This is a genomic window from Larkinella ripae, from assembly GCF_054780775.1.
In genome coordinates this window covers 1-57,671 of sequence record NZ_BAAGVR010000014.1, presented here as the reverse complement: position 1 = coordinate 57,671, position 57,671 = coordinate 1, and the positions used below count along the sequence as shown (strand labels likewise).

Genomic DNA, 57,671 nt, shown 5'->3' with positions numbered 1-57,671 from the left:
AGTATGAGGAATACTGAAAAGAAAACAGAATCGCGGATCGTTTTGACCGCCGACGGTTCCAGTTCGGTCTACAATTCTGCGTTTAACCAGCATTACCACTCTATTTTTGGGGCGCTGCAGGAATCGCAGCGGGTTTTTATCGAACTGGGATTGCTGGCCGCTTTCGAGCGGTTTGCCGACATCAACGTTTTTGAAATGGGGTTTGGCACCGGTTTGAACGCGCTTCTGACGGCCCTGGAAGCCGAGAAAGTAGGCCGGAATGTCACCTACACCGCCGTAGAAGCGTTTCCCTTGCCGCTGGAGGAAGCCCGCGAGCTCAATTTTGACGAATTGCTGGATAGCCGCTCCCTGAACGCCCTGCACGAAGCGCCGTGGAACCGCCGGACCACCATCAACCCGTTTTTCCAGGTGTTGAAATACGAAAGTCGCTTGCAGGATTTTCAAACCGAAGAACGGTTCAATCTGGTGTATTTTGACGCTTTTGCGCCGGAAGCTCAGCCCGAATTGTGGACGCAGGCGGTTTTTGAACAACTAGCAGCTCAACTGCAACCGGGCGGTTTGTTGACGACTTACTGTTCGAAGGGATACGTGAAGCGAAACTTAAAAGCCGCCGGTTTTCAGGTGGAAAAGCATCCCGGTCCGGCCCGAAAACGGGAAGTGCTGCGGGCCATCCGGCTTTAAACCCGGTTTTGGCCCCTTATTTTTTTAAAAGCGCCGTAATGAGCGCGGCAATTTTCTCCAGTTCCTGCTGGTCCGTTGCGCTGAAATCGTTTAGTTGATCGCTGTCAACATCCAGCACCATCGCGACGTTTCCGGCCTGGTCAAAAACCGGCACCACAATTTCGGATTTCGACAGCGAGCTGCACGCAATATGCCCCGGAAATTGCTCGACATCCGGCACCAGCATCGTTTCCCGGCGTGAATAACTGGTGCCGCACACGCCTTTGCCGAAGTTGATGCGGGTGCAGGCAATCGGTCCCTGAAACGGCCCCAACACCAGCTGACCGTCTTTTTTGAGGTAAAAACCGACCCAGAAGAAGCCGAACGCTTCCTTCAAAGCCGCCGTGATATTTGCCAGATTCGCGATCAGATCCGGTTCGCTTTCCGTGAGCGCCCGCAGTTGCGGCAACAGACTTTCGTACAGTTCCTGCCGTTGTGTGGTTTGGGGAAGGATCAGCGTTTCAGACATATATGGAGGATAGGAGAAAGGGATGCGGGGAGGAAGGGAGGAGAGGAGGTTCAATTCTTCCTCCTTTCATCCTTTTATCCCTTCCTCCTTCATTTTAAAATAGCGTTTTAGCCACGAATCACCGGCTTTGATCTGCCAGTTGCCGGCTAATTCGCGGGTGGTGGCTACCAGATTGTTGAAAACTGTTGTTTCGGGCGTGATGCGTCCGTCGGCAACGGCGGCTTTGAGGTGCGGCAGGGCGACGGTTTCGATGGTGCCATCCGTTGTCAGGAAAGCGGGCGAACGGTCGAAAAAATCCGTGTTCAGGGTCTGACTGATGCCCCGCACCCAGCGCACCGACGCGTCAATGGAACAACCGCTTGGCAGGTGGTGGCCTTCATCGACGGCCACGATCAAAAATCGGTTATGCAGCAACTGGGCCGAGCCCAGCAGGGGCGTCCCGTGAGCGGCCCAGCCATCGACGGCCGGTTTCAAATCCGTTTCAATGGCCGACACTTCGGCATCGGTCAGCGGGCGGGCCGACTGATAAACCCAGACGCGCGCCGTATCAGGCAGTTTATTAAAGGGAATCCACATGATTTTGTCTCTTCAGTACCTTACAAACTCTGCGCTTTGGCAACGAGTTCCGCGAGGTCGTAGACTTTGACGGAATCTTCGCGGTCTTTGTTTTTGATTCCGTCGGTCATCATGGTCATGCAAAACGGGCAGGCCACGGCAATGGTGTCGGCGCCGGTTGCCAGGGCTTCTTCCGTGCGTTCGACGTTGACGTCTTTCCGGCCCGGTTCCGGTTCTTTGAAATATTGCGCTCCGCCGGCTCCGCAGCACAGGCCTTTGGTCCGCGAACGTTTCATTTCGACCAGGTCGGCATCCAGCGCCTGCAACACCTCGCGGGGCGCTTCGTATATTTTGTTGGCGCGGCCCAGATAACACGAATCGTGGTACGTAATCCGGCGACCCTTGAAATCACCTCCGCCTTGCAGCGTCACTTTGCCGTCGTTGATCAGTTGTTGCAGAAACTGCGAATGGTGAATGACTTCGTAGTGACCGCCCAGTTCCGGGTATTCGTTTTTGAGGGTATTGAAGCAGTGCGGGCACGCCGTCACGATTTTTTTGATGCGGTAGCCGTCCAGCACCTGAATGTTGGCCACGGCCTGCATCTGAAACAGAAATTCGTTGCCTGCCCGCCGGGCCGGATCGCCCGTGCAGGTCTCTTCCGTTCCCAAAACCGCAAATTTGACCCCGATGTGGTTCAGGATTTTGACAAAGGCAATGGTTACTTTTTTATACCGGTCGTCGAACGATCCGGCACAACCGACCCAGAAGAGCACTTCCGGGGTTTCGCCCCGGGCGGCCAGGTCGGCCATCGTGGGCACTTGATACGTCGTTTCTGCGGCCATCGTTACATTCAGATATCAGAGAAAACCAACCGGCGCGTCGGACTGCCGATGCTGCCCGTGCCCCATAATTCGGTAAAACAGCGTCAGGAAATACACCAGACAGCCCATGTAGGCCAGCTCCATGCCAAACTCAATCAGATTCGGTGTCGAAGCCAGTTTGCGCCAGTTCGTATAAATCGGCATGCCGAGCCGCCACCAGTACGTCGGATGCACCACAATCAGGGCATTGAACAGGATCAAAACCGCAACCTGCCGGCTATTTTTCAGATCGATGACGTTCACCAGCATCGGCATCAGAAAAATAAAGGCATAATTTCCAAACGAACTTTTGTGGATAAACATCATAAAGCAAAAACACAGACTCCACAAAATAGGCAGCGCTTTCGAATAACTCATGCGTTGTTTCAGGATGAGCGCCCCCAGCGACGTAACCGCCACGGTGAGTCCCACGCCGATCCAGCTCAGGGTTTTGGCGTACGGCTGAAAATCGCCGATCAGCGGGCTCAGAACCGTCCAGAGGTTGGGCGCAAACGGCAGATCGGCAAATTCGAGGGGTGTCAGAAATTTATCCCCCACCAGCGCAATCAGCAGTCCCAGCGCGGGTAAACCCGTCACCGCTAGTCCCAGCACGTACCGCAGCGGTTTTTCCACCAGAAAAAACATCGGCACTACGATCAACAAGGCCAGCGCTTTGGTGCTCATCAGGGCCAGCGCCATCACCACGCCAATCCACAAACTGTCGCGGGTGCGGTGCCACACCCATACCGAGATAACGCCGAACAGCCACATCCAGATATCTTCCTGGCCGCCCAGAACGCACAGCACCAGCGGACCGGGCAGCGTCAGGTAGGTTAACATCCGCAGGAAAATATCCCGAATTTCCGAACGGTAAATTTTCCAGGTGAGCCAGAGCGCCAGCCCTTCCATCAGAATCATCTGCAAAATCAGGGCCGACGTGCTTTTCCAGAACCAGATCAGGCCGGTGGTCAGGTACGGAAACAGCGGACTGTAGGGCGTCCAGAAATCGCGATAGACGATCTTGCCCTGCATGGCGTTCAGGGCGGCATCGTAAAAAACCGGCACGTCGGATTTGGATTCCAGTCCCAGCACCACGTACACGACGATGAACGGCACGATTCGGGAGAGGACAAAAAACAGGCCCAGAAACGACAACTGCCGCCGAACCGGTATGCGGTCGATCAGGTTTCGAAAACGCAGCAGCCCGGCGGTCACGACCGAACCCAAAAACGCAATGGCTATCTTGAACAGAAGTACAGACATAAAACAAAAGACGCCCGCAGGTCGCATCCATTTCCCCAAAAGTTAGTTTTGAGCGGACGTGCACCGTAAAAGTAGGCAGTTTTTTGAGGATGCCACGGCAAGCCCCGAAATTTCCAGCCGCCGGTCGCGGGTCGGCGGTTTTCAGGAATTTACCTGGTCGGCCCAGTTAAACCGGTCGCCGGGCGAAAATTTCCACGGCGCCATATTGTTTTCCACGTTGCTGAACATGGCGTTCCACGAAGCCGGGGCCTGGGCCTCTTCCATGATTTTGTACCGGCGCAGTTGCAGGATGATTTCCAGCGGGTTGATGTTGACGGGGCACTCCTGCACGCAGGCCTGACAGGTTGTGCAGGCATTGATTTCCTCGGCCGTAATGTAATCGCCCAGCAGGGTTTTGCCGTCGTCAAACTCCGGGCCGTTCTGCTGCCAGCCGTGCTGAATGGCTTCCAGCCGGTCGCGGGTGTCCATCATGATTTTGCGCGGAGACAGTTTTTTGCCGGTGATGTTGGCCGGGCAAGCCGCCGTACACCGCCCGCATTCGGTGCAGCTGTAGGCGTCCATCAGGTTTTTCCAGCTCAGGTCCCGCACGTCGCTGGCCCCGAAGCGACCCGGTTCGGTCGGAGCCTCGTCCGGGTCGGCCTGCAGGATCCCGAGCGCCAGCTGCACTTCTTTCGTAATATCCGGCATATTCGTCATCTCGCCTTTGGGTTTCAGGTCCGAAAAGTACGTGTTCGGGAAAGCCAGCACGATGTGCAGGTGTTTCGAGTAGGTCAGGTAGACCGCAAAGAACAGAATACCGAGAATGTGGAACCACCACGCCACCCGTTCGGTCAGCACCAGGGTTGTCTCGCTCCAGCCGGCAAACAGCGGCATCAGAAACTGGCTGATGAGAAACGGGTGAACTTGTCCGGTTAGTGCATTGTAATGCGCCACCCCGCGCTCGCGCAGGACGCTATCCGAGGCATTCCAGAGCAGGAAAGCCGTCATCAACAGAATTTCGAAGATCAGAATCAAAGCCGCGTCGGTGCGGGGCCAGCGGCCCATTTCGCGGTGACGTTCGGGCTGAAAACGGGGCACTCGGGTCACAAACCGGCGCAGCAGAAAAACCGCACAGACGAGCCAGACGCCCAGCGCCAGAATTTCGAAGACGTTGATCAGAAACGGATAAACCGGGCCGAGGTACGGCGCAAAAAGCCGGTGCGTCCCCAGAATCCCATCGAGCACAATTTCCAGCACCTCGACGTTGACGATGATAAAACCGACGTAAATCACGAAGTGCATCAGGCCGACGGTCAGGTTGGTCATCATTTTTTTCTGCCCGAAAGCAACCCGGAGCATGATGCTCAGCCGTTCGCCGGGCTGGTCCGTGCGGTTTTCCGGGCGACCGAGCTGGATGGCGCGCCGAATGAGGTTGATGCGTCGGGTCAGAAACCAGGCCGTCGCGGCCAGAGCGACTACAAATAAAATTTGTTGAAGAATTGTCATCGTATTTGGTGTAATAGAAAAAACTACTACCTTTGCACCCACAAAAAATGCTACCGGCATCGAATGGTGATGTAGCTCAGTCGGTAGAGCAAAGGACTGAAAATCCTTGTGTCGGCGGTTCGATTCCGTCCATCACCACGAGCAACGAAGCAGTTACGACGAAAGTTGTAACTGCTTTTTTGTTTTGGTACAACACGGTGGCTCGAAGGTTTGTTGACAAAAGATAGCGGCAAGTAAAATCACGTATTCTTCCGGTGCAAACACGGCCCCCACTTTTTCTGTAATCCGCTATCTTCGAAGCAAAAACCGCTCGGACGGCTGACCCTGAAACCGCACCGGTTTAAACGGCCCCATGCTTTTGTGAGACCCTCAGCATTTCCCTAAAGAACACCAACCGCGTACCTGGCAACTGCCCGCGCCGAAACTACGGTTTTTCGAAAAGGTTTCGTATTTTTGTGCTACAAAACCTTAAAAAAATGAAACGCCGTAACGCTTTAAAGAATCTGATTGCGGTAACGGGGAGCCTGGTGTCCCTGCCTGCCTGGGCTACCGGCTGGACACCCGAAACCGTCGGACAGACCCGCTTTGCCTCCCGGACCGAAGAAACGCTGCTGGCTGAACTGGTTGAGACCTTTATTCCCGAGACCACCACGCCCGGCGCCAAAACCCTGAAAGTGCACCAGTTCGCCCTGCGAATGATCAACGATTGCTACGATCCCTCGGCGCAGGAGGTGCTGAAACAGGGCCTTGCCAAAACCGACGAACTGGCCCAGCAGGCCTACAGCAAAGCGTTTACGACCTGCGACCCAAGCCAGCGGACCGACCTGCTGCGGCAAATGGGAGCCGCCACGGAACCGGAAATCCGGCAGTTTGCCGATCTGATCAAGGGCCTGACCATCCGGGGCTATACCAACTCGGAATATTACCTGACCAATGTCCAGAAGTACGTGATGGCGCCCGGTTTTTACCACGGCTGCGTAAACGTTATTCCCAACTAACAGTCCTTTTTTCATGCCAAATTTCACGATTGATTCGGTGAAAGACCGGACCTTCGACGCCATTGTGATCGGGTCCGGCATCAGCGGTGGCTGGGCCGCCAAAGAACTCTGTGACAAAGGCCTGCGTACGCTCGTGCTGGAACGCGGCCGCGATGTCAAACACGTAACGGATTACCCCACCACGATGATGAATCCCTGGGAGTTTGACCACCTGGGGCAGATTCCGAAAGCGCTCAAAGACGCCAACCCGATTGCCAGCCGGTGCTATGCCTTCAACGAAGACGCGGCTCATTTTTTTGTCAAAGACGCCGACCATCCGTACGTGCAGGAAAAACCGTTCGACTGGATTCGGGGCTATCAGGTCGGGGGCAAGTCGCTGATGTGGGCGCGGGGCACCCAACGCTGGTCGCAGTACGACTTCGACGGCCCGGCCCGCGACGGTTTTGCGGTCGAATGGCCGATTGGGTATGCCGACATCGCGCCCTGGTACAGTCATGTGGAGCGGTTTATCGGCGTGGCGGGTAACAAAGACGGTCTGGCGCAATTGCCGGACGGTGAGTTTCTGCCTCCGCACGAACAGTCCTGCGTCGAGAAACACTTTTCTGACCAGATGGCCACGCACTACAAAGGTGGCCGGCCCATCATCATCGGTCGCTGCGCCCACCTGACCCAACCCCAGGAAATCCATTTGAAACAGGGGCGGGGGCAGTGCCAGAACCGGAACCTGTGCCAGCGCGGCTGCCCGTTTGGCGGTTATTTCAGCAGCAACTCCTCCACGCTGCCGTGGGCGGCCAAAACCGGTAAACTGACGCTCCGGCCCGATTCGGTGGTGCATTCGATCCTGTTCGATGAAAAGAAGAACAAGGCGTCGGGCGTGCGGGTGATCGATGCGAACACGAAGGAAGCCACGGAATATTACGCCAAGATTATTTTCGTTAATGCGGCCTGTCTGAACTCGAACCTGATTCTGCTGAATTCGAAATCGAACCGGTTTCCGAACGGCCTGGGCAACGACAACGGACTGCTGGGCAAGTACATGGCGTTTCATAATTTCCGGACAACGATTTCGGCGGAATACGAAGGCTTACTCGACAAAACCACCGAAGGAATCCGGCCGAACGGCAGCTACATTCCGCGGTTCCGCAACGTGTTCAAACAGGAAACCGACTTCCTGCGCGGTTATGCCGCCGGGTTCAGCGGCAGCCGCATGAACACCGCCGACACGACCGGCATTGGCGAAGATCTGAAAGCAAGTCTGTTCAACCGCAAATGGGGCAACTGGCGCGTGGGCTCACACATGATGGGCGAAACCCTGCCAAAGGAAGAAAGCTTCGTGGCGCTGGATTCGGAACTGAAAGACGCCTGGGGCATTCCGCAGTTGCGCGTGTCGGTGGGCTACGACGACAACGACGAGAAGATGATCCGGGATTTCCACGAGCAAATGTCCGAAATGCTGACCCTGGCCGGTTTTACCAACATCCAGACGCATGACAATCCCGCCAAAGCCCCCGGACTGGACATCCACGAAATGGGCGGGGTACGGATGGGCAAGGATCCCAAAACCTCGCTGCTCAACAAGTGGAACCAGTTTCACAATTGCAAGAACGTCTTTGTCACCGACGGCGCCTGCATGACCTCCACCTCCACTCAGAACCCGTCGCTGACCTTTATGGCCATCACGGCGCGGGCCACCAACTACGCGGTGAGTGAGTTGAAGAAAAAGAATCTATAAAAAGCAAACAGGGCCGGTTTTCACCGGCCCTGTTTGCTTTTTAATGTCTCAAAACGAAGGCAGTTTTCAGGCGGCTACTTCGCATAATACGGATCCAGGAACAGATACCGCGCCCGGTTTTTCTCGGTTTCCAGCCGCGTGTTCACGTCAATCTGCATGAACGGCACGGGGTTGGCGTTGTTGATGGCGGGCCAGTTGGGCAGGCCTTTTCCGTTCGGATTTCCGGTTTTAACGAAATTGGCAAAGTAAGTTTGCATCACCTCCGACACTTTGTGGTCCTCGGGCGTCCAGGCGTAAACTTTGTTTTTCGAAAGATTGCCCATCGCGTACTCGATCTCGGCGGAGTGAACCGCGCCCCGCGCGGGCGGAATCTTCACCGCGTTGGCGTCCGTCGCTTTCACCACCCCGCCGGCCAGACCGGGCGCGGCATTGCCCATTTCGGGCACCATTGCCGGACGCGGGCGGGAATAATAATAGCGATACACCGGTTTGTTACCACCGGTTTTGCTCTGCAAATCGGCCCATTTCCAGGTGCTGTAGGCCAAAAACCGGTCGCTGGCCAGCGCCGTTGCCGATTCCATAATTTCTTCCTCCGTCGCACCCGGATACAGTTTCAGTACTTCGTCGGCCCGTTCGTTATAGAGTCGTTTCACGGCATTCGCGTAATTTTCAGCCGTCGGTTTTTCCTGACCCAACACCGCCCGGGCGTTCATCTCCTCCGAGTTCCAGCCTGCCAGCAGCGGCACCTGGGCCTGTTCGCCCGCCGTGAAGATTTCCAAAGGAGTTTTCGGGAAGAAATAACCGTCCACCGTGGCGCTAAACCGGGGCACACCGGGTTTGCCCGTGGCTTCGAGCAGCTGGTCGGCGGGTATGGCGCGTAAATCCGCCAGCGAATTGGCTCCCACAAATTTGGCAAACGCGACGCCGGCTTCTTCGCCGGTCGCCAGCGGCACCGGCGGCAAACCACCGAGCAGCGAACCGCTTTCGCCAATGGCCCCGGCCATCAGGTTTTTCGACAGGGGTGAGGCCATCAGACCGCTCACCGCAATCGAACCCGCCGACTCCCCGGCGATGGTCACCCGTTTGGGGTCACCGCCAAAAGCCGCAATGTTCTGCTGCACCCAGCGGAGCGCAGCCGCCATGTCCAGATACGCATAATTGCCCGACGAGCGGTTGGGTGATTCCTTCGTCAGGTCGGGATGCGCCATAAAGCCAAACACGCCCAGCCGGTAGTTGACCGTCAGTGCCACCATGCCTTTCGTCGCCATGCTTTCGCCGTCGTAGCGCCCTTCCGAACCGTCACCGGCCATAAAACCGCCCCCGTAGAAGTACACCAGAACGGGCAGTTTTTCATTGGCCGACCGGGCGGGCGTCCACACGTTCAGGTAGAGGCAGTCCTCGCTCATGCCATCCGAACGGAAGCCCATATCGCCGAAAATGGCGCGCTGCATGGCCCGCGGACCAAATTGAACGGTTTTCCGAACACCCTGCCAGTTTTTGACGGGCTGGGGTTCTTTCCAGCGCAACTCGCCCACCGGCGGCTGGGCAAACGGAATGCCTTTGAAAGCGCGAATGCCGCTGGTTTCGGTGACGCCTTCCACGACGCCATGGGCGGTTTTGGCCTGCGGTGCTTTTTGGGCCTCCGTACGGTGCGCGGCCAGGAGGGTCGATACGGTCAGAATTAAAAGAGTTTTCATCATTTTCTATTCCATCGGTCTGGTAAAATCGAAACGGCGCTCCAAAGCGGGCCGTTTTCTGAATTAATCGAACAAATCACGTTCGGAAGCAATAATAAAGATAAAACCGGGAAGTAGTGCTGCGAAACGGGCGCAAATCAATTAAAACAATCCAATTAAATCCCCGATATTCCTTATGCGTCTAGAACTCACCACCCCTGCCGATGACAATCGCCCCGTGTTTGTTACCGGGCCTTTTTGCGAATGGTATCCGGATGTCGAGCGGTTTGAGTTGCAGAAAACCGGCGCAGGCCGCTATGCCATTGAGCTGCCGGTGGAGGTGACGGCCCCGGGTTCGCTCGAATACAAATACACGCGCGGGAGTTGGGATTCGGTTGAGCTGAGCGCGGCCGGCGAGGGCGTACCCAACCGGTTTTCCGGCGGGCAGGACGCCACGCACCGGGATGTGGTTCCGCACTGGCGGTGGCACGGTTTGCCCTTCAACCCGGTTTTTTTGCCCCGGATTGAGCGGATCAGTAAAGCCTTTGAGGTGCCGCAGCTCAACACCACGCGCCGGATTCAGGTGCTGTTGCCGTACGACTACGACGCGAGTGACACCCGCTACCCGGTTTTGTACCTGAACGACGGCCAGAATCTGTTTGGCGACGGATCGCCTTTTGGCAACTGGGCCATCGATCAGAAACTGGCGGTTCTGGCGCACCGGCAGCACCACCACGTGATCATCGTTGCCATCGACCACGGCGAAAGCGAGCGGGTGGCCGAATTTCTGCCCTACAACACCCGACTGGCCAACGGCCGGGGAAATGCGTACCTCGACTTTGTGGCCCATACGCTGAAGCCCTTCATCGACGCCACCTACCGCACCCGGCCCGAACGGGATGCGACCGGCATGGGCGGCAGTTCGATGGGCGGTTTGATCAGCGTTTACGCCGGAATACGGCACCCGGCGGTGTTCGGCCAGCTGATGGTTTTTTCTCCCGCCCTGTGGACCACGCCGATCGTGTACGCCGATGCTTTACGGTTTTACGCTCCGGAACCGATGCGCGTGTATCTGTACGGGGGAGAACAGGAATCGAAATACATGGTGCCGGCGATGGAACGCCTGCAGAAAGCATTGCTGCAAAGAAAGGGGCACGAAACGCTGGACATTCACTTTGCCGTTGATCCGGTAGGGGAACACAACGAAAGCCGCTGGAGCCGGGAATTTCCACTGGCCGTAGAATGGTTGTTTTTCTGATTGTTACCTTTGTGGCATTCCAATCTGATGATGACAATCCAATTGATAACCCGCCCACCGCTGACGACCGACACCGTCGTCATTCCCGTTCCGCAAACCGACGAACTGCCAGCCACGCTTGAGGCACTGGCCCAGCGGTTTAACCTGACGCCAGCGGTTTTGCAGCACGATTTCAAAGCCGGTTTTCGGGAACTGTTGCCGCTCTACCAGCCCGATGGCCGGAAAGTTTACCTGCTCGGTCTGGGTAAGGAGTCGACGCCGATCATCTGGCTGCGGGCGTTTCGGGAGTTGTTTTTCCGGCAAAAAGACCGGCTGACGCTGACCGTCGGCGTCGATCTGAGCGGTTTTGACGCGGCCGTTGTCGAGTTCGTGGTGCTGGGGATTTGCTGGGGCGGCTACGACCTGAAATTGCATGTTTCCGACAAACCGCAGACCACCGGTTTTTATTCGGAGGAAGGCCGGTTGGAAATCTATTGTCCGGAGGAGCAAACCGTTGCGCAGGAAGCTCTCGACCGCGCCGAAGCCCTCGCCGACACGCACCGGCAGATGCTGGACCTGATGAATTCGCCGTCCAACTACAAAATTCCGCAAACGCTGGCCGACTGGGCCGTGGCTTCCGGGCAACGCTACGGTTATTCGGTGACGGTTTTCGATCAGGCCGAAATCGAGCGGCAGGGGTTGCAGGCGCTTTTGAGCGTCAACAAAGGCAGCGCCCACCCGCCGGTATTTATCATTGCCGAGTACAAACCCGCCGATCCGTCGAACGGTCGGAAAGTGGGGCTGGTGGGCAAAGGCGTTACGTTCGACACGGGCGGTATTTCCATTAAGCCATCGACCAGCATGCACCTGATGAAGAGCGACATGGGCGGGGCGGCTGCGGTTCTGGGCACGATGGAAGTAGCGGCCAGACTCCGCTTGCCGGTGCACCTGATCGGCATTGTTCCCGCGACGGAAAACATGGTCGATGGCCAGGCCACCAAACCGGGTGACGTCATCGGTTCATACCTCGGCAAAACCATCGAAGTGATCGACACCGACGCGGAGGGCCGCATCATCCTGGCCGACGGCCTGGGCTACATGGTCCGCAACTACCAGCCCGACGTGCTGATCGATCTGGCTACGCTGACCGGCAGTGTCATTTCCACGCTCGGCTACCATGCCGCCGGTTTGTTCAGCAACAACGACGTCCTGACCGCCGACCTGCTGAAATCAGCCCGCCAAACCGGTGAGCAGTTGTGGCCCCTGCCGCTCTGGGATGTTTACAAGGAAGATATTCAGTCGGACGTCGCCGATCTGAAAAACTTCAGTGGAAAACCGCTGGCCGGGGCCATCAGTGCCGCTAAGTTTCTGGAAGTCTTCACGGAAGCGCATCCGGCCTGGGCGCACCTGGACATTGCCGGGATGGCTTTCGCCGATACGGAATTTGGTTCTCAGAAGAACGCGACCGGTTTTGGCATCCGGCTATTGATCGATTTTCTCCGAAATCTTCCGGAAGCGCCGTAGTCCGGAAAACCGGTTGCCGGGCCCATCCGGTTTTCACGTACGCAGGGTCTATCAAGTTGGATTTTAGACAGAAATACTTTTGTCTAACCAATGGTTGTATTTGGTGAATGGCGAATTATTAAAAATTTTGTACGTATATCCGTAAAATAGTAGCAATTAAATTTGGCAAATATATTGTTTTGCTTACTTTTGGTTTATCAACAAACCACAGTGACTTCTTCTTTCTACCGGGACATTCCGCTGGCCGCACTACCGGACTGACCCAAACCGAACCTGACGGTTCTTGCAGGAAGCAAGCCGGGTTCGGCGTACCTGCCGGAGACGATTCCGGGCAGATCCACATTCCGATTTAGCCTTAATTCAGAACCAATGACCGACTCCGGAGCCGGTTGGGTCGCGCCTTGTCTTTTTCGCGCACCAGCCGCCACCGAAAACCGTCGGAGACGATACTGAAAACCGGACTCATCCGGTACTCAGCCATTGCCATGCGCCCGGTTGCGAAGGGCGGTTCGGCGAAGCGGCCAGTGTCCGGCCGTCCGACGCACCGGGTTTGCATGACAACGGAATACAACGATCCATCTTTATACGCTTTATTAACCTAACTAATTTTATGAGGAGAACACTACTGGTATTAGTAGGGATGATCTGGCTTTCGATGGCCGTGGCCTCGGCCCAGACGCGTACGCTCTCGGGTACTCTTATAGCCGCCGAAGAAGGCCCGCTCCCCGGCGCCAACGTGGTGGTGAAAGGCAGCACCATCGGAACGACCACCGACAATCAGGGCAAGTTCACCCTGAAAATTCCCACCGACAATCCCACGATTATCATTAGCTCCATCGGTTTTCTGACCGAAGAAATCGTTGTTGGAAACCGTACGACACTGGACCTGACGCTAAAAACCGACGTGAAATCCCTGTCCGAAGTGGTCGTAACCGCGTTTGGGGTTGAAAAGGAAGTGAAGTCGCTGGGCTACGGGGTCCAGGAAATCAAGGGCACCCAACTGACCGAAGCGCGGTCCTCCAACGTGGTGAATGCCTTGTCCGGCAAAGTAGCCGGTTTGCGGGTCAGCTCGAACGGGGGGCCGGGCAGCGGTTCGACCATCCAGATTCGGGGCGCGTCGTCGGTGTCGGGCAACAACCAGCCCCTGATTGTGGTCGACGGCGTACCCATTCAGCAGTCATTTGACAAAACGTACGGTTCGGGTATTTCGGAAGTGAACCCGGACAACATCAGGGAAATGAGCGTATTGAAAGGCCCGAACGCGGCCGCGCTGTACGGTTCGCGGGCCGCCAACGGGGTGATCCTGATCACGACGAAAAACGGCGCCGGCACAAAAGGCATCGGCGTGGAAATCAACTCCAACGTGACGTTCGAGCGGCCGTGGATCAAACCGAAATTCCAGAACACCTACGGCGGTGGAAACGGCTACCGGACCTGGTACAACGACGGCTGGTCGGGCGCGATTACGGACCCGCTGGAAATGCAGCAATACCGGGCGGCTTACGGCCCGAATGCTCCGCTGACCGGTACGGAAGGCACCGACGAAAGCTGGGGCGGACCGATGGACGGACGGCTGGTGCGGCACTGGTGGTCGGGCAGGGAAGTAGCTCCGCTGACGCCCAACCCGAACAACTGGGAGGATTTCTGGCAAACCGGCCAGACCATCACCAACAGCGTGGCGCTGTCGGGCGGCAACGATAAGGGAAGTTTCCGGCTGTCGGTGGGCCGGATGGATCAGAAAGGACTGGTTTACTTCAACGATTTTTACCGGAACAACTTCAAATTCAATTCGGCGTATACCTTCACCTCGAACTTCAGCGCCACCATTTCGGCGGAATACATCAAATCGGGCGGCAACCGGAGCTACAGCAGCGGTCAGGAGTTTATCTGGTCGCACCGGCAAACCGACTGGGCGAAACTTCGCAACTGGCGCGACTACACGGGCGTGCACATCCAGCGGGCGCTGGCCGGAAAACCGGCCGACAGCGATCCGCCGAACTGGCAGCATACCTTTTTTACGAACCCGTATTTCTCGTCGGAAATGCTGCCCTCGGACAACGAAAAAGACCGGCTGGTGGGTAACGTGGCCTTAAATTACAAGATCGTACCGTCGCTGAGCCTGATGGTGCGGAGCGGAACCGACGTCTGGACCGATACGCGGATCAGCATAACCAATTTTGAGCGGGTGCGGAACGGAAACCGCACGCCCGGCGCCTTCACGGAAGAGGTACTACGTCGGCAGGAAACCAACCACGACGCTATTCTGACCTTCAACAAAGCGATCAGCACTGATTTTACGACAAACATTCAGGTGGGCGGTATTTCGCGGACGAACTACTACAAGCGCAACTACCTGAGCGTGGGTGAACTGGTGGTAGACGGCCTATACAATGCCGCCAACGCCAACCCCAGCCGCAACACGGCGCAAAGCCGGATCGAAAAATCGCAGGTAAACAGTGTGTTCGGGTCGTTTGAACTGGGCTACAAAAATGCGCTTTTCCTGAATGCCACGGCCCGCAACGACTGGTCGAGCACGCTGCCCGCCGACAACCGCTCCTACTTCTATCCCTCGGTTTCGGCCAGCGCCGTCATCACCGACCTGCTAAACGTGCAGAGCAACGTGATCTCTTTTGGAAAAGTCCGGGCGAGCTGGGCGCAGGTAGGAAACGATGCCCTGCCGTACCAGCTGCTGCAAACCTTCGTGGCCGGGACGTCCTGGGCGGGTTCGACCCCCGAATTCTACGAAAACACCCAGATTGCCAACTCCACGCTGAAACCGGAAATCACAACCGGAACCGAACTGGGTCTGGACGTCCGGTTCCTGAAAGGCCGCGTCGGCCTGGATGCAACGTACTACAATCAGGTGTCGCGGGATCAGATTCTGGCCGTTGAAATCTCCAAATCGAGCGGCTATAACTCCCGCGTGCTGAACGCCGGTAAGATTTCCAACCAGGGACTGGAGATTGTGCTGACCGGAACCCCCGTCAAAACCGCCAGTGGTTTTACCTGGGAAACGACGCTGAATTTCTCGCGCAACCGCAACAAAGTGCTGGAACTGGCCGAGGGGCTCACTACCTACACGCTGGCCACCCGCCAGGGATTGATCACGGAAGCCCGCGTCGGACAACCCTACGGCAGCTTCTTCGGAACCGGTTTTGAACACGCGCCCGACGGCCAGCGGATTTACAACGCCAGCGGTTTGCCGGTGGTTTCGACCACGCCCCGCACGCTGGGGAACGTCCAGCCCAAATGGACCGGCGGCTGGTTGAACGCCCTGACGTTCCGGGGCTTCTCGATCTCGGCGCTGGTGGATGTGAAATGGGGGGGCGACTTCTTCGACGAAGGAACCGGAACGGCGCGCTGGACGGGGCAGTACGAAGAAACCGCCGTGGGCCGGGAAGAGGGGGTGATTGGCAAAGGCGTCTACAACGCCGGAACGGCCGAAAGCCCGAACTACGTTCCGAACACGGTGATTGTGCCGGCCAAAACGCTCATTGGCTACAACAACCCGCGCAACTACCACGAAGGATCGATTTACGACGGCAGCTACGTCAAGCTCCGCGAAGCGACCATCGGCTACCAGATTCCGGCGGTTTTTCTGAACCGGATCAAGGTTCGTTCGGCGAAAATCTCGCTGGTGGGCCGTAACCTCGCCATGCTGTTCAAAAACACCACGCACGTTGATCCGGAAGTGGATCGGTTCGGGGCCAACCAGCAGGGCTTTGCCTACGGTGAATTGCCCAGCTCGCGCAGCATTGGTGCCAACCTGAGTCTGTCCTTCTAATTCCGGAAAAACGATTTCATTATGAAGATTATAAAAGCCTTTTTTATTAGTCTGGGCGTGATGACGCTGGCGGGTTCCTGCACCTCGGAGTTCGACGAGATGAACGTTGACCCGAACAACCCGACCTCCATCAGCCCGCAGTATTTGCTGCCGTATGCCCTCGAAGCGTCCATCGACCGGTACTGGGGGGTTCGCACCCGGTTTGAACGGCTGAACCTGGATGGCGCCATGTGCTGGATGCAGTACCTGACGCGCAACATCTACTCGAACGAAGGCGACAACTACGAAGTTTCGGTCGGTTTTTACACCAACAACTGGAAGGGATTCTTCAACGACGCGCAGGTCAACTACCAGCGGATCATTGCGCTGGCGGGGCCGGGGGGCCAATTCGAAAATGCCAATTACGAAGGCGTTGCGCTGGTGATGCGGTCGTGGGTGTTTTCGCTGCTGACCGATGTGTACGGCCCGATTCCGTATACAGAAGCGCTGAAAGGAACCGCCGATGCGCCAAACTACACGCCTACCTACGATCCGGTGGAGACGGTTTACGCCGGTTTGCTGAACGACCTGAAAACCGCCAACGAAAAGCTGAGCGTAACGGGGCCGCCGGTTTCCGGGGACATCCTCTACGGCGGGGACATCCTGAAATGGAAAAAGTTGGCCAACTCGCTAAGGGTGCGGCTGGCGAACCGGCAGGCGGCCAAAAAACCGGCGGAGTCGAAAGCCATCATGGCCGAAATTCTGGGCGACGCCACCCGATTCCCGGTTTTTACGAGCAATGCCGACAACGCCCGGCTGGCGAACTCGGCGGTTTTGCCCAGCAACAACGAATGGCATCAGGTGATGATTCAGGACGGCCGGACCGACTGGAACGTCAGCAAAACCTTGGCCGACCGGCTCAATGAACTGGGTGACAGCCGGATTACGGTGTACGCCCAGGCCAACAAAGCCGGGAAATACGAAGGCCACGCCAACGGCTTGCCGGATGCCGTGGCGACGGCCTACCTCGGAACCAGCTCGGTTTTAGGGACCTACTTCACGGCCGCGACCGCGCCCAGCGTGTTGATGACGTTTTCGGAACTGAACCTGATCCTGGCCGAAGCGGCCGCCGACGGCGACATCACGGGCAGCGCGCAGACGTATTTGGAGAAAGGCATTGCGGCTTCGTTCGATCAATACGGGTTGACGGTTCCGGCCGGGTATCTGGCGAAAGTCGGACCCGCGACCAAAGCGACCATCCTGGAGCAGAAATGGATTTCGCTCTTCGGGCAGGCCATCGAAGCCTGGACGGAATACCGCCGGACGGGGCTGCCGGTTTTGCCCGGAAAAGACTCCCGTTCGGTGTTCGCCAACGACGGCGTGTTGCCCACCCGCCTGAAATACCCGACTTCGGAGTATTCCCTGAACAAAACCAGCCTGGACAAAGGCATTTCGCTGCTGGGCGGACCGGATGATATGAAGGTCAACTTGTGGTGGGCGGAGAAATAATGAGCAAGTATGAATGAAGAATTATGAATCAAAAGATGATTTCTATGAAGAGCTATAAATACTTTATCTGGAGCGGGTTACTGGTTGGGAGTGGCCTGTTCGCCGGTTGTGAGAAAAAGGAAGATCCGTTTGTGGATCGCGTTGTGGCCCCGGTTTTGGTGGTGGTCGATGGCGTTGCTGATGGGGGCGGGCAAACCGCCGAGCCGGTGGTTACGCAGAAGATTTCGACCCCGGTGGTGATGACCGTGACGGTTTTTGAACTCGACAAAACCGGGATTCTGGATTACAAAGTCGGCATTGACTCGATTCCGGTGGCCTCGCTGGCGGTGAAACTGACGAAGCGCGACGGAACGGCCCTTGCCGACCTGACCACCGATGCCGCCGGCAAAGTCACCCTGACCAAAACCTGGGCCGAACTCGGGATTGCCAAACCGGCCGTGGGCAGCAACGTGCCGCTGACCTGGCGGGGTGAATACAAAGGCCAGGCGTTCGCCCGTTTGTCGCGGGTGCAGGGTATAAATTAAGAACTGAACTACCATCTCTCCGTCGTTCGTCTCACTAAATCAATCATCTAACCACTTCTTTAGTATGTCTCTTAATCGTCGCGAATGGCTCCGGTCTGGTTTGTTGGCCGGGGTTGGTTTAGCCGCTGCTCCAGCCGCTTATTGTGAACCCTGGCTGGACAAACCGGAGTTGGGAAGTACGCTGCCGCCAACCGTTCCGAAAGGCGCGCTGAAAGCCCGTCTGTCGGCCAACGAAAACCCGTACGGCCCGTCGCCGAAAGCACTGAAAGCCATTGCCGAAGCCGCACCGGATGGGTTCCTGTATCCGTTTCAGTACGGGATGCAGTTGCAGAAAATGATTGCGGAGGAGGAAGGGGTTGCACCGGAGCAGATTCTGCTTTCGGCGGGTTCGGGTGCGTTGCTGCACGCGACGGCCCTGCAGGTTGCCTACACGACTCCCGGCGGCAGTGTGCTGTCGGCCGATCCAACCTACGAATCGCTGGTTCGGGCGGCTGTTCAACACGGCATGACCTGGGATAAAGTTCCCCTGACCTCGGGCACCTACGACCACAACCTGGAGGAGATGGAAAAGCGGGTGAACGACAAAACCAGCCTCGTTTATGTTTGTAACCCGAACAACCCGACGGGCGTAACGATCAATCCGGAAAGCCTGCGGGCGTTTGTGGACCGTGTATCGGCCAAGAAACCGGTTTTTGTCGACGAAGCCTACATTCACTACACGGGCGATCCGAAGAAGTACACGGTCATTGAAAATATTAAAAAAGGGCAGAATGTGCTGGTGGCCAAAACCTTCTCAAAAATCTACGGCATGGCCGGTTTACGGATGGGGTACATGGTGGGCCAGCCGGATGCGCTGAAAGCCATTGCGAAATGGGGCGGGGGAGTCGGGAACCTGAGCATGACGACGCTGCGGGCCGCGCTGGCGTGTTTCAAAGACGAGGAGTTCATCAGGTATTCACTGGGCAAAGGACTCGAAGCGCGAGAGTTTTTATACACCACGCTGACGCAGAACGGTTACACCTACCTGCCGTCGGGCACGAACTTCGTCCTGTTCCCGATCCGGATGAAAGGCGACGATTTCACCAAAAAAATGATGGACAACGGCGTGAGCGTTCGGCAGTGGAAATTCGACGGCCAGTTCTGGTGCCGCGTGAGCCTCGGGACGATGGACCAGATGAAGGCATTTGCCGACGCGCTGAAAGTGATTTCGTAAGGAGATCCTCCCGGATCGCGCCGGCTTTGGTCCGATCGCCTTCTTCTTTGTTGACTAGCCTAGTTTCGTACGGACTAAAGTCCGGCGAAACGTGGTTGAAATCGCTTCCGAAGTTTTACCTTTGGGAGCGATTTCTTTTTACCTGCGTATGTCTGTTCTAATTTCATCCCTCGCCGAAAGTTTGCCGGTTTTTTTAAACCAGCGTACTTATTCGGCCATTGCGGTTCTGACCGATTCAAACACCAGGCGGTTTTGTTATCCGGCGATAAAAAATTTTTTACCGAAACATAAGATTATTACGATCCGGGCGGGCGAAGAAAACAAAAATTTGGCGAGCTGCGAAACCGTCTGGCAGGCATTAACCGACGCCCATTTTGACCGCCATGCGCTGGTGATCGACCTCGGAGGGGGCGTAATTGGTGATCTAGGCGGTTTTTGTGCGGCAACCTACAAACGCGGCATTGATTTTATCCAGATTCCGACCACGTTACTGTCGCAGGTCGATGCCAGTGTGGGCGGGAAGCTGGGTATTGACTTTCACGGATTTAAGAACCATATTGGGGTCTTTAATTTACCGGAAGCGGTGCTGATCGACACGGTTTTTTTGGAAACTTTACCGGAGTCGGAAGTGCGGTCGGGATTTGCCGAAATCATCAAGCATTGTCTGATTGCCGATGCCGCCCAGTGGAACGTCATCCGGCGTCTTGATGTGCACCAGCAGGACTGGAAGGTGCTGGTGGCGCATTCCGTCGAAATTAAAAAAAATATTGTTGCGCAAGATCCAAAAGAGCAGGGAATTCGTAAGATATTGAACTACGGTCACACCCTGGGGCACGCCATCGAAACCCATCTGCTGGCCGATCCGAAGCGCCGGTTGCTGCACGGGGAAGCCGTTGCCGCCGGAATGATTACGGAAGCGTTTGTTGCGGAACGGAAAGGCCTGATTTCGACGCGGCTGCTCGAGCAGATTGAAGAATATATCTTCGCCGTGTATGGCCGGATTCCCCTCACGGACGCGGATCTGGAGCCCATTCTCGCGTTGACGCTGCAGGACAAAAAAAACCGGAACGGGCAGGTACGGATGGCCCTGCTGGACGGACCGGGGAGTTGCACGTACGATGTGCCGGTGACGAAAACCGAGATGCGCCGGGCATTGGACTATTACCGAACCTAAACTGTAAGCAGGGCCGTTTGCGCGGATTTTTGAACCTTACAGACAGAAAAACACTAGTACAGAAGGTAGCATTCATTTCCTAACCAATTTGTCTATAAGATTCACTTTTACACTTGTTTACAGTATGAAACATTTTATCGGCGTTCTTGTGTTGCTGGCTGTCGTTTCGCTGGCCGGTTGCATGCCTGGAAAATTATTCGTTGAGCACGACTACAGCTACGAAGGGCATTTTAAAAACTACGAGTCTTTCAATTTTCTGGAATGTGAGTACATCGACTCCACGCTGCTTTGCTCCGATATTCAGGAAGCCATTCGTCACCAAATGGAAGCTCGCGGGTATAAAGTTGCCAACCGGGGGCCTAACCTGCTGATTTCCTACAACATTTTCCGGAACGATCTGCGTTTCCGGGGGTATCAGCAGCCGGTTATCAAAGACTGGGTGGTGAGCGAAGATGGCGAGGCAACCTACAAACGCATTGATTACAACCTCGACGAAGGAACGCTGATGATTTCACTGATCGACGCCGAAACCTACCAGGTGATCTGGAAAGGCTATGCGTCGCGCGTAACCCGAAATCCGAACTTTAAGAACAACTACTTTAAGGGCATTGTCCGATCCATCTTCGACCAGTATCCGCTCATGGCGTCGGCGAGGAAGTAGAGACGAATATCGAATACTAAATAACGAATGTTGACTATCGAAACAAAGAGGCAGCGCCACTTCGATAGTCAACATTCGTTATTTAGTATTCGATATATATCATTACACATTTGGAGCCGTCGGTGCGGTTAACTCCCTGAAAATTCCTTCCAGACTGCTTTCCTGCTGTTTCAGCCCCACAAGGGTCAGATTTTTGTCGGCGGCCAGCCGGAAGATGGCCGCGCGCAGATCGCTTTCTTTGCTGGCCGTGAGCCGGTAGCGGTTTTCGCCCAGCACCTCAACCCGCCGAACTCCGGGCAGGCTATGCAAAACCGCTACATCCGTTAAATCCTGCTCAAACTCGGCCACGACCGCAATCGAATCGTCGGCGGTTTCCCGCAGGTGGCTCAGTTGCCCGTCGGCCACAACCCGCCCCTGATTAATGATGATCACCCGGTCGCAGAGCGCTTCGACTTCCTGCATGATGTGCGTGGAAAACAACACGGTTTTTTCGCGGCCGATGGTGCGGATGACCTGCCGGATTTCCGTGAGCTGATTGGGGTCGAGTCCCGTGGTGGGTTCGTCCAGAATCAAAACCGGCGGATTATGGATCAGGGCCTGGGCCAGTCCGACGCGCTGCCGGTAGCCTTTTGATAACTGACCGATTTTTTTCCGTTGCTCCAGCTCCAGCCCCACCAGCCCGATGATCTCGGTGATGCGGTGACCCAGGGCGCTTCCCCGCAACCCGTGCAGCGAACCCGCGAACTGCAAAAATTCCTTGACGTACATGTCCAGGTACAACGGATTGTGTTCGGGCAGGTAGCCCAGACTCCGCCGGACATCGATGGAATGCGTCCGGACGTCAAAACCGTTCACGGCCACCGTGCCTTCCGTGGGCGGCAGATAAGCCGTGGCAATTTTCATGGTGGTGGATTTTCCGGCGCCGTTCGGACCCAGAAAACCCACAATTTCGCCGGGTTGAATCGCAAACGAAACCGAATCGACGGCCCGTTGGGGCGACGTACCCGGGCGGGTGTATACCTTCGTAAGGTTTTGTACCTGAATAGACATCGATCAGAACGAAAGTGCAAAGAGACAACCTGCGATGGAATAAAACAACAACCTGTTTTGGCAAAGTAACGCAATACGGCCTACCGGAATTGCCGTTGTATGTCAGGCGGCTTTGCTCTTTGTAGTAACGGCGTTTTTGCAAAACCGCTTTTAAAACCAAAAACAATTTTTATTTTTAACCTTCTGTTTATGCCTGTGGGGCGAATCGCTGCCATGAAAACAAAGCACATAGGTACGTTAATGGGCTGCCTGATAGCCATCAGTACCTGGGCGCAGCTACCGGGAATTCAGAATCCAGCCCGAACGAATCCGAACCATCCGCCGGAAGGTTTCACCAACTGTGACAATGCCCAGACGCAGGCCGAACTGAACCTGTGCGCGGAGATGCGGTTTCAGAAAGCGGACCACGAATTGAACGCCGTCTACAAGCAGTTGCTCGGATTTCTGTCCAAAGAAGACAAGGCGATGGTGGTGGACGCACAGCGCCAGTGGATTGCTTACCGCGATGCGCACTGTAAATTTTATGAAAAAATGTACGCGGGCGGCTCCATGCTGACGATGGTGCTGGCCAACTGCAAAGAAACCACCACCCAGAGCCGGATTAGCGAACTGAAAGAATTAATCGCCGAACGTAAACTTAGACAATAGACACCAGCCGTATGAGTGACTCAGTGTTCCGGAAAAAATCGGTTACCAAAACCGTAGCGGATGTAAACGAGGGAGATGCTTCACATATGAATAAAATTTTGGGCGTTCGCGACCTGACCTCGTTTGGCATTGCGGCCATCATCGGCGCCGGAATTTTCAGTACCATCGGGCGGGCCAGTGTCAACGGCGGACCGGCGGTTTCGCTGCTGTTTGTTTTTACGGCCATTGCCTGCGTTTTTACGGCCCTCAGCTACGCGCAGTTTGCCTCCACGGTGCCGGTCAGTGGAAGTGCCTACACATACGCTTATGTCTCCTTCGGGGAGATTTTTGCCTGGATCATCGGCTGGGCGCTCATTCTGGAATACGCCGTCAGCAACATGGTGGTCGCCATTTCGTGGTCGGAATATTTTACGTCGATGCTCGAAGGATTTGGCATTCCGTTTCCGGCCTATTGGGCCACGGACTACGGATCGGCCGCCCGGGCCTATGCGGAGGTGCAAGCCAGCGCTTCGCCGGGCCGTTTGGCCGGTTCCACACGCGAGCTCGCCCAGGCTTTTCAGGACGCCCCGACGCTCGGCGGCTTAAAGCTGATTGCCGATTTACCCGCCGGTGTCATCACGATTCTGATTACGGCGCTGGTCTACGTCGGCATCAAAGAATCCCGTACCGCCAGCAACATTCTGGTGGTGCTGAAACTGGCCGTGATCGGTCTGGTCATTGCCGTCGGGGCCTTTTACATCAAACCCGAAAACTGGTCGCCGTTTGCGCCCAACGGGGTGAGCGGGGTTCTGAGCGGAGTGGCGTCGGTTTTCTTTGCCTTCATCGGTTTTGACTCCATTTCAACAACGGCCGAAGAGTGCCGGAATCCGCAGCGTGATTTGCCCCGGGCGATGATTTACTGCCTGATCATCTGTACGGTTTTATACGTGCTGATCACGCTGGTATTGACCGGGATGGTGAACTACAAGGAGCTGGGTGTCGACGATCCGCTGGCGTACGTGTTTCAGAAAGTAGACCTGAATTTTGTGGCCGGTGTCATTTCGGTGAGTGCCGTGGTGGCCATTACGAGCGCCTTGCTGGTTTACCAACTGGGCCAGCCGCGCATCTGGATGACCATGAGCCGCGATGGGTTGCTGTGGCCCAAGTTCTCGCAGATTCACCCGCGGTATCGGACGCCCTCGTTTGCCACCATTGTAACCGGTTTTCTGGTGGCTATACCGTCGCTTTTTCTGGACATGCAGTTTTTCATCGATCTCACCAGCGTCGGTACCTTTTTTGCCTTTATTCTGGTCTGCGGAGGGATCTTGTACCTGGACGCGAAAGGGCTTTCGAAGCATTCGAAATTTAAGGTGCCCTACGTTAACGGGAAATACATTATCGGGCTGGCGCTGATCGTGACGGTTTTTCTGGTGGCGCAGTCGGGTCATTTGGTTAGCGGGATCGAAGAAAAACCGCTGCTGGCCTTCTTCTGGCTGACCTGGGCGGTTTTTTCCGTTTTATCGTTTCGCTCTAATTTCTCCCTTCTCCCGGTTCTGGGAATTTTGACCAACCTGTACCTGATGACCGAACTGGGAATTAGCAACTGGGCTATTTTTGTGGTCTGGCTGGTCATTGGCCTGGTCATTTATTTCTCGTACGGATACCGCAAAAGTAAACTGGCCGCTTAAAAGCTCCCAAAATCAGGCTACTCTGGCTCGGTAAGTTCATACGCAATGAATGAATACAAAATATTGGATGTACAATCAAAAATAAATTATATCTTGTAAGCTGATTTTGCTTTTCCAGTCCCCGCCGTTTTGCCGGGCCGTCCCGTTTTCCAGAAGAAGTTGAATCTTTACATCTCGCAATAATACAGAAAGCCGACTGGGATTCCCTGCCGGCTTTTTTTCCGTTCTTACCCAAGAAAAAGGGCTACCGTAAAAACCGTAACCCTTTTTCTTGAAAAACTATACGTCGGTTAGTCGCTTCGACGACCGCCCATGAGCAGGCTGGCGTAGTAAAGCAGCGTGGCCAGTGAACCGAGTGCGGCAACCACATAGGTCATGGCAGCCCACCAGAGCGCATCTTTCGCGTAGCCGTATTCCCGCTGATTCACGATATTCCGGTTTTGCACCCAGGCCAACGCCCGGCGGCTGGCGTCGAACTCCACGGGTAGCGTCACGAAGCTAAACAGCGTGGTAACGGCGAACAGGGCGACCCCAATCGCCAGCGGGATGATGGTCGTGTTGATCAGCAAAATACCGATCAGGATGATCCATTGCAGGTAACTCGACGAAATCGTCAGAAAGGGTACCATCGCCGAGCGAAACTTCAGCGGACCGTAAGCCGTGGCGTGCTGCACGGCGTGTCCGCATTCGTGGGCCGCTACAGCCGCAGCCGACACACTTCGCCCATAATAGACGTCGGCACTCAGGTTAACGGTTTTATCCTGCGGGTTATAGTGGTCGGTCAGCATTCCTTCGACCGACAGGACGCGAACGTCGAAGATGTTATTCTCGTGGAGCATCCGCTCGGCAATTTCCTTGCCGCTCAGCCCGTTGCTCAGTCCGATTTGGGAATACTCGTTGAACTTACTCCGCAGCCGCCAGCTAATACCGGCACTGAGCAGAGCGAAAATGATGAAAATAATCCAGATTCCAGGCATAATTTAAGAAAGACCGGGGTCGCCGGTACGATTAAGGTTCGTGGTTAACCGGTAGTGTGGATCACTACATGGTAAACAAATATCAGTAAAAAAACAGTTCATTGTTCATCAGGATCTGCAACCGCTGGTCCCGGTTTTCAGAAGTTCATCCCTCAACGGTAAGCCTCCTGAATTTTGCGAATGAGCGCCGTAGTGGAATAACCCGCCACGAGCGGAATGGTTTGGACCCGGCCGCCGTTTTGCCGTACAACATCAGCCCCCACAATATCGGCCACGGCATAGTCGTCGCCTTTGACCAGCACGTCCGGTTTCAGGGCCTGAATCAGCGCCAGGGGCGTTGGTTCATCGAACAGCGTCACGGCATCGACAAATTCCAGGGCAGCCATCAGCCGGGCGCGGGCGTACTCATTGACGACAGGCCGCAACGGGCCTTTAATACAACTCACCGACGCGTCCGTGTTGAGCCCCAAAATCAGTTTGTCGGCGGTTTGCCGGGCTTTTTCGAGGTAGTCGATATGACCCAGGTGCAGAAGATCGAAGCAACCGTTGGTGAAAACGATGCGCTGGCCTTCCGCGTGCCGTTGGTCGGCCCATTCCACGGCCTGCTGCCGGGTGAGAATTTTGGATTCGGTCATGCGAATGGGCGGTTTTGATGGCTAAAAAGGGTTAGATAGCTGGATGGTTCGCCACTTTTGACCAAGCAACCATCAAAACCAGTTGACAACCCTTAAAATTACGGTTCTACGTTGAGGGTGGGTTGGGCCGCTGCGGTTTTTGGATCCCGGCCTTTCAGCATCACCACCAGAAAGCTCATAGCGCCCAGCAATACCACGTAAAACCACTGCGAAAACAGCATCAGTGTGGCCAGAGTGGCCCCGTCCTGGTTGCTCAGACCGTAGAGCGCCAAGGCGGCTCCGACCAGAATGTTGAACGCTCCGGCTCCGCCCTGCACGGGGGCCGCCATCCCCAGCGAACCCATGATCAGGATGGTCAGGCCGGCGCGCCAGCCCAGATCGGCGGTTTGGGGCATGGCAAAAAACAGCACGAACGACATGAAATAATACAGCGTCCAGATCAGCAGCGTATGAAAAATAAATGCACCCGGATTTTTCAGTTTGCGAATGCTCAGTAGGCCCTCCAGTAAACCGCCGACAAATTTTTCAACCCGTTGATAGAACGGTTTCTGACGCAGGACTTCTTTGTAGCGGTTGTAGAAAAACCAGAGCATCACCGCAAAGCCGAGCAGGCAGCCGCCCACCAGAACGAGCAGCCAGGTGTTATCACCCAGGCGGTTTCCGCTGAATTTCGACGAAAAGAAGTCCATCAGAAACGTGCTGAGCCGGTTAAATTCGATCAGAAACGTTGCGCCGGTGAGCACGAGCAGCATGAGCACATCAAAAATCCGCTCGGCCACCACCGTCCCAAAACTCACGTTAACGGGCACCCCTTCCAGCCGGTTCAGCGTACCGCAGCGGGTTACTTCGCCCATGCGCGGCACCACCAGATTGGCGAAATAACCGGTGAGAACCGCCAGTGTGGTGTTGGCCGGCGCGGGCCGGCGGCCAAACACCGGTTCGATCAGCACCCCCCAGCGGTAGGCGCGGCTCCAGTGGGCCACAATGGTCAGCAAACCCGACACGGCAATCCAGCGGTAATCGGCTTTACTAAACGCATCGAACATGGCCACCCGGTCGATGTCCTTGAATACGTACCAGAGCAACAGGGCCGCAATGCCGAGCGAGAGGCCGTATTTTACGATGTTTTTCAATGAATGACAATGGTTAAAAAAGGTGTTTTGCTGGCTGGAAGACGAAAGGGTTTTGATGGTCAAAAACGGGGTGGAGGGTGGGATAACGCGCTATTTTAACCCCCCCAGCTCTATAAACCGTTTTAATCCATCAGAGCCGGTCAACCACTCAAACCAATCGATTATTCCCATCGGGAAAAACCACCTGCGGGTGATGCGTTTTGGCTTCCTCGGTGGTCATCATGCCGTACGAAATGATGATGATAATGTCGCCAACCTGGGCGCGTCGGGCGGCTGCGCCGTTGAGGCAAATGATGCCGGAGCCGCGTTCGCCCTTGATGACGTAGGTGATCAGACGTTCGCCGTTGTTGTTGTTAACAATGTGAACCTGCTCATTTTCAAGCAACCCGGCGGCATCCATCAGGTCCTCGTCAATGGTGATGCTGCCGACATAATTCAGTTCGGCCTGCGTCACCCGGACCCGGTGGATCTTGGATTTCATTACAGTAATAAACATAGTTGTATCGACTACCCGGTTCAAACGGACGATCAAAAGTAGTGAAAAACCGCCCACCCGTTGCAGTCACCGCAAAAACAGGTGCCGGGCCGAGTTAGTTCAGTCGGTTTTTTCAGACAATGAGGTTATCGATCAGGCGGGTTTTTCCCAGATGAGCGGCAATGCACAGCGCCGTTGCCCCCGGTGCCTGAAGCTGATCGACCGGCTGAAGGGTGTCGGCGTTGGCGATTTCAAAATATTCAAGTCGAAAATCCGGATGGTTTTGTAAATGACTGAGCACGACGGTTTTGGCCGCGTCGATGGAACCGCCGTTGTGGAGTTCATCCCGGGCCTGACTCAGGGCGCGGTATAGTTCGGGTGCTTCCCGGCGTTCGACCGGCGACAGGTTGCGGTTGCGCGACGACATCGCCAGACCGTCATCTTCCCGCACAATGGGCACGCGGACCAGTTCCAGCAGAAAGCCCAGATCGCGAATCAACCGTTTGACTACCGCCACCTGCTGGAGATCTTTCTGACCAAAATAGGTCCGGTTCGGCTGCACGATGTTGAACAACTTGGCGACCACAATGCCGACGCCGTTGAAGTGGCCGGGCCGGAAGGCGCCTTCGAGCACGGTTTCCAGCTCGCCAAAATGAATCTTCAAAACCGGGTTGCCCGGGTACATTTCATCGACCGAAGGCGCAAAAACAAAGTCGCAGCCGGCCGCTTTCAGCAGCTGGCAATCGGCTTCCAGCGTGTGCGGATACCGGGCGAGGTCGTCGGGGTTGTTAAACTGGGTCGGGTTGACAAAAATGCTGCAAACCGTCAGGTCATTGTCGGCTTTGCAGGCAGCGATCAGCGCCATGTGTCCGGCGTGCAGCGCGCCCATAGTCGGAACAAAACCGGTGGACAGTTTTGCGGCCCGCTGGGAATCAAGCGCTTGCCGTAAGCCGGCAATGGTTTCAAAGAGTTGCATACGGGCTTTTTGTTACAAATTGTCGCGGAAGCGGGGTGTAAATTGAAGCGGCAAGTTCGTCATTCCTTGCTTTTCATTGACAAAACAGGAGTTTTTCTGGCGAAAATCTATTGAAATACCAGAAAAAATTGTATAATTTTGCAGATTTTTAATTTAGTCCGCTACGGCGGTGTATTTCACTAAAGCCCCCCAATCGTGTTATGAGCAAACTTCGGATTCTCTACGTTGCCAGTGAAATCAACCCGTTTCTTCAGACCTCTGCGGTTGCCGATTTTGTTCGGAAACTGCCCCAGGCCATGCAGGAACGCGGGATGGAAATTCGCATTCTGGTACCACGTTTCGGGCTGATCAATGAGCGCAAAAACCGGCTCCATGAGGTCGTTCGTCTATCGGGTATCAATATTACGGTAGGCGACGAAGAGAAGCCACTGATTATCAAAGTGGCCTCGATCCCCAATGCCAAGCTCCAGGTGTATTTTATTGACAATGAAGACTATTTTCAGCGTAAACACGTTTTTCTTGACAAGGATGACCGATTCTACGAAGACAACGACGAGCGGACTATTTTCTTCTGCAAAGGCGTACTGGAAACCGTGAAAAAACTGGGCTGGTCGCCCGATATCGTCCACTGTAACGACTGGATGACGGCGCTGATCCCGTTGTACCTGAAAACCACCTACAAAAACGATCCGATGTTTAAGGATACGAAGTCGGTTTTCTCGGTCTACAACAGCTCGTTTTCGTACCGGTTTGACGACGGCCTGGTCGAAAAAGCCAAGGCGATGGACGTGGATGAAGACATGCTGAAATACCTGAAATCGGCCGATTTCGACGGTTTTATCCGCATGGGTTGCACCTATGCCGATGTCGTGGTGAAAGCCGACGAAGATTATAGCGAGAGTTTAAATAGTATCTTGAATGATTTGTCCGACAAAAAAGTTGAACTCACCGAAGAAGGCCAGGAAGTTGCTGATCAATACTACAATCTTTATACGGAACTGGCGGGCTAAGCGAAGCTGGCAAACCATCAATACCGTCCGGCTAAGCATGCTGGCCGGGATGGTTGCGCTCGTTGCGGTGCTGGTGGCCTGCGAAGAACCCAAAGACATCGGCCTGCCGCCGAACACGGCCATCGGGGTTTTGTATACCGATACCCTGACCGTCAGAACGTCCACGGTTCAGCTCGACTCGGTGATCACCGACCGGAACATCCGGTTGTTCAGCGGGCAATATAATGACCCGGTTTTTGGCAAACTATCGGCCAAAACCTTTGCGCAGTTGTATGTGGCAACCGGGAGTTTCAAAACCGAGGGCGAAATGGTGTACGACTCGCTGCGGATCGGCCTGGGGTATGCGTATGTCTACGGCGATACGAACAGCGTGCAGGACATTTACGTCCACCGGCTGACCGAAGACCTGGATTCGACCAAGCGCTATACCTCGGCTTCGTCGGCCGCTTACAGTACGCAGCCGCTGGCCAGACTCCAGATCAAACCGTCGGCTCTGGGCGAGATCAAAACCGCCCGTATGCCGGACGCGCTGGGTCGGGAGCTGCTGGATCTTTCGAAAGGATCGGGGATTACCCAGACCGCCTTCGAGAAAGTCTTTAAAGGCATTGCGATTGTTCCGGGGGCAAACAACACCGCGGTTTTGGGATTCAACAACAATCCCAATAACATGTATCTGGAGATGTTTTACCACAGTTCGACGGATACGACCAAAAAGTATTCCGCCGGTTTTTACGTAACCCGGGCCAAACCATCGTTCAGCCAGATCAAGGCCGACCGGGCCGCCACTAAACTGGCGGGTCTAAGCGTCTCCAGACCGTTGAGTGGCTCGGCTACCGGTGGCGAAGCGTTTGTGCAGATTGCCACGGGCGTTACCACGAAAGTAAGTTTTCCAACGCTCGAAAACCTGAAAAAAGAAACCGGTCGGGTGGCTATCAACCGCGCCGAGTTGCAGTTTTTCGTGAAAGGAGGCAGCCCCGGTGGGCCCATACCGTCCATCATGACGCTGGCGCAAACCAACGCCGACAACCGGATTCTGTACACGACCGAGGCCAGTTCCGGAACCTCGTTGTTTCATTTGCTGCAAACCCAGACCGGTACGTTTCAGACGAACGGCAAGTGGTACTATCCGCAAATCGTCGGTTACAGCAGCCGGCAGAAGACGTACACGTTCGATTTGACGACGCATCTGCAATCCATACTGGTCGGTTTTCAGCCCAATAACGGCCTGGTTCTGTTCCCGACCTCGTCCAGCGGACTGATCCAGCAAAGCAATACGGGGGCCTCCGTTTACCTGGCAGAGCCTTACCTCTACAATCAACTCAACGGGGCGGTTTTGAGCGGTCCGATGAATGCGAAACTGGTGGTGTTCTACACGTACACCCCCTAGACGATCTGGCAAGAAATTTGAAGCCAGCCCCAATGGGCTGGCTTTTTTGTTTCTGTACTTTCCGGTTAAAAACCGCCCTGATCATCTGTTTTATTTGTATCTTTCTCAGAGCGAAGCCGGTTTTTGCTGACATTTTATGAATAGCGGCAGGCATCCTTAAATATTTTAAAAACTGATTGCTCAACACCATTTAAATTTCAAAAACTATGTGTGGAATTGTCGCTTATGTAGGGCATCGCGATGCGGCTCCGCTGATTCTAAAAGGGCTGAAACGACTGGAGTACCGGGGCTACGATAGCGCCGGTCTGGCTTTGCTGGATGCGGAAAATCCGGATCAGGCCGGGCTGAACGTATACAAGAAAAAAGGCAAGGTCGCTGACCTGGAACAGGAGCTGGCGGGAAAAGATCTGCGCGCCAGCATTGGCATCGGCCACACCCGCTGGGCCACGCACGGCGCCCCCAACGATGTGAATGCCCACCCGCACGAGTCGCACGACCGGAAACTGGCGATCATCCACAACGGGATCATTGAAAACTACGCGGCCATTAAGCAGAATCTGATTCGGAAAGGCCACGTTTTCCGTTCCGAAACCGACTCGGAAGTCCTGATTCAGTTCATTGAAGACATCCGGAAAGAAACCGGATCGACGCTGGAGGAAGCCGTTCGGCAGGCGTTGCAGGAGGTCGTCGGGGCGTATGCCATTGTGATCCTTTCGGAAGAAGACCCGACCCAGCTGATTGCCGCCCGCAAAGGAAGCCCGCTGGTGATCGGAGTCGGGAAGAATGAATATTTCTTTGCCTCGGACGCTACCCCCATCATCGAATACACCAAGGATGTGGTGTACCTGAACGATCACGAAATTGCCGTGGTGCGCAACGGTGAACTCCGGCTGGTGACGCTCGACAATACGCAGACAACGCCCTACATTCAAAAGGTGGAACTCGAACTGGAAGCGATTGAAAAAGGCGGTTTTGAACATTTCATGCTGAAAGAGATCTTCGAGCAGCCGCGTTCCATTGCCGACAGCATGCGGGGCCGGGTTCGGGCCGACGACGGGCACCTGCAACTGGGCGGTCTGCGCGATTACCTGGACCAACTGGCGGCTTCGGAGCGGGTGGTAATTGTCGGTTGCGGAACATCCTGGCATGCCGGCCTGGTAGCCGAATACATTTTTGAAGAATTGGCCCGGATTCCGGTGGAAGTAGAGTATGCGTCGGAGTTTCGGTACCGTAACCCGATCATCAAGGAACGGGACATTGTGATTGCCATTTCGCAGTCGGGTGAGACGGCCGATACGCTGGCCGCTATCGAGCTGGCAAAGTCGAAAGGAGCCACCATTTTCGGCGTTTGCAACGTGGTCGGTTCGTCCATTGCGCGGGCGACCCACGCGGGCGCCTACACCCACGCCGGACCGGAAATTGGCGTGGCCAGCACAAAGGCATTCACGGCCCAGGTGACGGTTTTGACGCTCATGGCCATCACGGCGGCCCAGCGGAAAGGAACGATTTCCGAAACGCTGTTCCGGCAATTGCTGGCCGAGTTGGAACACATTCCGGCGCTGGTCGATCAGGTGCTGCAGAACGCCGAAAAAGTAAAGGAGATTGCTTACATTTTTACGTACGCCAAGAATTTCATCTACCTGGGCCGGGGCCTGAATTTCCCGGTTGCGCTGGAAGGAGCGCTGAAACTGAAAGAAATTTCGTACATCCACGCCGAGGGCTATCCGGCGGCCGAGATGAAACACGGGCCGATTGCGCTCATCGATGAGGACATGCCGGTGGTGGTGATTGCAACGAAAGACAGTTCGTACGAAAAAGTGGTTTCGAACATTCAGGAAGTAAAAGCCCGCAAAGGCCGGGTGATTGCCGTCGTCACGGAGGGCGACGAGCAGATTCGGGGCATGGTCGATTTTGTGATTGAAATTCCGAAGGTTCACGACATTCTGATGCCGCTGATTTCGGTCATTCCGCTGCAATTGCTGTCGTACTACATCGCCGTGATGCGCGGCCGCAACGTCGATCAGCCGCGTAACCTGGCGAAGTCGGTGACGGTGGAATGACCTGTCACGTTTTTGAACCGTGACAGGTCTGAAGACACCGCTCGTAAATCAGACCATAAAAATGTAAGTCGACCAGACCTGTCCCGTTTTCAAAACGGGACAGGTCTATTTTATTTGCCATCCGACGGTTTTGATTGTTAACTTGCAGCTTGAAAATTGTATCCAACGCAGGAGGACAAAAACCGGCGTTCGCTGAAAACCGGTTTTGCCGTTAACGCTTTACATTTCCTCACGATGTCAACAAAAAAAATCATATTTTCTCCCGATGCTCCGGCCCCCATCGGTCCTTACAACCAAGCGGTTATGGTTAATGACACGCTGTACGTTTCGGGTCAGATCGCGTTCGAGGTGGCGGCATCCGGCGATATTCAGGCCGAAACCCGCAAGGTGATGGAAAACATTGGCACCATTTTGAAGGTGGCCGAACTGTCGTTTGAAAACGTGGTCAAAGCCACCATTTTTGTGAAGGACCTCAACAACTTCGGGGCCATCAACGAGGTGTACGGCAGCTTTTTCAGCGCTGATCCACCGGCCCGCGAAACCGTCGAAGTGGCGCGTCTGCCCAAAGATGTCAACGTCGAAATATCAGTTATTGCTGTTCAATAAGGAGTAGGGGCGGAAAGGATGGAGGAGCGGTAAAACCGTCTCCTTTCGTCAGCTCCTCCCTGTCCTCCCTTTTTTCCTTTTTTTATGTCCCAAATACGCGTTCGTTTTGCACCCAGCCCAACCGGGCCGCTCCACATTGGTGGGGTGCGGACGGCTTTATACAATTACCTGTTTGCCCGCAAGCACGGCGGAAAAATGCTGCTCCGGATTGAAGATACCGATCAGAACCGCTTCGTGCCCGGCGCCGAGGAATACATTGTCGAATCCCTGAAATGGGTCGGTATCGAAATTGACGAAGGACTCACGGCCGGTGGCCCACACGCGCCCTACCGCCAGTCGGAACGGAAGGCGATGTACCGCGACTATGCCGAACGACTGGTGGCGGAGGGCAAGGCGTATTACGCCTTCGATACGGCGGAAGAACTGGATGCCATGCGCAAGAAGATGGAAGAAGCCAATGCGCCCTCGGCGCAGTACAATTCCATTACGCGGCTGCGGATGAAAAACTCGCTGACACTCAAGCCGGAAGAGGTGAAGTCGCTGACCGGATCGGGGGCTCCTTACGTTATTCGGCTGAAAGTGCCGCCCAAAGAAGACATTCGGCTGAACGACCTGATCCGGGGTTGGGTGGTGGTGCATTCCTCCCAGATCGACGACAAAGTGCTGCTCAAATCGGACGGGATGCCGACTTACCACCTAGCCAACATTGTCGATGATCATTTGATGGGCATCACGCACGTCATTCGGGGGGAAGAATGGTTGCCGTCGGCCCCGCTGCACGTCTTGCTCTACCGGTTTTTGGGCTGGGAAAGCACCATGCCCCAGTTTGCGCACCTGCCGCTGCTGCTGAAACCCGACGGGAACGGCAAGCTCAGCAAGCGCGACGCCGACCTGGGCGGTTTTCCGGTTTTTCCGCTCCAATGGACTGATCCGTTTACGGGGACGGTTGCGCGCGGTTTCCGCGAAGACGGTTATTTACCCGAAGCGCTGGTCAACTTCCTGGCGTTTCTGGGCTGGAACCCGGGCACGGAGCAGGAAATGTTCACGATGGACGAGCTGATTCAGGCGTTTAGTCTGGAGCAGATTCACAAAGCCGGGGCCCGCTTCGATATTCAGAAAGCCAGGTGGTTCAACCACGAATACCTGCGCCAGCAGCCCAACGAGGAGCTGGCCGACACAATCGTGGCCCGCGCCACGGCTGATGGCCTGGATTGCTCGCCGGAAAAAGCCGCTAAAATTGCCGGTTTACTGAAAGAGCGGGTCAATTTTGCCGATGAAATTTACGCCGAATCGGCGGTTTTCTTCCAGAGTCCCCCGAGCTACGATCCAGCCGTTGCCTCATCAAAGTGGAATGAGGAGGCCGTGCGGGCTTTGACCGCATTCAAAGATGCGTTAACTTCGGTGGATGAACGGCTGACGGCTGAAATCGCGAAAACGACGCTGGCGGAGACGCTAACGGCTATTGGCATCAAGCAGGGAAAAATTATGCAGGCGCTCCGGCTGGCCATCACCGGTGTGGGCGCGGGCCCGGATCTGATGATAACCCTGGAGATCATCGGAAAACAGGCCACCATCGACCGGCTGCAAAAAGCGCTCACTGAACTATGAGTAATGGAGGATGAACGATGGATTTTAAACACGTCCGGCCATTCATTGTTCATCTTTCATCATCCATCATCTAAAAAGTTATGGCGAAGAAAGTCACAAAACCCGAAGATCAGTCGAATGATAAACCGCGGGTTCATAAAGAACTCGAAGGCTTCGACATCAAAATTAACACGTTCGGCGAGATCACGAACAGCTACGACATTGATAAAATCAATGAATTTCTGAACAAAACCGTCGATGACAAAAAGCTCCGAAACCGGAAAGATCTGAAAGAGGGGGAGACGGATGAGGACGAAGCGTACACCGATGACGAGGAAAATCCTGACAAAGAATTTGATCGCTAACCCGTAAGTCCTAATTTACCTACCTTCATGCGTTCTCACGAGATTGACTACAAAATTATTGGCGAAGACATTCAGGTCGTAGAAATCGAGCTGGATCCGAACGAAACCGTCATTGCCGAAGCCGGTGCCATGCTGTTTATGGAGGACGGCATTCAGTTTGAAACCAAAATGGGTGACGGCTCGCAGGCTACCCAGAGCATCATGGGAAAACTGTTTCAGGCCGGTTCGCGCCTGCTGACGGGCGAATCGTTGTTTATGACGCACTTCACAAACCGGGGATACGGCAAACGGAAAGTAGCCTTTGCAGCTCCGTATCCGGGAACGGTGATGCCGATCGACTTAGCCAAAATCTACGGGAATCAACTGATTGTGCAGAAAGATTCGTTTCTGTGCGCGGCCCTCGGAACGCAGATGGCCATTCACTTCAACCAGCGGATCGGCAGCGGTTTGTTTGGGGGCGAAGGCTTTATTCTCCAGAAAATTCAGGGCGACGGCATGGCCTTCATTCACGCCGGGGGGGTGGTGATGGAACGGCAACTGAACAACGAGACCCTGCGGGTCGATACGGGCTGTGTGGTCGGTTTTGAGCCTTCCATCAGTTTTGATATTCAGCGTTCGGGTGGGCTAAAATCCATGATTTTTGGCGGGGAAGGACTTTTTCTGGCCACGTTGCGCGGATCCGGCAAAGTCTGGATTCAGTCGATGCCCATATCCAAACTCGTTGACCGCTTATCGACCGGCAGTCCGCAGGCCCGCAAGGAAGGCGGTTCGGTCCTGGGCGGTTTGGGGAATTTGTTTGAAGATTAAGGATGCCGAAGCTGGCTGTTTACAAAGCGCTGGTATTTTTCCTTTATGCTTATGATTTGTCGGAGCGGATGCATGTCCATGTTTCCAATACCAAAAGCCGCAGAGGAAAATCGGCTAAGATTTGGCTGGATACGCTGGAGGTATTCGAGACCGGTAGTTTAACGACCAAAGAAATTAATACGGCCGTAAAATTGTTAGAAAAATACGGCCCTGAAATCGCCGAAAGCATTACGGTATTTGCCACGGAAGGAAGAGTAAATGTTTTGCAGTTGTCATGAAAACGGTCGGATTTAAGGAAGAACAGCCGGTTATTGATCGCATCTCGTTTCGAAAAGACGGTTATTTATCTCTTTTCCTGGAAGACGGTCGGATTTTATGCGTACCACTGAGCCGTTTTCCGGGAATCGCTGATTTGACCGCTGCCCAGCGGAAACGCTATCATATTGCCGATGGCGTGATCGTGATGTTTGAAGGCGATGATGAAGTCTATCACATTGAGGAATTTTTGGGTTCCACTGTGTTAAAAACTTCTTCCGAATTGAGTACAAAAACCGCCGTTCATGAGCAGGTAGCTTAAGATCGGTAACCCGAATAGTCGAAATAAAGAATATGGAAATCATTTGCGTAAACGACAACTTTCCGGCACCGGTTCTGGCTTTTTACGCCGAATTTGGCGTTCAGACGCCGAAAGAAGAACAGATGTATACGGTTCGGATGGTGAAACGGCATACCAATGGCGAAACCGGCGTGTTACTGGGCGAAATCCAGAACCCCGATGTGCCGGTCCGGCACCCGGTTCTGGGCGAAGTCTGGTTTGAGCCGACGTTCAACATCAACCGGTTTCGGACGTTGCTGGGCCAACCCGTCCGGCAGGAAGAACTGGAAATGATCAACTCGTAAGACGACGATGTCCTGCCGGGGCCAGACGTCCCGTTTTAAATCCTTGCAGGTGTGACGTATATCAAGTGCCCGGCACGAAACAGCCGGGCTTTTTCGTTTACTTCTGGTGTAACCATTTATCTCAGTGGCAAGATCTTTTTTTGTTGTCCTGGCCCTGTGGCTGGCGGCCTGCGGAAGTCGTGAGGCCAATTACGTTCCAAAACCCAAAGGTTATAACCGCATCGATTTGCCTCCGCACCGGTATCAGACGCTGACGGCCGCTCACCCGTACACGTTCGACTATTCCAGCCAGGCCCGGATTTTACCGGATACGTTTCGGGGCGCGCAGCCCCACTGGATCTTTATTCATTACCCGGACTTCAAAGCCAGTGTGCAGTTGACGTATCACCCCGTTCAGAACAGCGAAAAGCGACTGGCCGGGATGATTGCCGATTCGTACAAACTGGCGGCCATGCACAATGAAAAAGCGTATGCGTTCAAAGAAGAAGTGGTTCAGCTACCGACGGGTCTGAAAGCCGACGTGCTGTCGATTACGGGCGAAGTACCCAGCCAATTGCAGTTTTTTACCACCGATACGACGGCTCACTTCCTGCGGGGCGCGTTGTACTTCAACGTGGCCACCCGCAACGATTCGCTGGCCCCGGTCATTGACTACGTTCGGAAAGACGTGCTGCATTTGCTTAAAACGCTGCGCTGGAAGCAAAGTAGTTAGCCTCCGTCGGGCAAAGGTTCTTGTTCGGTTATCTCTTGCAACTCGCCCGGAAATTTTGTATCTTTATAACCCTTTTCGAGAATTTAATCCCTTGACAGTCACGAATTCCGGTGGCCGGGCCGTCCGGTGAACAAAACGCTATGAGACGCACAAAATTTAATCCGAATCAATTTCAGATCGACTTTCTGGCTGCGTTTCGGCGTATGCTCGTCAGTTTAGGGGATTCGCAGAATTCGCTCGTTAACGAGACGATCTTTGTCAAACTGAGCGATCAGTGGGAAAATAATCGCCAGCTGCCGGCCGACCTGTTGTTTCAGAAAAGCCCGGTGGAAGCGGTGGTGTACCGGCTGACAAAAACCGATGATCGTCTGCAGTTTCCCGACGAGCTGGTCGCGGGGGATTTGCGCGGGGTTCCGGGTCTGAGCGGTTTTGCGGCCAAATTCCGCGAACAGGGCTGGGTGGTTCTGCCCTACGAACTATCGGGTGCCTACAAGCAGCTTTACCTGCATATTCTGACGGCCGCTTTGGGCCTGGAACATTTGTATGCCAACCGGAGTGAGTTGATGCCCGAAGCCGAAAAGGTGGCCCTGGCGGCTTTGTTGCCCGAGACCGAAATCCGGAGTTTCTTCGGGGTACGGCTGTCGCGTTTCCCCGACAGTTTCCGGATGGATGTTTCCAACTACTTCAATTTACCGTTTGAATACGTGCTGAAGCGGGCGCACCAACTCGAAATTATTTCTGATACGGTTCTGGAAAGCGCAAAAAACGATTCGCTTCGCAGTGCGCGCCGACCACTGGTCAAGAAAGTGGCCTAGTTCTGATTCATATTTCAGAATTACTATGATTTTTTAAAGAATATACGGTTTTTTCGAAAATTTTTGATGCCATTTGTTGCAATTCGACAAGTGGCATCTTTTTTTTGCAAACCAAACTACTAAATCAATAGATTTTAAGTACTATCCTTCGCAAAGTCTATCGGTTAGCGTAGTTACTATTAACGAATTAATCAACCACCAATGAGAACTTCACTAGCTGCTTTTTTCTGTCAAAACCGTTGTTGATGGCCCCGCTGTCCACCTGCTTCCTCATTTAAGTTGCCTTCTCACAACCAGGAACATGCTGACTTATTGCCTATAAATTCTATAGAATTTATATTGATCTCGAGAGGGCTTAAGCGAATCAACACCAAACACGGTTTACAATGAAACAATTTTTCAAGTCCATATTTTGGATCGGGGTACTGTTGCTACCTCTGTTTGTATCGGCCCAGAATCCCACCATCAACGCCACGATTTCCGGAAAAATTCTGGATGCCCGCACCAACGAACCCCTGATTGGAGCAACGGTAACCATTAAAGGAACAACCAATGGCGCTGCCACCGACGCAAACGGCGACTTTAACCTGGTCACCGGTCAGGTCTTACCGTTTACGCTGGTCGTTTCGTACATCGGTTACATCAAAAAAGAAGTTCAGATCAACGAAAGCAAGGTTGAAATCAAGCTCGAACCGAATACGACCCAGTTGGACGACGTCGTCATTTCCTCGCGCCGTCGTCAGGAAGCCGCTCAGGAGGTGCCAATTCCTATTTCGGTGGTTGGCGGTCAGCGGGCCGAAGATGCCGGCGCTTTCAACGTAAACCGTCTGAAAGAGCTGGTGCCTACGGTGCAGTTGTACGCATCCAATGCCCGGAACACCACGCTGAACATTCGGGGGCTGGGATCGACCTTCGGCCTGACCAACGACGGCGTTGACCCGGGCGTCGGTTTTTATGTAGATGGCGTTTACTACGCCCGGCCGGCAGCCACCGCCCTCGACTTTATTGACATCGAACGTGTGGAAGTGTTGCGGGGTCCTCAGGGCACGCTTTTCGGCAAAAACACCACGGCCGGGGCTTTCAACATTACGACGCGGGCCGCCAGCTTCACACCGGGCGCTAACGCTGAATTGAGTTACGGCAACTATGGTTTTGTTCAGGCGAAGGCGTCGCTGACGGGGCCGTTGAGCAAAAAACTGGCCGCCCGCATTTCCTTCACGGGTACGCAGCGGAACGGTCTTTTTTACAATGTGCACACCCAGCTGCCCATCAACGACATCAATAACATCGGCGTCAGAGGTCAGTTTTTGTACGCTCCCAGCGATAACGTCCAGATTACGGTGATCGGCGATATTTCCGACCAGAAGCCCACCGGTTACGGTTGGCCGGTAGCGGGGGTAGTTCCTACCCAGCGGGCGGCTTATCGCCAGTTCAATGCGATCATTGCGGATTTGGGATATGCACTTCCCTACCAAAGCGCCTTCGAGCGTAAACTGGATCTGGACACGCCTTCGAAGGCCGATAATCAGTTGGGGGGTGTTTCGGTCAATGCCGACATCAAAATTGGAAATGGAACCCTGACCTCGACGACAGCCTGGCGGTACTGGAAATGGACGCCCCTGAATGACCGCGATTACATCGGGCTACCGGTTTTTACGATTTCTTCCGGGAATTCGAAACACGATCAGTGGTCGCAGGAAATCCGGTATTCCGGTAAACTTTCTTCTAAACTGAGTGGGGTTGTTGGCTTGTTCGGCCTCTGGCAGGACCTGACCTCCGACCCGGTCCAAACCGAGGAAGCTGGTTCGGCGCAGTGGCGGTTTGCGCAGAGCTCCACCAGCGCCCTCTGGAAAACGCCCGGTTTATTCGACAATTTTGGTATTCGCACCACCAACGAAATCAAGAGCACGAGTTTGGCCGTGTTTGCACAGGCTGATTGGGCCGTGACCGACAAAATTCACATTTTGCCGGGAGTGCGCTACAACTACGACAAAAAGGTCGTGGACTACCGCCGGGTGACCTATGGCGGGTTGCAAACGACCGACGCGGCCCTGATCGCCCTGAAAAATGGGGTGTATACCAACCAGTCTTTCAATACGAATTACGCCGAAGGGAATTTCTCCGGCCAGCTCTCCGTACAGTATAAAGCCAATGCGAATTTTAACGCCTACGCTACGTATTCCATTGGTTATAAACCAATTGGTGTCAATGTTGGTGGGTTGCCAACGGCGAACGGCCAGGTGTTGCTTGATCTGGCCAACGTGAAACCCGAGTATGTGAATCACAAGGAATTTGGTATTAAAACCAAGCCATCGGGCAATTCGGTCCTGAACCTGACTTTCTACCGTTCGGACATCCGGGATTACCAAACTCAGGTGCAAACGCCGGAACCGGGTGTAAACCGGGGCTATCTGGCCAATGCCGAAAAAGTGCGGGTGCAGGGTCTCGAACTGGACGGAAATGTGCGCTTCACCAACCTGGTCCTGAATGCCGCGATTGCCTATACTGATGGGAAATACGTGAGTTTTAAAAACGCTCCGGTGCCGCTGGAAGAAGTGGGGGGACCGCAGGCTTTCAAGGATGTTTCGGGGGGCGTACTTCCCGGAATCTCCAAATGGTCGGGTTCGATAGGCGGTGAAGGAACCGTCCGGGGAACCTTCCTGGGCCTTAAAGGAAATTACTTTTTGGGCCTTGATCAGTTCTTTCGGTCGGAGTTCTCGTCCAGCCCCTCGCCTTCAAAATACCTGAACATTGACGGGTATGGCCTGACCAATGGCCGGCTGGGTTTCCGGGCGTCGAACGGGCTAACCTTCTTCTTGTGGGGACGGAATCTCCTGAATCACGATTACTACGAGCAGCTCCTGGCCGCGCCCGGTAGCTACGGCCAGTACGCCGGTATTGTGGGCGACCAACGCACCTACGGCGTAACCATCCGGTATACGTATTAAGAAATGATGGGTTATGAATGATGAACGATGAATTAGCTACCGCAACGAATTCATCGTTCATCATTCATAACCCATCATTCATAATCCATCCTTCTATTGTGACCATTTCGTGGGCGTGCGGTCCCAGCGGTGGCCTTTCAGTTCATCCAACACGTCTTGCGATAAGCCTTTGCCGTCGCTGGCGGCCATGTTGGCTTCCACGTTGCGGAGTTTGCGCATGCCCGGAATCGTCGTGGCTACGTCCGGGTTCGCCAGAATAAACCGTAACGCCATTTCGGGCATCGTCATTCCGGCCGGGATCAGCGGTTTCAGCGCTTCGGCGTGATCAACGCTGGCGTTGAGGTTTTCCGGCACAAAATAAGTCGAGCGCCAGTCATCGGCCGGGAAAGTTGTTTCTTTCGTGAGCGTGCCGGTCAGCGTTCCTTCATCGAACGGGACGCGGGCAATGACGCCGATTTTCAGCTCGCGGCACAGGGGAAACAGGTTGTCTTCCGGAGCCTGATCGAAAATGTTGTAAATCACCTGAACCGCATCGATGAGGTTGGTCCGCAGCGTATGCAGGCAATTATCCGGTTCCCAGCGGTTGACGGACACGCCCCAGGCCTGCACTTTCCCGTCTTTCGTCAGTTTTGTGGTGGCTTCTTTCCACTCGTCGTGGTCGGCCCAGCCGTCTTCCCAGACGTGAAACTGCTGCAAATCAATCGTTTCGACCCCCAGGTTTTTCAGGCTCTTTTCGGTGTATTCCACAATGTAATCCGCCGGAAAAACGTCCTGTAAGGCAAACTCCGCCTGCGACGGCCAGGTACGGTTTTTGGGCGGGATTTTGGTGGCTACGTACAGCCGTTTGTCGCTGTATCGTTTCAGCAGATCACCCAGAATTCGCTCGCTCAGTCCCTCGCCGTAGCCCCAGGCCGTATCGAAAAAATTACAGCCCCGTTCGACGGAGCGATCCAGCGCCTGATCGACTTCCTGCCGCTCGGAACCGGTCCAGCCCGCCAGCCCCCACATGCCGTAACCGATTTCACTCACTTGCCAGCCAGTGCGGCCAAACGTACGGTATTGCATAGTTAGTTAAGAGTTATGAGTTAAAAGTGATGCGTTATATTGCAACGGGATCGCGGCCCATCGAAGACCTTTAGTTAGCAGCGCAATTTTTAACTCTTAACGCTTAACTCCTAACGCTTCACTCAATTTATGTTGGTGCGCATTGTTCGAATGACGTTTCAGGAAGCAAAAACCGCTGAGTTTCTGACGACTTTCCGGCAGTCGAAAGCGCAGATTCGCACGTTTCCGGGTTGTTTGCACCTCGAATTACTCCGGGATCTGGACCAGCCGGCGGTTTTTGTGACGTACAGCCATTGGGAATCACCGGAAGCCCTGGAAGCCTACCGCCGGTCTGACCTCTTCAAAACGACCTGGGCCGCCACCAGACGGCTGTTTGCGGAGCGGGCGGTGGCTTTTTCGGTGGAAAAACTGGAAACCGTACAGCCTTGACCAAAACCGTCTGCAAATAGATCGTTTCAAATTTGGCGTAGTATTTTGCCAAGAAATCTGTATTTTTAAGCACGTATTTTTCGAACCCTATGAGCGCCCTGTTTGTCAAGTGTGTCCGCAAGTTGATGGCCATCGGGCTATTGACCGGGGCGGTTTTTGCCGGGGCGCTGGCGCAGGGGCCCACGACGACCATAAGCGGTCAGGTGACCGAGTGGCACACAAAGCAGCCGATGCCCTTTGCCAACGTCTACCTCAATAATTCCACGCACGGCACGACCACCGACGCAAAAGGCCGCTACAAACTCACCAACGTTCCGCTGGGCACCATCGAACTGGTGGCGTCTTTCCTGGGCTACCAACCCGCCCGGCAGTCGGTGCGGCTGGAAAACGGTCAGGCGCGCGTGGTTAATCTGGAACTGAAAGGCACGGGCGTTACGCTCGCCGATGTCACGATCAAGGCCAAACGGGATAAGTCTTGGGAGCGCCAGTTTCGGACGTTCGAGCGGGAGTTGCTCGGCACCACCCCGTTCCGGAATCAGTGTGAAGTGATCAACCCGAATGCGCTGCGTTTCACGGAAGAAAACCACGTGCTGAAGGCCACGGCAACCGAACCGGTTATCATCGAAAACCGGGCGCTGGGGTACCGCATTCAGTATGATATGCAGTATTTCGAAATCAGGCAGAATGGGGTGATGTACTTTGCCGGGGCAACCCGGTTTGAAGAACTGAAACCGACGGACACCCGGCAGGCCGAGCGCTGGCGAAGCAACCGGCAGCGGGCGTATGCCGGCTCAACGCGCCATTTGATCGCCAGCCTGATCGCCGGGACTTACGAAAAAGAAGGTTTCATGGTGTTCCGGGTGAATCCCGAATTTCCCAAAAACTCGGTGAACACCAGTTTGTTCTGGGATATTAACCGCCATTTGCTGCCCATCCATACGGATTCGCTGATTCGGCCGGGCCGGCTGCCTTTTGAGCGCAAAATCGTTACGACAACGCCCCTGAAGGTGTTTTATAACCGCACCATTTCGAGTTATTCGCCGTACCGCGATGCGCCGTACGCCTTTACGGAGTTCCGGTTTCCGCAGGGTATGAGCGAAGTAACGGTCGATGGCCGGGTAACGCTCGCGCTCGGGATGCTGGCGATGGGCCATTTGGGCAACGACCGGTTTTCGTTGTTGCTACCCGCCGACTGGCAACCCAATGCCGCCGTTGAAAAACCGGATTCGGTGCTGGCGGCTCCGATTGAAGGGCAGGTGCTGGCCGCCGATTACCGGCTCGATTCGATGGTTCGGCACTGGAAACTGGCGTACCCGTACCAGGCTCCGACGGCCTTTGCGCACATCGACAAACCGTTTTACCTGACCGGCGACCGGCTTTGGCTCAGTGCCTACGTACTCGAACCCACCACGTCACAGGTTTTGTTTGGCGAAGGGGCGCTGCACGTCGATTTGTTGACGCCGGAGGGAAAAACCGTGCAGCACCAATGGCTCAGGATCAGCGAAGGGCGGGCAACGGGGAACTTCCGGTTATCGGACACGCTGGCCACGGGCATTTACCGACTGCGGGCGTATACCGACGACGATTACGGCTCGACGCGACCCGCTTTTGAGCGCCCGGTAACGGTTTATAACCTGCTGCGCGGCACCGCCGGGCGGCCCGCTGATGCGTCGGTGGCTCTCGATGTGCAGTTTTTGCCGGAAGGGGGGCGCTGGATTGCCGGACTGCCAAACCGCCTGGGCTTCAAGGCCGTTGGCGCGGACGGAAGCGGAAAAACCGTATCGGGCCGGATTCTCGATCAGCAGGGGCAGGAGGTAGGGCGGTTTGCGAGCAATCGGTTCGGGATGGGAAGCACGGTTTTCAGCCCGAAAGCGGGACAAACTTATCAGGCCGAGGTGAACGGCAACGGACGAATGCAGCGCGTGGTGTTGCCACCGGTTGAAACCGACGGTCTGGTGCTGACAACCGACATGGTGAGCGACACGACGGAACTGATCGTCCGGATTTTATCCAGTGGTCCGCAACCCGATCCGGTTATCTACCTGACGTTTCAGAGTTATGGTCAGTTGGTGCAGCGGACCAAGATGAAATTACAGAACGGCAAAGCGCGTTTGAATTTGCCGCTGTCGGTGTTGCCACCCGGCCTCTGCCAGATTACGCTATACGATGCATACGGCAAAGCCCGGGCCGAGCGGCTGGTTTTTATCTCCGAGCAAACGGCGCCGGTGCAGGTGAATCTGACGACGGAAAAACCGACGTACACGCCCCGCGAACGGGTTGTCCTGAACCTGAAGCTGATTGGGCCGCCGGAACTACCGCAGGTGGCAACGCTCTCGGCTTCCGTAACCGATGCCGATCAGGTGCCGGACGACTCGCTGGCTGCGGATATCCGGGCGCATTTGTTGCTGACGGGCGATTTGCGGGGGCGGGTCGAGCAACCCGGTTTTTATTTTAAAGACACCACGCAGGCCACCCGCCGGGCCCTCGATGATCTGCTGTTGACGCAGGGCTGGCGCCGAATTGGGCCGCGCAAACCGGATACGCCGGCGGATACGCTGGGCGGCATTGTGTTCAGCGGGCGGGTGCTGGACGAGAAACGAAATCCGATTCCGTACGCGGAGTTGCTGGTAGCCGCTCCTGCTTCCAAACAAGAATTTCCCCACTCGATTGGGACCAACCGCTACGGGCGGTTTCGGATGGCGGGGCTGGGGCTGACGGATACCCTGCAATTGCTGGTGCAGGTCATGAACAGTCAGTTTAAAGCCATCAAAGGCACGGTGGTAGCCGATACCGCCGGGAGCGTATGGGCGTCGGCAAAACCGGTAGCCGAACCCGCGCCCGACTGGCAGCGGTTTCAGCAGCAACTTGAGATTGCCCGGCTGCGGCAGGAGTCTGATCCGGGGCTGTATCGGGACAAACAGGCCAAACAACTGAAGGAAGTAACGGTGAGAGGGCAACGGCCCCGCGAACGACCCGAACACATTGAGCGGATGAGCCTGCACGGCGACCCGGATGCGGTGATTACGTTCGACGAACGATCACAGCCGTATGCCAACGTCTACGAGATGATTCGGGGGCGGGTGCCGGGCGTGCAGGTGACGCAGACGGCCAGCGGATATACGATCAACATTCGGGGTTCATTTGGTTTCGGGCAGGGTAATTCGGTGGAAGAACGCATGCCCTTGTTTATTTTGGATGGTTCGTACCTGACGGAAACGCCCGAAGGAAACGCGCTGCTGAGCATCAGTCCGAACGATATTGAGCGCATTGAACTGCTGAAAAATGCCAGTACGGCGGCTATTTACGGCGCGCGTGGCGGCAACGGCGTGATCGCTTTCTTCACCAAACGCGGTTTTATCCAGAAAAAATCGGCCCCGGGCATTGGACTCAATCAGTTGCCCTTCATCGGTTTTTTACCCCAGCGGGAGTTTTACGTGCCCCGCTACGAAGAAACGGCGGGGGCGGTTTCGCCGGACCCGAATGCCCCCATCGACCGCCGGGATGTGTTGTACTGGAAACCGCTGATTCAAACCGACGCCAAAGGCACTTCTAATCTGGCTTTTCCGCTCTCGGATGTCGTCCGGACCATCCGGGTAGTGGTGCAGGGCATTACCACCGAAGGACGGCCCGTGGTGGGCATTACGAAGGTGAAGGTGCAGTAGGTTGCCGGTTTTCGGTATTCAGTTTTCAGTTTTCGGTATACGGTTTTCAGTGTTTTCAATTCGTTATTCGATATTCATGATTGGTTATTAAAAGCTCAACTATTGAATAATGAATAGCGAATAACGAACTCCGAATATTGAACACCGAATACCGAAAACCGCCTTTACGCTTGCTCCGAAACGCCAAACAACGCGCGCAGTTCTTTGGCTTCCTGCGGTTTCATCCGTCCGGCGAGCACCAGCCGCAGTTGCCGACGACGTAAGGCACTGTCAAATAACTGCTGTTCGTCCTCGGTTTCGGGCGTCACCGGCGGCACTTCAATCGGGCGGCCGTTTTGATCGACCGCAACGAACGTATAGAAGGCCCGGTTGGTGCTGACGCGCGTTCCGGCCGGGATGTCTTCCGCCCAGACTTCAATGTTGACTTCCATCGATGAATTGAAACCCCGCGTTACTTTCGCCTGCATCGTTACGATATTGCCCAGTTTGATCGGTTCCGAAAACGAGACGTTATCAACCGAAGCCGTTACGACCACCCGGTTGGAGTGTTTCTGGGCGGCAATGGCGGCACAAATATCCATCCAGTGCAACAGGCGGCCCCCCATGAGGTTGTTGAGCGTATTGGTGTCGTTGGGCAGGACCATCTCGGTCATGGTCGTCAGCGACTCGCGGGCGTATTTGGGGTGGGGCATGTGGAAACGACGAAATACGGTTTTTGGTGGTCATTCGTGCGCCAAGCTACAGATTTTGGCGGTTTTTTAATTGCCTTTGGCCTTTTCCCGGGCTTCTTTTCGTTCGGCGCGTTTCTGCTGGCGGTCTTCTTTTCGCTCCTCGCGCCGTTCTTTTCGCTCGGCTTTTTTGGCTTCGCGTTTGGCCTTGTAATCTTCTTTCAGCGTTTCGACGGCATCTTTGAAGGTAACCGTGTTGTCAAATTCGGTGGTGAACGCTTCGACGTAGGCATTGCGGAGGACGCCGATGATGATGGGCCAGACCTCGGTTTCTGTATTTTCAACCGTTCCTTTCAACGGAATTCGGGTAGCTACCTGATCGCGTTTCTGATTTTCAAGAATTTCCGATCCTCCCTCGGCCAGCAATTCCGTAAAAAACCGCCCCACTGTGCGTTTCTCGCCGGGTTCCTTGAGTTTGAAAATCTTCATGTCTTTGGTCAGCGGTTTGAAATACCCGACAAACCGTCCGTCGTTCATGGCCATTTCGCTTACCACGCTGACCGTTCCGCGTTCAAAGTCAACGTTGCCGTATTCGCGCGCCAGGTCGTTGAGCTTCACCAGTTGAAGACTGTTTAAGCTCATGTTGTAGTTAAAATCCGGGATCTGTTTCAGCAGATTCATGCCCGCGTCAAATTTCAGGGTACCTCCCCAGCCCGGCACGTCAGCCGAAGCCGTTACGGGCGACGGCAGGCGGCTTTGTTTGTCCTCGACATTGCGGATGTTGCGAATATCGACGTTGAATTTTTCCAGCGAAAAGTCGGTTTTGGTCGCTTCGAAGAGGTTGACCAGATCAATTTTACCGTCGTAAGCCGCAAACCGGTTGATTTTGATGGGCAACAGATCCTTGACCAGTTGGGTCCAGTCCAGTTCTTTACCGGTCTGGCTGGCCTGTTCATTGTTACTGAAGGCGAAGTTTAGTTCGGGCCGGAAACATTCGACCTCGGCCACCAGCGCCCCTTTGAACAGCGAACGCCATTCGACCGAGAGATCGATGGTGGGAACGGACAGAAACGGCTCTTTGATTTTACCGTTTATTTTCCGGATGCGCAGGTCTTCAATCTGGTAGGAACCCCTGATGAGGGCAATGTTGACATCTTCGACATGACCGGTATAGGCGCCCATGTCGGCCATCAGTTTATTCACGTAACGCAGAACAAAGTAAGGCAACAGTAATCTGGCGACGATCAAAAGAACAACAAGCGCCAGAATAATTTTCGTGGATCGTTTCAAAGCAACAAAAGTTAGTGCTGCTTATAAAACAGAAAACTGGCGGAAGGGTTATACGTTCCTGCCAACTTTGGGCCGTGTTTTTATTTTCCAGGCAACGAACACGGCCTGAAGTTGGCGGATCGGTTCAGCGACGGCCGGGCGAAAACTTCCGGCCATTAAGCGTGGCGTATTTAAAATCGGACGGGCCGTCGAATACGGTTTCTTCAAAGCTGGAGTTGCGGGGCAGGTGCGTGTATTTGAAATCGGCCATGCCGTCGAAGCGCGCACTCCGGAAATTGACGCCTTCGTCGAATTTGGTGTATTTGAAGTCCGCGTACTGATCAAATCGGGATCTCTGAAAGGTAATCGCTTCTTTAAAACTAGTGTATTTAAAGTTGCCTAAATTGGAAAACCGGGTGTCGGTAAAGTCGGCTGCGTTCCAGAATTTAGCGTACTTGAAGTTGGCTTCTTCCCGAAAACCGGTGCCGGTAAACAGCGCCCGTTGCTTGAAATCCGAGTATTTAAATTCCGACTGCTTTTCAAAGGTACAATTTTCGAACGTGACGGCTTCGGTGAAATGCGTGGCATACATCGTACCGTTTCCGTTCCACCGGCGACCTTCTTTTTCGAGGGATTTATACGCCAGAAAATCGCCCTTGAAAATGCAGTTCCGGAACGTAACCGGGGCTTCAACCCGGCTTTCGTAGGCTTCATTTTCGGCCCAGCGACTGTCGTTCACGCGTTTTTTGTTGGCCAGTTCGGTCAGGTCGAGCGTGCCGGTGATTGTAACGTTGTCGTACGAAATCGCTTCTTTCCGGTTGATTTTGGCCAGAATTTCGCCGGCATCGACGGTGCGTTGCGCCCGGGCGTTCGGAAGAAAAATGGCAAGGAGTAAGAGAAAGGTCAGGGTTGTTTTCATGAGAGAGACGAGCTGTTTCCCGAAAGATGAAAACAAATCAGAAAAGGTTGCATGTGCCCCTGACAGAATGAAAAATGCTGAATGAGAAATGTAAATGGGGTTCAGAATCCGTCCGTTTACATTCCTCATTCAGCATTTCCGCTTAACATTTTCCTCAAGGAACCCAGAGGGCTTTTTCGTAGGCGGTATCGTAGTCGAATTCTTCCAGCGGAACAAACTCGGCAAACTTCCCGGCTTCGTCCAGCCGGATGGCGTACCAGAGGCTCGTTGCATCGCGCAGCAGCAGCCGGTAGCCGTAGAGCGGGTGATAAGTATGACCGTCGGTGCGGTGATCCCAGCCGGTCTGGAGTTCGATGGCGAAGGCAATCTGCGCAAGTGCTTCATCGATGTAGGCCATCAGGCTTCCAAAACCATCTAATTCTTCGATCCAGATAACCAGCCCATCACTCCCCCAGTCGAACAGGGGAAGAACAGAAGGCCGGTCGGCGGGAATGGTGATTTCTGTGTGGTTCGTCATCTTCGTAAAAGCTATCTATAAAACACTGACTGTGAAACCGTTGTTCCGGATCAGGCGGTTTTTTTGCGGTTTTTTCAGGAAGCCTGGCGTAGCCAGAATCCGGCATTTTCCTGCTGCTGTTCTTTCCATTTACGGAGCCAGAAGCGGTATTTTTTCCGGCCATAATCCACAAAATCCGGGATCGACGTGGCGTCAATGGCAAACAGCCGGTGCGGTTTTTGTTTCTGCACCCCGATCAGCACAAACCGGAACTGGCGGGTCTGCGCCCACTCCCGGCTGTCGGCGTTGCGGAGGCTGTCGATGTAGAAAGCCACCTGCCGGTCGTAGTCGTAATCGTAACAGCTCTGCAAAAACTGACTCTGGGTGCGGGCCGAGGTCGTTTTAAAATCGAGAATCAGGGCGTTGCGGTTTTTAGGACTGGTATACACCATATCCAGCCGGGCTTTGCAGGCCAGATCCGTCGTGGGGTCGGTGGAAAGAACGATTCGTTCGCGCTCTGATTTCCGCAGATACCGGCGGCAGAACGAATCGCGCCGAACCTGTTCCGTCAGCAATTCCAGCCGCCCCGATTCCACCGGTTTCATATCGGGTAATAACTGCTCGATAATGCCGCCCACGCTCTCCGGTTCCAGCAGGTGCGAGTGAAAAGCCCGCCCAAACTGCATGGCCCGCTGCGGAGCAAACCGGGTTGAGGTGTAGCCTAAGCTTTCCTCTTTCAGGCGGGTCAGATCCGAGTTCGATACCCGGGGAATGGAACGATAGTCGATGAGTTCGGTAATCATGGACGGATTGGAAATTTGATGAAGAACCATAGAGTTTATAGAAGCCGCTTCGTCCGAAAAGGACGCGCAGGCGATTCAATGAAGGCAAAAAACTACGTCAGGAGGTGCAGGCCGTTCTCCGCCAGGAGTTCTTCGCTGGGGTTGTTGAACGGATTGTAGTAATTGTACGCCGTTTTGATGTTGGCAATGTCCGTCAGGGTTTCCTGGCGAAAAATTTTATTTTCCTGCCCGAAGGCTTTCAGTGCTTTGGTCTGCTCCGGATCGGCAAGCTGGTAGCTAAACGTTGCAATGTAGTAAACACCCTTCGGCTGAATTTTGGTGTTTTCCTTTTTCTCGGCCACGGCCGTGATGACCACATCGGCCAGCGTCAGGTCGTCGTAGAACAGCGGTTCGATCAGACGGAAGATATTATCGACCGAATAACCGTGAAACAAAACCGCCGAAACGCAGTTCTTTTCATCGATAAAAAAGATTTCGGCCCAATTTTTGGTGCCCATATTCAAAATATTATCGGTAAAAATGCGCCAGGCAATGGGCTGAAAGGTGAGCGACCGGCCATTCGTCGGACCACCCAGTTTTTCGGTGCCGTTGATGTTAAAAAGGCCCTCCTTTGCGTCAAAACGGTATTGTCGGGGGTGTCCCTCCAGATATTTATACCGACTGAAGTCTGAATAACTGGCGACTTCAGCCGTCGATTCGTTACCGTTCTGATGAAGTTTCAGTTCCAAACCATTTTGATTTGTTGCGCCGGTGTTGTTTTTTTGTGTGTTCATTAGTATTTGTTGTTTACTGTTCGGACAGGGGGACCGCTATGCGATCCCTTTTGCCTTTTTATGGGGGTTTGTATTTAAGTTTAAATATACACAATAGTATGTATAATACAAAATCATATACAAAAAGATTATCCAAAAGTTAGTTCGGCTGCAAAACGACCTGAAAAATACCTTCTCGTCTTCTTATTAAGTGCTTAAACGCGGGTTATCCCGTTCAGAGCTTTTAAAAACCGGTCGGTCCGGCGAAGCGGAACTCCGGACCAAAAAAATACATAGTTTTGTGTAAATCTCGTCTCGATCATGCCCATCGGAGCCCGACTGCAACAACTGATTGATGCCTTAGATATCAGCGTCCTGGAGTTTGCCCGGCAGCTGGGTGAGAAACGGGGCGAGAAAGTCTATCATATTGTGCACGGTCGGATGAAGCCCCGCTACGAGACCCTGCAGAAAATCGCCCAGGCGTATCCGCAGGTAAATACCGACTGGCTGTTGCGCGGAGAGGGGCTGATGTTCCGGACGCTGCCCCAAACTCCGCTGGCTGCCATTACGTTAGATGACCGGTTGCGAAATGTGGAGTTTCTTTTGTTTCAGTTAAACGAACGTGTAGCTTTGTTGCAACAGACCAATGATCTGCTCCGGCAGGAACTGGAAGAAGTAGCTGGCCAAAAAAAAGTTATTAGTCTTTCATCCATTAGCCGTCGGTCCGATTTATCCTCTGAAGGCTGATGGCGTAAGGCTTCCAACTTTATTCTAACCTATGTTCTCATTTTTTAAGCGTCGGCAGGAGCAACCCACCTATCCGGATTTCGGATTTCTGGGTGTTGATATTCACTCGCATTTAATACCGGGCATCGACGATGGTGTTGCGGACACGGAAACCGCCCTGGCGTGCCTGCGTGCCTTTGAAGAGCTGGGGTATAAAAAAGTCATTACAACGCCCCACGTTCTGCGCGACTATTATCCCAACAGCAGCGACACCATCCGGCGCGGTCTGAACGAGTTGCGGCAGGCCATGGCCGAAACCGACCTGACGATTCAGGTAGAGGCCGCGGCCGAGTACCTCATCGACGATCATTTTATGACGCTGTTGCAGAACAACGACCTGCTGACGTTCGGACCGAATTACGTACTGGTCGAGTTGTCGTTTGCCAATGCGCCCCTCAATTTAGACGATATCATTTTTCAGATTCAGACCAAAGGCTATCAGCCCATTCTGGCCCATCCGGAGCGGTATGCTTACCTGAAAGACCAGACGGACCGGTTGCGGAAGCTGAAGGAAAAAGGATGTTTGCTGCAACTAAATCTCTTCTCGCTCATTGGGCAATATGGTGGACGCGCCCAGCAGCAGGCCCGGGAATTGTTAAGTGAGTCACTGATTGATTTTGTGGGCTCCGATCTGCACCGGCTCCGTGATGCCGAAAAACTGACCCAGTTGCTTCGGGCCAGGGAACTGGCCTGGCTGGAGTCCCATACCTTTCTTAATTCAAACCTGCTGTAAAAACCGGATATCCGCCTGATAAACCGAATACAGTAAAATCAGATGAGCAGATTTTACTTTTCTCATATTATTCAGGAATTACTTACGATTTGACGACCGCGGCATAGTTTTTGTTTTTCTTCGTTACATCTTCTAGTCTGATAATTTTTCTTCTCTCTGTCTGTTAAATAGGAAAAAAACTTTGCAGTGATTTATCACATAAAGTATCATTGTATTCTGCAAGGAATTATTTATTGACTTATTTTAAGATTTTATGCCTTTCTCTAAAATAAACATTGGAGAATGTGTAGTTAATCTCACCCGTTTTTTTTAAGTTTAAAATATAATTCTGAAAAATACTGTCTGATTATAGGTGCTTGAAAAGTTGAAAATTAACAACTTGCCAGGTTTTTAATGAAGCGAATATAGGGTTTTGAAAAGTTGCTTATTCTGTCGGAAACATCTTCTTATTCCATTATATTTTACTCAACGTTATGAAAATTGCAGTCGTAGGAACGGGTTACGTGGGTCTCGTAACCGGCACCTGTTTTGCCGAAACCGGTAACCAGGTCACCTGTGTCGATGTCGATGAACGCAAGGTCGAAAAGCTCATCAACGGCATTATCCCCATCTATGAACCCGGTCTGGATGTGTTGTTCAACCGCAACACCGCCGAAGGACGCCTGAAGTTTACGACCTCCCTGGCCGAAGGCATCGAAGGTGCCGAAGTGATCTTTCTGGCCCTGCCCACCCCGCCGGGCGAAGACGGCTCGGCCGACCTGAAGTACATCCTCAAAGTAGCCGGCGACCTGGGCCAGATCCTGAAAAGCTACGCCGTCATCGTCGACAAAAGCACCGTACCCGTCGGCACCGCCGAAAAAGTGCGGGAGTACATCGCCCTGGCGGCTCAGGTGGACTTCGATGTGGTGTCGAACCCCGAGTTTTTGCGCGAAGGCGTGGCTATCGAAGACTTCATGAAACCCGATCGCGTGGTGATCGGCACCCAGTCGGAGCGGGCAAAAACCGTTATGAACAAGTTGTATGCGCCCCTGGTGCGGCAGGGCAACCCGGTTATTTTCATGGACGAACGCTCCGCTGAAATGACCAAGTATGCCGCCAATGCGTTTCTGGCCGTGAAGATTTCGTTCATGAACGAGATTGCCAACCTGTGCGAGAAAGCGGGCGCCAACGTCGATGACATTCGCAAGGGCATCGGTACCGACAGCCGGATCGGCAAGCGGTTTTTGTTTGCCGGCATCGGTTACGGCGGCAGCTGTTTCCCGAAAGATGTGCAGGCGCTGGAAAAAACCGCTCAGCAGCACGAATACGACTTTAAGATTTTGAGGTCGGTGATGGATGTCAACGCTCAGCAGAAAACCAAGCTGATTCCGGTGATCAAGGAACATTTCAACGGCGATCTGAAAGGTAAAACGATTGCGGTATGGGGGCTCGCTTTCAAACCGTACACGGATGACATTCGGGAAGCGCCGGCCTTGGAGAACATTCAGGCGTTGCTGGCGGCCGGAGCGAAGGTGACGGCGTATGACCCGGAAGCGATGGAGAACGTCAAGCACGTGCTGGGCAATAAAATCACGTATGCCCACACCTCCTATGCGGCTTTGGATGACGCCGACGCGTTGGTGATCATGACCGAGTGGCCGATGTTCCGCACCCCGGAGTTCAGCAAGATGAACCTGCTGCTGAAAAGCAAGGTGATTTTCGACGGCCGGAACCTGTATGAACTCGAGCAGATGAAGGAGCTGGGCTACACCTATTACAGCATTGGTCGCGAGACGATGCGGCAGGAGGTCGAACAACCGGCCTGATTAAATGATTGCGGGCTGCCGGAAACAACATCCGGCAGCCCGGTTTACTCAACGTTATGAAATCTTTTTAAGAGTTACATGAAACGCATTCTGATAACAGGGGGCGCGGGGTTTCTTGGTTCGCATCTTTGTGACCGGTTTATCAGGGAAGGCTACCACGTCATTGCGATGGATAACCTCATTACCGGGGACATCCGCAACATCGAGCACTTGTTTCCAAATCCCAATTTCGAGTTTCATCACCACGACGTATCGCAGTTTATCCACGTTGCGGGCGAACTCGACTACATCCTCCATTTTGCGTCGCCCGCCAGTCCGATCGACTACCTGAAAATTCCGATTCAGACCCTGAAAGTCGGTTCATTGGGCATCCACAATTGCCTGGGATTGGCCCGGGTCAAGAAGGCGCGGGTTCTGATTGCGTCTACTTCCGAAGTCTACGGCGACCCAACGGTTCATCCGCAGAACGAAGAATATTGGGGCAATGTCAACCCGGTGGGGCCACGGGGCGTATACGACGAAGCCAAGCGGTTTCAGGAAGCCATCACGATGGCCTACCACACCTACCACGGGGTGGAAACGCGGATTGTGCGGATTTTTAACACCTACGGTCCCCGGATGCGGCTCAACGACGGCCGGGTTCTGCCCGCGTTCATTGGACAGGCATTGCGGGGTGAAGACCTGACCATCTTCGGCGACGGCAGCCAGACCCGTTCGTTCTGCTACGTCGATGATCTGATTGAAGGGATTTACCGGCTGCTGCTGAGCGATTATGCCCATCCGGTGAACATCGGAAATCCGGTTGAAATCACCATCAAAGAGTTTGCCGAAGAGATCATCAAACTGACCGGTACTAGCCAGCAGGTGGTCTACAAACCGTTGCCCACCGACGACCCCAAACAACGTCAGCCCGACATTACCAAGGCCAAGGTGATTTTGGACTGGGAGCCGAAAGTATCGCGGGCTGAGGGGTTGCGAATCACGTACGAATACTTTAAAAGCCTGCCGGAAGAAGAACTCTACAAGGCGGCTTATCACCGGGAGTTTACGGTTAAATCATAATCAGGAAATTCTACTATCGCAGGGAAAACCGTCAGCGGACGGTCTGCGGGTTAATTAAGGGAACGGATGAGAAAAGAAGATAAAATATACGTTGCCGGTCACCGGGGCATGGTGGGCTCGGCCCTGGTTCGAAGTCTGCAAAACAACGGCTACCAGAACATCATCACCCGCACCTCCTCGGAGCTGGACCTGCGCAACCAGGCCGCCGTGGCCGATTTCTTTGCCGACGAGCAACCCCATTACGTCTTTCTGGCGGCCGCCAAAGTGGGCGGCATCTGGGCCAACAATACCTACCGCGCCGACTTTCTGTACGATAACCTGCTGATCGAAGCTAACATCATTCACAGCGCCTACCAAAACCGGGTCCGCAAACTCCTCTTCCTGGGCTCCTCCTGCATCTATCCCAAACTGGCCCCTCAACCCCTCAAGGAAGAATACCTGCTGAGCGGGTATCTGGAAGCCACCAACGAACCCTACGCCATCGCCAAAATTGCCGGCATCAAGCTCTGCGAAGCCTACCGCAGCCAGTACGGCTGTAACTTCATCTCAGCCATGCCCACCAATCTCTACGGCCCCAACGACAACTACGATTTGCAGGGCTCGCACGTGTTGCCGGCCCTGATTCGCAAGTTCCACGAAGCCAAGCTTAACAATGACCCATTCGTCGAAGTCTGGGGAACGGGCTCACCGCGCCGGGAGTTTCTGCACGCCGATGACCTGGCCGATGCCTGTCTGTTTCTGATGGAGACCTACAACGATGCGTTGTTTGTCAACATCGGCACGGGACAAGACGTGACCATTCGCGAGCTGGCCGAGCGGGTGCAGCAAACCGTCGGTTTTGCGGGCGAGCTGCGCTGGAACACCGAAAAACCGGATGGCACCCCCCGCAAGTTGATGGATGTCTCGCGGCTGCACCAGCTGGGCTGGCACCACCGGACCGAGCTGGAAACCGGCATCGCGGCTACGTATCAGGATTTCTTACGCCATCAGCAAGTTTACGTTTAACGCTACTCAATCTTAAAAAGACCATTACGCAACTGAAATGAAAAAAGCACTGATTACCGGCATTACGGGGCAGGATGGAGCCTACCTGGCCGAACT

Annotated in this window: 53 protein-coding genes and 1 tRNA gene; 34 read left to right on the top strand and 20 right to left on the bottom strand. The window is 54.4% G+C overall.

The window, feature by feature from the left end:
• The first annotated feature begins 3 nt into the window (after window positions 1-3).
• On the top strand, window positions 4-681 hold the full coding sequence (gene mnmC2 / locus ACYVHX_RS07130; RefSeq protein ID WP_460670942.1) for a tRNA (5-methylaminomethyl-2-thiouridine)(34)-methyltransferase MnmC2: 678 nt from the start codon (window positions 4-6) through the stop codon (window positions 679-681).
• Window positions 682-697: 16 nt separating this feature from the next.
• On the opposite strand, the gene ACYVHX_RS07125 is transcribed toward mnmC2, so the two are convergent.
• The 5 genes from ACYVHX_RS07125 to ACYVHX_RS07105 form a co-directional block, all read right to left on the bottom strand.
• Window positions 698-1,189 carry a GAF domain-containing protein gene (locus tag ACYVHX_RS07125; protein WP_460670941.1) on the bottom strand — a complete coding sequence of 164 codons (492 nt, stop codon included), beginning with the start codon at window positions 1,187-1,189 and terminating at the stop codon, window positions 698-700.
• Window positions 1,190-1,255: 66 nt separating this feature from the next.
• Entirely contained in the window at window positions 1,256-1,765 is a 510-nt protein-coding gene (locus ACYVHX_RS07120) for a hypothetical protein (protein WP_460670940.1), read from the bottom strand.
• A gap of 20 nt (window positions 1,766-1,785) precedes the next feature.
• Entirely contained in the window at window positions 1,786-2,586 is an 801-nt protein-coding gene (locus tag ACYVHX_RS07115; protein ID WP_460670939.1) for a (Fe-S)-binding protein, read from the bottom strand.
• Window positions 2,587-2,601: 15 nt separating this feature from the next.
• Window positions 2,602-3,867 (bottom strand): hypothetical protein, encoded by a 1,266-nt coding sequence (locus ACYVHX_RS07110; RefSeq protein ID WP_460670938.1) that lies wholly within the window; start codon window positions 3,865-3,867, stop codon window positions 2,602-2,604.
• Between the two features lie 141 nt (window positions 3,868-4,008).
• Window positions 4,009-5,352, bottom strand: a complete 1,344-nt coding sequence (locus tag ACYVHX_RS07105; protein ID WP_460670937.1) for a 4Fe-4S dicluster domain-containing protein — start codon at window positions 5,350-5,352, stop codon at window positions 4,009-4,011.
• A 65-nt stretch (window positions 5,353-5,417) separates the two neighbouring features.
• Here ACYVHX_RS07105 and ACYVHX_RS07100 point away from each other — a divergent pair.
• From ACYVHX_RS07100 to ACYVHX_RS07090, 3 genes are all read left to right on the top strand, one after another.
• A tRNA-Phe gene (locus ACYVHX_RS07100) sits at window positions 5,418-5,490 on the top strand.
• 338 nt (window positions 5,491-5,828) lie between these two features.
• The gene (locus ACYVHX_RS07095; protein WP_460670936.1) at window positions 5,829-6,350 is read left to right on the top strand and encodes a gluconate 2-dehydrogenase subunit 3 family protein; all 522 of its coding nucleotides are present in this window, start codon (window positions 5,829-5,831) and stop codon (window positions 6,348-6,350) included.
• 13 nt (window positions 6,351-6,363) lie between these two features.
• Window positions 6,364-8,082, top strand: a complete 1,719-nt coding sequence (locus tag ACYVHX_RS07090) for a GMC oxidoreductase (RefSeq protein WP_460670935.1) — start codon at window positions 6,364-6,366, stop codon at window positions 8,080-8,082.
• 74 nt (window positions 8,083-8,156) lie between these two features.
• Here the strand turns inward: ACYVHX_RS07090 and ACYVHX_RS07085 are convergent, their stop codons facing one another.
• Window positions 8,157-9,779 (bottom strand): carboxylesterase/lipase family protein, encoded by a 1,623-nt coding sequence (locus ACYVHX_RS07085; protein WP_460670934.1) that lies wholly within the window; start codon window positions 9,777-9,779, stop codon window positions 8,157-8,159.
• 175 nt (window positions 9,780-9,954) lie between these two features.
• Here ACYVHX_RS07085 and ACYVHX_RS07080 point away from each other — a divergent pair, with 175 nt between their 5' ends.
• Together ACYVHX_RS07080 and ACYVHX_RS07075 are read left to right on the top strand one after the other, a co-directional pair.
• On the top strand, window positions 9,955-11,016 hold the full coding sequence (locus ACYVHX_RS07080) for an alpha/beta hydrolase (protein WP_460670933.1): 1,062 nt from the start codon (window positions 9,955-9,957) through the stop codon (window positions 11,014-11,016).
• A gap of 30 nt (window positions 11,017-11,046) precedes the next feature.
• A complete protein-coding gene (locus ACYVHX_RS07075; protein ID WP_460671341.1) occupies window positions 11,047-12,519 on the top strand; it encodes a leucyl aminopeptidase family protein in 1,473 nt (490 codons plus the stop codon).
• A gap of 355 nt (window positions 12,520-12,874) precedes the next feature.
• On the opposite strand, the gene ACYVHX_RS07070 is transcribed toward ACYVHX_RS07075, so the two are convergent.
• Window positions 12,875-13,075, bottom strand: coding sequence for a hypothetical protein (locus ACYVHX_RS07070; RefSeq protein ID WP_460670932.1), 201 nt, complete (start codon window positions 13,073-13,075; stop codon window positions 12,875-12,877).
• 54 nt (window positions 13,076-13,129) lie between these two features.
• Here ACYVHX_RS07070 and ACYVHX_RS07065 point away from each other — a divergent pair, with 54 nt between their 5' ends.
• The 6 genes from ACYVHX_RS07065 to ACYVHX_RS07040 all read left to right on the top strand — a co-directional run bounded on the left by ACYVHX_RS07065 (window position 13,130) and on the right by ACYVHX_RS07040 (window position 21,363).
• A complete protein-coding gene (locus ACYVHX_RS07065; protein WP_460670931.1) occupies window positions 13,130-16,303 on the top strand; it encodes a SusC/RagA family TonB-linked outer membrane protein in 3,174 nt (1,057 codons plus the stop codon).
• Between the two features lie 21 nt (window positions 16,304-16,324).
• Window positions 16,325-17,791 carry a SusD/RagB family nutrient-binding outer membrane lipoprotein gene (locus tag ACYVHX_RS07060; protein ID WP_460670930.1) on the top strand — a complete coding sequence of 489 codons (1,467 nt, stop codon included), beginning with the start codon at window positions 16,325-16,327 and terminating at the stop codon, window positions 17,789-17,791.
• A 44-nt stretch (window positions 17,792-17,835) separates the two neighbouring features.
• Window positions 17,836-18,315: a hypothetical protein gene (locus ACYVHX_RS07055; protein ID WP_460670929.1), complete on the top strand. Its 480-nt coding sequence runs from the start codon at window positions 17,836-17,838 to the stop codon at window positions 18,313-18,315.
• Window positions 18,316-18,379: 64 nt separating this feature from the next.
• Window positions 18,380-19,528 (top strand): pyridoxal phosphate-dependent aminotransferase, encoded by a 1,149-nt coding sequence (locus tag ACYVHX_RS07050; protein WP_460670928.1) that lies wholly within the window; start codon window positions 18,380-18,382, stop codon window positions 19,526-19,528.
• Between the two features lie 148 nt (window positions 19,529-19,676).
• The gene (gene aroB / locus ACYVHX_RS07045; RefSeq protein WP_460670927.1) at window positions 19,677-20,702 is read left to right on the top strand and encodes a 3-dehydroquinate synthase; all 1,026 of its coding nucleotides are present in this window, start codon (window positions 19,677-19,679) and stop codon (window positions 20,700-20,702) included.
• 124 nt (window positions 20,703-20,826) lie between these two features.
• On the top strand, window positions 20,827-21,363 hold the full coding sequence (locus ACYVHX_RS07040; protein ID WP_460670926.1) for a DUF4136 domain-containing protein: 537 nt from the start codon (window positions 20,827-20,829) through the stop codon (window positions 21,361-21,363).
• A gap of 102 nt (window positions 21,364-21,465) precedes the next feature.
• Here ACYVHX_RS07040 and gldA read toward each other — a convergent pair whose 3' ends face one another.
• Window positions 21,466-22,413, bottom strand: coding sequence for a gliding motility-associated ABC transporter ATP-binding subunit GldA (gene gldA, locus ACYVHX_RS07035; RefSeq protein ID WP_460670925.1), 948 nt, complete (start codon window positions 22,411-22,413; stop codon window positions 21,466-21,468).
• 213 nt (window positions 22,414-22,626) lie between these two features.
• Between gldA and ACYVHX_RS07030 the strand changes: the two genes are divergently transcribed.
• Window positions 22,627-23,061: a lysozyme inhibitor LprI family protein gene (locus ACYVHX_RS07030; protein ID WP_460670924.1), complete on the top strand. Its 435-nt coding sequence runs from the start codon at window positions 22,627-22,629 to the stop codon at window positions 23,059-23,061.
• An 11-nt stretch (window positions 23,062-23,072) separates the two neighbouring features.
• Window positions 23,073-24,728 carry an amino acid permease gene (locus tag ACYVHX_RS07025; protein WP_460670923.1) on the top strand — a complete coding sequence of 552 codons (1,656 nt, stop codon included), beginning with the start codon at window positions 23,073-23,075 and terminating at the stop codon, window positions 24,726-24,728.
• Window positions 24,729-25,018: 290 nt separating this feature from the next.
• On the opposite strand, the gene ACYVHX_RS07020 is transcribed toward ACYVHX_RS07025, so the two are convergent.
• The 5 genes from ACYVHX_RS07020 to panC all read right to left on the bottom strand — a co-directional run bounded on the left by ACYVHX_RS07020 (window position 25,019) and on the right by panC (window position 28,924).
• The gene (locus ACYVHX_RS07020; RefSeq protein ID WP_460670922.1) at window positions 25,019-25,705 is read right to left on the bottom strand and encodes a zinc metallopeptidase; all 687 of its coding nucleotides are present in this window, start codon (window positions 25,703-25,705) and stop codon (window positions 25,019-25,021) included.
• A gap of 152 nt (window positions 25,706-25,857) precedes the next feature.
• The gene (gene rfaE2, locus ACYVHX_RS07015; RefSeq protein ID WP_460670921.1) at window positions 25,858-26,340 is read right to left on the bottom strand and encodes a D-glycero-beta-D-manno-heptose 1-phosphate adenylyltransferase; all 483 of its coding nucleotides are present in this window, start codon (window positions 26,338-26,340) and stop codon (window positions 25,858-25,860) included.
• A 98-nt stretch (window positions 26,341-26,438) separates the two neighbouring features.
• Window positions 26,439-27,473, bottom strand: a complete 1,035-nt coding sequence (locus ACYVHX_RS07010; protein WP_460670920.1) for a lysylphosphatidylglycerol synthase transmembrane domain-containing protein — start codon at window positions 27,471-27,473, stop codon at window positions 26,439-26,441.
• 148 nt (window positions 27,474-27,621) lie between these two features.
• Window positions 27,622-27,969: an aspartate 1-decarboxylase gene (gene panD / locus ACYVHX_RS07005; RefSeq protein ID WP_460670919.1), complete on the bottom strand. Its 348-nt coding sequence runs from the start codon at window positions 27,967-27,969 to the stop codon at window positions 27,622-27,624.
• Between the two features lie 112 nt (window positions 27,970-28,081).
• Window positions 28,082-28,924 (bottom strand): pantoate--beta-alanine ligase, encoded by an 843-nt coding sequence (gene panC / locus ACYVHX_RS07000; protein WP_460670918.1) that lies wholly within the window; start codon window positions 28,922-28,924, stop codon window positions 28,082-28,084.
• A gap of 200 nt (window positions 28,925-29,124) precedes the next feature.
• Between panC and ACYVHX_RS06995 the strand changes: the two genes are divergently transcribed.
• The 13 genes from ACYVHX_RS06995 to ACYVHX_RS06935 all read left to right on the top strand — a co-directional run bounded on the left by ACYVHX_RS06995 (window position 29,125) and on the right by ACYVHX_RS06935 (window position 42,121).
• On the top strand, window positions 29,125-29,934 hold the full coding sequence (locus ACYVHX_RS06995; RefSeq protein ID WP_460670917.1) for a glycogen/starch synthase: 810 nt from the start codon (window positions 29,125-29,127) through the stop codon (window positions 29,932-29,934).
• Window positions 29,864-31,321 carry a DUF4270 family protein gene (locus ACYVHX_RS06990; protein ID WP_460670916.1) on the top strand — a complete coding sequence of 486 codons (1,458 nt, stop codon included), beginning with the start codon at window positions 29,864-29,866 and terminating at the stop codon, window positions 31,319-31,321. The genes ACYVHX_RS06995 and ACYVHX_RS06990 overlap by 71 nt, the downstream gene beginning before the upstream one ends.
• A 206-nt stretch (window positions 31,322-31,527) precedes the next feature.
• Window positions 31,528-33,381 carry a glutamine--fructose-6-phosphate transaminase (isomerizing) gene (gene glmS / locus ACYVHX_RS06985; RefSeq protein ID WP_460670915.1) on the top strand — a complete coding sequence of 618 codons (1,854 nt, stop codon included), beginning with the start codon at window positions 31,528-31,530 and terminating at the stop codon, window positions 33,379-33,381.
• Between the two features lie 234 nt (window positions 33,382-33,615).
• On the top strand, window positions 33,616-33,987 hold the full coding sequence (locus tag ACYVHX_RS06980; RefSeq protein ID WP_460670914.1) for a Rid family detoxifying hydrolase: 372 nt from the start codon (window positions 33,616-33,618) through the stop codon (window positions 33,985-33,987).
• Between the two features lie 84 nt (window positions 33,988-34,071).
• A complete protein-coding gene (gene gltX / locus ACYVHX_RS06975) occupies window positions 34,072-35,595 on the top strand; it encodes a glutamate--tRNA ligase (protein WP_460670913.1) in 1,524 nt (507 codons plus the stop codon).
• Between the two features lie 80 nt (window positions 35,596-35,675).
• Entirely contained in the window at window positions 35,676-35,939 is a 264-nt protein-coding gene (locus ACYVHX_RS06970; RefSeq protein WP_460670912.1) for a hypothetical protein, read from the top strand.
• 27 nt (window positions 35,940-35,966) lie between these two features.
• Window positions 35,967-36,746, top strand: a complete 780-nt coding sequence (locus tag ACYVHX_RS06965) for a TIGR00266 family protein (RefSeq protein ID WP_460670911.1) — start codon at window positions 35,967-35,969, stop codon at window positions 36,744-36,746.
• 2 nt (window positions 36,747-36,748) lie between these two features.
• Complete coding sequence (locus tag ACYVHX_RS06960) at window positions 36,749-37,024, top strand: DUF4160 domain-containing protein (RefSeq protein WP_460670910.1); 276 nt, start codon at window positions 36,749-36,751, stop codon at window positions 37,022-37,024.
• Window positions 37,021-37,323, top strand: coding sequence for a DUF2442 domain-containing protein (locus ACYVHX_RS06955; protein ID WP_460670909.1), 303 nt, complete (start codon window positions 37,021-37,023; stop codon window positions 37,321-37,323). The genes ACYVHX_RS06960 and ACYVHX_RS06955 overlap by 4 nt, the downstream gene beginning before the upstream one ends.
• Window positions 37,324-37,355: 32 nt before the next feature.
• Complete coding sequence (locus ACYVHX_RS06950) at window positions 37,356-37,646, top strand: hypothetical protein (RefSeq protein WP_460670908.1); 291 nt, start codon at window positions 37,356-37,358, stop codon at window positions 37,644-37,646.
• Between the two features lie 124 nt (window positions 37,647-37,770).
• On the top strand, window positions 37,771-38,358 hold the full coding sequence (gldD, locus tag ACYVHX_RS06945) for a gliding motility lipoprotein GldD (RefSeq protein WP_460670907.1): 588 nt from the start codon (window positions 37,771-37,773) through the stop codon (window positions 38,356-38,358).
• Between the two features lie 140 nt (window positions 38,359-38,498).
• Complete coding sequence (locus ACYVHX_RS06940; protein WP_460670906.1) at window positions 38,499-39,173, top strand: hypothetical protein; 675 nt, start codon at window positions 38,499-38,501, stop codon at window positions 39,171-39,173.
• 386 nt (window positions 39,174-39,559) lie between these two features.
• Window positions 39,560-42,121, top strand: a complete 2,562-nt coding sequence (locus ACYVHX_RS06935; RefSeq protein WP_460670905.1) for a TonB-dependent receptor — start codon at window positions 39,560-39,562, stop codon at window positions 42,119-42,121.
• Between the two features lie 93 nt (window positions 42,122-42,214).
• On the opposite strand, the gene ACYVHX_RS06930 is transcribed toward ACYVHX_RS06935, so the two are convergent.
• Window positions 42,215-43,186, bottom strand: a complete 972-nt coding sequence (locus ACYVHX_RS06930; RefSeq protein WP_460670904.1) for an aldo/keto reductase — start codon at window positions 43,184-43,186, stop codon at window positions 42,215-42,217.
• A gap of 129 nt (window positions 43,187-43,315) precedes the next feature.
• Between ACYVHX_RS06930 and ACYVHX_RS06925 the strand changes: the two genes are divergently transcribed.
• Together ACYVHX_RS06925 and ACYVHX_RS06920 are read left to right on the top strand one after the other, a co-directional pair.
• Window positions 43,316-43,615 (top strand): putative quinol monooxygenase, encoded by a 300-nt coding sequence (locus ACYVHX_RS06925; protein WP_460670903.1) that lies wholly within the window; start codon window positions 43,316-43,318, stop codon window positions 43,613-43,615.
• Between the two features lie 89 nt (window positions 43,616-43,704).
• On the top strand, window positions 43,705-47,277 hold the full coding sequence (locus ACYVHX_RS06920; RefSeq protein ID WP_460670902.1) for a carboxypeptidase regulatory-like domain-containing protein: 3,573 nt from the start codon (window positions 43,705-43,707) through the stop codon (window positions 47,275-47,277).
• A 164-nt stretch (window positions 47,278-47,441) separates the two neighbouring features.
• Here ACYVHX_RS06920 and ACYVHX_RS06915 read toward each other — a convergent pair whose 3' ends face one another.
• From ACYVHX_RS06915 to ACYVHX_RS06890, 6 genes are all read right to left on the bottom strand, one after another.
• Window positions 47,442-47,969, bottom strand: coding sequence for an acyl-CoA thioesterase (locus tag ACYVHX_RS06915; RefSeq protein WP_460670901.1), 528 nt, complete (start codon window positions 47,967-47,969; stop codon window positions 47,442-47,444).
• A gap of 66 nt (window positions 47,970-48,035) precedes the next feature.
• Complete coding sequence (locus ACYVHX_RS06910; RefSeq protein ID WP_460670900.1) at window positions 48,036-49,235, bottom strand: DUF748 domain-containing protein; 1,200 nt, start codon at window positions 49,233-49,235, stop codon at window positions 48,036-48,038.
• A 124-nt stretch (window positions 49,236-49,359) separates the two neighbouring features.
• Entirely contained in the window at window positions 49,360-50,133 is a 774-nt protein-coding gene (locus tag ACYVHX_RS06905; protein ID WP_460670899.1) for a pentapeptide repeat-containing protein, read from the bottom strand.
• 154 nt (window positions 50,134-50,287) lie between these two features.
• Window positions 50,288-50,650 (bottom strand): hypothetical protein, encoded by a 363-nt coding sequence (locus ACYVHX_RS06900; protein WP_460670898.1) that lies wholly within the window; start codon window positions 50,648-50,650, stop codon window positions 50,288-50,290.
• Window positions 50,651-50,724: 74 nt separating this feature from the next.
• Complete coding sequence (locus ACYVHX_RS06895) at window positions 50,725-51,462, bottom strand: PD-(D/E)XK nuclease-like domain-containing protein (RefSeq protein ID WP_460670897.1); 738 nt, start codon at window positions 51,460-51,462, stop codon at window positions 50,725-50,727.
• A gap of 62 nt (window positions 51,463-51,524) precedes the next feature.
• Complete coding sequence (locus tag ACYVHX_RS06890) at window positions 51,525-52,205, bottom strand: hypothetical protein (RefSeq protein WP_460670896.1); 681 nt, start codon at window positions 52,203-52,205, stop codon at window positions 51,525-51,527.
• A gap of 300 nt (window positions 52,206-52,505) precedes the next feature.
• Between ACYVHX_RS06890 and ACYVHX_RS06885 the strand changes: the two genes are divergently transcribed.
• From ACYVHX_RS06885 to fcl, 5 genes are all read left to right on the top strand, one after another.
• Window positions 52,506-52,931: a helix-turn-helix domain-containing protein gene (locus ACYVHX_RS06885; RefSeq protein WP_460670895.1), complete on the top strand. Its 426-nt coding sequence runs from the start codon at window positions 52,506-52,508 to the stop codon at window positions 52,929-52,931.
• A 31-nt stretch (window positions 52,932-52,962) separates the two neighbouring features.
• Window positions 52,963-53,703 (top strand): tyrosine-protein phosphatase, encoded by a 741-nt coding sequence (locus tag ACYVHX_RS06880; RefSeq protein ID WP_460670894.1) that lies wholly within the window; start codon window positions 52,963-52,965, stop codon window positions 53,701-53,703.
• Between the two features lie 473 nt (window positions 53,704-54,176).
• The gene (locus ACYVHX_RS06875) at window positions 54,177-55,508 is read left to right on the top strand and encodes a UDP-glucose dehydrogenase family protein (RefSeq protein ID WP_460670893.1); all 1,332 of its coding nucleotides are present in this window, start codon (window positions 54,177-54,179) and stop codon (window positions 55,506-55,508) included.
• Between the two features lie 78 nt (window positions 55,509-55,586).
• The gene (locus ACYVHX_RS06870; RefSeq protein ID WP_460670892.1) at window positions 55,587-56,570 is read left to right on the top strand and encodes a UDP-glucuronic acid decarboxylase family protein; all 984 of its coding nucleotides are present in this window, start codon (window positions 55,587-55,589) and stop codon (window positions 56,568-56,570) included.
• A 66-nt stretch (window positions 56,571-56,636) separates the two neighbouring features.
• The gene (gene fcl, locus ACYVHX_RS06865) at window positions 56,637-57,575 is read left to right on the top strand and encodes a GDP-L-fucose synthase (RefSeq protein WP_460670891.1); all 939 of its coding nucleotides are present in this window, start codon (window positions 56,637-56,639) and stop codon (window positions 57,573-57,575) included.
• Window positions 57,576-57,671: the final 96 nt, after the last annotated feature.

Coding starts and splice junctions, on each gene's coding strand:
- mnmC2 (WP_460670942.1), top strand. CDS start 4: ATGAGGAATACTGAAAAGAAAACAGAATCGCGGATCGTTTTGACCGCC.
- ACYVHX_RS07125 (WP_460670941.1), bottom strand. CDS start 1,189: ATGTCTGAAACGCTGATCCTTCCCCAAACCACACAACGGCAGGAACTG.
- ACYVHX_RS07120 (WP_460670940.1), bottom strand. CDS start 1,765: ATGTGGATTCCCTTTAATAAACTGCCTGATACGGCGCGCGTCTGGGTT.
- ACYVHX_RS07115 (WP_460670939.1), bottom strand. CDS start 2,586: ATGGCCGCAGAAACGACGTATCAAGTGCCCACGATGGCCGACCTGGCC.
- ACYVHX_RS07110 (WP_460670938.1), bottom strand. CDS start 3,867: ATGTCTGTACTTCTGTTCAAGATAGCCATTGCGTTTTTGGGTTCGGTC.
- ACYVHX_RS07105 (WP_460670937.1), bottom strand. CDS start 5,352: ATGACAATTCTTCAACAAATTTTATTTGTAGTCGCTCTGGCCGCGACG.
- ACYVHX_RS07095 (WP_460670936.1), top strand. CDS start 5,829: ATGAAACGCCGTAACGCTTTAAAGAATCTGATTGCGGTAACGGGGAGC.
- ACYVHX_RS07090 (WP_460670935.1), top strand. CDS start 6,364: ATGCCAAATTTCACGATTGATTCGGTGAAAGACCGGACCTTCGACGCC.
- ACYVHX_RS07085 (WP_460670934.1), bottom strand. CDS start 9,779: ATGAAAACTCTTTTAATTCTGACCGTATCGACCCTCCTGGCCGCGCAC.
- ACYVHX_RS07080 (WP_460670933.1), top strand. CDS start 9,955: ATGCGTCTAGAACTCACCACCCCTGCCGATGACAATCGCCCCGTGTTT.
- ACYVHX_RS07075 (WP_460671341.1), top strand. CDS start 11,047: ATGACAATCCAATTGATAACCCGCCCACCGCTGACGACCGACACCGTC.
- ACYVHX_RS07070 (WP_460670932.1), bottom strand. CDS start 13,075: ATGCAAACCCGGTGCGTCGGACGGCCGGACACTGGCCGCTTCGCCGAA.
- ACYVHX_RS07065 (WP_460670931.1), top strand. CDS start 13,130: ATGAGGAGAACACTACTGGTATTAGTAGGGATGATCTGGCTTTCGATG.
- ACYVHX_RS07060 (WP_460670930.1), top strand. CDS start 16,325: ATGAAGATTATAAAAGCCTTTTTTATTAGTCTGGGCGTGATGACGCTG.
- ACYVHX_RS07055 (WP_460670929.1), top strand. CDS start 17,836: ATGAAGAGCTATAAATACTTTATCTGGAGCGGGTTACTGGTTGGGAGT.
- ACYVHX_RS07050 (WP_460670928.1), top strand. CDS start 18,380: ATGTCTCTTAATCGTCGCGAATGGCTCCGGTCTGGTTTGTTGGCCGGG.
- aroB (WP_460670927.1), top strand. CDS start 19,677: ATGTCTGTTCTAATTTCATCCCTCGCCGAAAGTTTGCCGGTTTTTTTA.
- ACYVHX_RS07040 (WP_460670926.1), top strand. CDS start 20,827: ATGAAACATTTTATCGGCGTTCTTGTGTTGCTGGCTGTCGTTTCGCTG.
- gldA (WP_460670925.1), bottom strand. CDS start 22,413: ATGTCTATTCAGGTACAAAACCTTACGAAGGTATACACCCGCCCGGGT.
- ACYVHX_RS07030 (WP_460670924.1), top strand. CDS start 22,627: ATGAAAACAAAGCACATAGGTACGTTAATGGGCTGCCTGATAGCCATC.
- ACYVHX_RS07025 (WP_460670923.1), top strand. CDS start 23,073: ATGAGTGACTCAGTGTTCCGGAAAAAATCGGTTACCAAAACCGTAGCG.
- ACYVHX_RS07020 (WP_460670922.1), bottom strand. CDS start 25,705: ATGCCTGGAATCTGGATTATTTTCATCATTTTCGCTCTGCTCAGTGCC.
- rfaE2 (WP_460670921.1), bottom strand. CDS start 26,340: ATGACCGAATCCAAAATTCTCACCCGGCAGCAGGCCGTGGAATGGGCC.
- panD (WP_460670919.1), bottom strand. CDS start 27,969: ATGTTTATTACTGTAATGAAATCCAAGATCCACCGGGTCCGGGTGACG.
- panC (WP_460670918.1), bottom strand. CDS start 28,924: ATGCAACTCTTTGAAACCATTGCCGGCTTACGGCAAGCGCTTGATTCC.
- ACYVHX_RS06995 (WP_460670917.1), top strand. CDS start 29,125: ATGAGCAAACTTCGGATTCTCTACGTTGCCAGTGAAATCAACCCGTTT.
- glmS (WP_460670915.1), top strand. CDS start 31,528: ATGTGTGGAATTGTCGCTTATGTAGGGCATCGCGATGCGGCTCCGCTG.
- ACYVHX_RS06980 (WP_460670914.1), top strand. CDS start 33,616: ATGTCAACAAAAAAAATCATATTTTCTCCCGATGCTCCGGCCCCCATC.
- gltX (WP_460670913.1), top strand. CDS start 34,072: ATGTCCCAAATACGCGTTCGTTTTGCACCCAGCCCAACCGGGCCGCTC.
- ACYVHX_RS06970 (WP_460670912.1), top strand. CDS start 35,676: ATGGCGAAGAAAGTCACAAAACCCGAAGATCAGTCGAATGATAAACCG.
- ACYVHX_RS06965 (WP_460670911.1), top strand. CDS start 35,967: ATGCGTTCTCACGAGATTGACTACAAAATTATTGGCGAAGACATTCAG.
- ACYVHX_RS06960 (WP_460670910.1), top strand. CDS start 36,749: ATGCCGAAGCTGGCTGTTTACAAAGCGCTGGTATTTTTCCTTTATGCT.
- ACYVHX_RS06955 (WP_460670909.1), top strand. CDS start 37,021: ATGAAAACGGTCGGATTTAAGGAAGAACAGCCGGTTATTGATCGCATC.
- ACYVHX_RS06950 (WP_460670908.1), top strand. CDS start 37,356: ATGGAAATCATTTGCGTAAACGACAACTTTCCGGCACCGGTTCTGGCT.
- ACYVHX_RS06940 (WP_460670906.1), top strand. CDS start 38,499: ATGAGACGCACAAAATTTAATCCGAATCAATTTCAGATCGACTTTCTG.
- ACYVHX_RS06935 (WP_460670905.1), top strand. CDS start 39,560: ATGAAACAATTTTTCAAGTCCATATTTTGGATCGGGGTACTGTTGCTA.
- ACYVHX_RS06930 (WP_460670904.1), bottom strand. CDS start 43,186: ATGCAATACCGTACGTTTGGCCGCACTGGCTGGCAAGTGAGTGAAATC.
- ACYVHX_RS06925 (WP_460670903.1), top strand. CDS start 43,316: ATGTTGGTGCGCATTGTTCGAATGACGTTTCAGGAAGCAAAAACCGCT.
- ACYVHX_RS06920 (WP_460670902.1), top strand. CDS start 43,705: ATGAGCGCCCTGTTTGTCAAGTGTGTCCGCAAGTTGATGGCCATCGGG.
- ACYVHX_RS06915 (WP_460670901.1), bottom strand. CDS start 47,969: ATGCCCCACCCCAAATACGCCCGCGAGTCGCTGACGACCATGACCGAG.
- ACYVHX_RS06905 (WP_460670899.1), bottom strand. CDS start 50,133: ATGAAAACAACCCTGACCTTTCTCTTACTCCTTGCCATTTTTCTTCCG.
- ACYVHX_RS06900 (WP_460670898.1), bottom strand. CDS start 50,650: ATGACGAACCACACAGAAATCACCATTCCCGCCGACCGGCCTTCTGTT.
- ACYVHX_RS06895 (WP_460670897.1), bottom strand. CDS start 51,462: ATGGTTCTTCATCAAATTTCCAATCCGTCCATGATTACCGAACTCATC.
- ACYVHX_RS06890 (WP_460670896.1), bottom strand. CDS start 52,205: ATGAACACACAAAAAAACAACACCGGCGCAACAAATCAAAATGGTTTG.
- ACYVHX_RS06885 (WP_460670895.1), top strand. CDS start 52,506: ATGCCCATCGGAGCCCGACTGCAACAACTGATTGATGCCTTAGATATC.
- ACYVHX_RS06880 (WP_460670894.1), top strand. CDS start 52,963: ATGTTCTCATTTTTTAAGCGTCGGCAGGAGCAACCCACCTATCCGGAT.
- ACYVHX_RS06875 (WP_460670893.1), top strand. CDS start 54,177: ATGAAAATTGCAGTCGTAGGAACGGGTTACGTGGGTCTCGTAACCGGC.
- ACYVHX_RS06870 (WP_460670892.1), top strand. CDS start 55,587: ATGAAACGCATTCTGATAACAGGGGGCGCGGGGTTTCTTGGTTCGCAT.
- fcl (WP_460670891.1), top strand. CDS start 56,637: ATGAGAAAAGAAGATAAAATATACGTTGCCGGTCACCGGGGCATGGTG.